This window comes from Burkholderia sp. AU45388 (assembly GCF_030481585.1).
Lineage (GTDB): Bacteria > Pseudomonadota > Gammaproteobacteria > Burkholderiales > Burkholderiaceae > Burkholderia > Burkholderia sola.
In genome coordinates, this window is the sequence record NZ_JAUJPV010000012.1 from 1 (window position 1) to 55,926 (window position 55,926).

The following is a 55,926-nucleotide window of genomic DNA, read 5'->3' on the forward strand; positions in this document are numbered from 1 at the left end:
GTCTCCTGTTCTTCAGCGAGAAAATTCAGGGTGTCATCAAGCATGGCGACGCAGGTTAACAGCCTCCATCACCGTTTACAACACCCAAAACAAAAATGCCGTTCAGTTCTTAACTGAACGGCATTAGCCGAAAGGCGGGTTTTTTATTGCTTCGGCGAAGCGCGCGGCCTGCTCGGCATGGCCGCCGCATGGGGGCGGCCCCACCGCGCCCGTCAGATCTCGATCTTGGTGCCGAGCTCGACGACGCGGTTCGCCGGAATCGAGAAGAAGTCGGTCGGTTTCGCCGCGTTCTGATGCATCCACGCGAACACGCGTTCGCGCCAGATCGACATGCCGGGCAGATGCGTCGGCACCACTGTTTCGCGCGCGAGGAAGAACGAGGTGTCCATCAGTTCGAACGTCATGTCGTGCGTGCGGCCGAATTCCTCGAGCACGGCCTTCACGTCCGGCGTCTCGTTGAAGCCGTACTCGGCCTTGACGATGTACAGGCCGCCACCCGCATCGCGCGAGCTCAGGCGCTTGTCGTCGCGCACGTACGGAATGTCGCGCGTGACGAACGTCAGGAAAATGGTCCGCTCGTGCAGCACCTTGTTGTGCTTCAGGTTGTGCAGCAGGCTGACGGGCACGAGCTTGTCGTTGCCGGTCAGGTAGATCGCGGTGCCCGACACGCGGTGCGGCGGATGCGCGAGCAGCCCCTGCAGGAACGGCTCGAGCGGGATACCGTCGGCCGCCGTGCGTTCCTTGACGATGTGACGCCCCTTGTACCAGGTCATCAGCAGGAAGAACAGCAGCGCGCCGATACCGAGCGGCAGCCAGCCGCCCTGCGCGACCTTCAGCAGGTTCGCGCCGAAAAAGCCGAGGTCGATCGCGAGGAACACCGCAATGATCGCGCCGACCAACAGCCGGTTCCAGTTCCATACCTTGACCATCACGACGCACGCGAGCACGGTCGTGATCACCATCGTCGCCGTCACCGCGATGCCGTACGCGGCCGCGAGGTTGTCCGAACTCTTGAAACCGACGACGATACAGAGGATCACGAACAGCAGCAGCCAGTTCACGACCGGCACGTAGATCTGGCCGATCGCGAGTTCGGACGTATGCAGCACCTTCATGCGCGGCACGTAGCCGAGCTGGATCGCCTGCGACGTCAGCGAATACGCGCCCGAGATCACGGCCTGCGACGCGATCACGGTCGCGACCGTCGACAGCACAACGAGCGGCAGCAGCCCCCATTCGGGCGCCAGCAGGAAGAACGGGTTTTCGATCGCTTTCGGATTCTGGATCAGCAGCGCGCCCTGGCCGAAGTAGTTCAGCACGAGCGACGGCATCACGAGCCCGTACGCGGCGTACCGGATCGGCTTTGCACCGAAGTGGCCCATGTCCGCGTAGAGCGCTTCCGCGCCGGTCAGCACCAGCACGACCGAGCCGAGTACGACGTAGGCCTGCAGCAGGTGGTCGGCCATGAACGACGCCGCGTAATACGGATTGATCGCCGCGATGATGCCCGGCACGCGCATGATGTGGTACACGCCGAGCGCCGCGATCACGACGAACCACAGCACCATGATCGGGCCGAACAGCTTGCCGACCAGTGCGGTACCGTGCCGCTGGATCCAGAACAGCGCGATCAGGATCACGATCGTGATCGGCAGCACGAGATGGGACAGGTGCGGCGTCGCGATCTCGAGACCTTCGACGGCCGACATCACGGAAATCGCCGGCGTGATCACCGCGTCCCCGTAGAACATGCACGCGCCGAATATCCCGAGCGCCATCAGCGCGCCCGCAACCCGGGTTTTGGAGTCCAGCGGCCGCAGCGACAGCGCCATCAGCGCGAGCACACCGCCTTCGCCGTTGTTGTCCGCCCGCATCACGAACAGCAGGTATTTGACGCCGACCACCAGCACGATGGCCCAGAACAGCAGCGAGATCACGCCGAGAATCGACGCTTCGGTCAGCGGAATGCCGTGCGCGGGGCTGAACGCCTCCTTCAGCGCATACAGCGGGCTGGTGCCGATGTCGCCAAACACGACGCCGATGGCTGCTATCGCTAGCGCCCGCATCGAGTGTTGTTGCGTCGAATGCGGCGAATGGGCGGCGTCGGTCGCGTGGGTCGTGTCGTTCATATGAAGCGTAATAATCGGGTCCGGGTCGGACAAAACGAGCGCTATTCTACTCGCGCCCCCGTGAAACGCCGCCCTGCCGTGTTGCCGTGGAACCACGTGATCCACGTGACGCATGCAATCCGACGCGACCTGTGGCAGGGCAGCCATCATAGCCGCGGCCGCGCCCCCTGCCTATCGGGTGCGCACCGCGCACCACGTGGCGCACCGCGCGCGCCAACGAAAAACGGCGCCGCAAGCGGCGCCGTACAAGGCTGTCCTTCGATCGGCCGGCGCTTACGCGTCCGAACCGTCGCGCTGCGCGCGACCGCGCTTGATCCACGCCTCGAGGTTGTGCGGACGAACCGTGTCCCACTCCTCGAACGGCTGATGGATCCACGGATTCGTCGGCAGGAACTGCGTGTGATAGTCGGGCTTGACCTTCGAGCACCCCTTGTACCAGAGCACGGCCGAACGCACGGCCGTGACCGCCGGATAGCGCTCCTTCAGGTGCTCCTGCACGCGCGCGAGCGTGACGCCCGAATCGACGAGATCGTCGACCAGCAGCACGTTGCCCGCGAGATGGCCGCGCGTCATCGTGATGTACTGCGCGATGTCGAGCTCGCCCTGCTCGGTGCCGGCCGCTTCCCGGTACGAACTCGTCGCGAGGATCGCCAGCGGCACGTCATAGATGCGCGACAACTGGTCGCCGACGCGCAGGCCGCCGCGCGCGAGGCACAGGATCTGGTCGAACTTCCAGCCCGAGGCGTGCACCTGAAGCGCGAGCAGTTCGATCAGACGGTGATACTCGTCCCAGCCTACCCACAGGTTCTTGTCGTCGTTGCGCGGATCGGTCATCAAGTCTGCCGCCGTCATCGTGATTTGCTGCGTCATCTGGGTCTTACACCTTGAACGGATGGCGGAGCAGGATCGTTTCGTCGCGGTCCGGGCCCGTCGACACCATGTCGACCGGCACGCCAGCCACTTCCTGGACGCGGGCGAGGTAAGCCTGCGCATTCGCCGGCAGCGCGTCCCACGTATTGATCCCGACGGTGCTTTCCTTCCAGCCCGGGAACGTCTCGTACACCGGCTCGCAACGCGCGACATCGACCGCGCCGCGCGGCAGGATGTCCACGTCCTTGCCGTCGACCTGGTAGCCGACGCACAGCTTGACTTCATCGAGGCCGTCGAGCACGTCGAGCTTGGTCATGCACAGACCCGACACGCCGTTGATCTGGATCGAGCGGCGCAGCGCAGCCGCATCGAGCCAGCCGGTGCGGCGCGGACGGCCGGTGACCGAACCGAATTCCTTGCCGACGTTCGCGAGCGTGACGCCGATCTGGTCCTGGCGCTGCGGGTTGTCCGCATCGTACAGCTCGCTCGGGAACGGGCCCGAGCCGACGCGCGTGCAATACGCCTTCGTGATGCCGAGGATGTAGTTGAGCTTCTGCGGACCGACGCCCGCGCCGGCCGACGCCGCCCCTGCGACGCAGTTGCTCGACGTGACGAACGGATAGGTGCCGTGATCGATGTCGAGCAGCGTGCCTTGCGCGCCTTCGAACAGCAGGTTCTGGCCCGCGTTGTTCGCATCGTACAGGCGGCGCGACACGTCGGCCACCATCGGTTTCAGGCGATCGGCATAGCCAAGCATCGTGTCGAGCGTGGCCTGGAAGTCGACGGCCGCGCCGCCCAGATACTGGGTCAGCACGAAATTGTGGAAATCGAGATTTTCGCGCAGGCGATCGGCGAAGGTCTTCGCGTCGAACAGGTCCTGCACGCGCAGCGCGCGGCGGCCGACCTTGTCTTCGTACGCGGGGCCGATGCCGCGGCCGGTCGTGCCGATCTTGCCGGCGCCCTTGCGCGCTTCGCGCGCCTGGTCGATCGCGATGTGGTACGGCAGGATCAGCGTCGTGGCTTCGGAGATGAACAGACGGTCGCGTACGTTCACGCCGGCTTCTTCGAGCTCGCCGATTTCCTTGAACAGTGCTTCGGGGGACAGGACGACGCCGTTGCCGATGTAGCAGGCGACGCCTTCACGCATGATGCCCGACGGAATGAGGCGCAAGATCGTTTTCTTGCCGCCGATGATGAGGGTGTGGCCGGCGTTGTGACCGCCCTGGAAACGCACGACGCCCTGAGCGTGGTCCGTCAGCCAGTCGACGATCTTGCCCTTGCCTTCATCACCCCATTGCGTTCCCACGACGACGACGTTGCGCCCGGGAGTCACGTTCACTGCGCTGGCAGACATGTTGATTCGTTAGCTGGTTAAAAACGTATTCTACCTATGTTCGCGGGCGTTTCCGAATTTTTCCGTTTCGCTTCAACGATATGCACGCCGAAGCACGGCCCGCGAACACCTCTTTATCGGGGTTCGACCATCCATGCGCCGTTACGCTCGACGAGCGAACGATCGCACGCGAACTCGTCGAGCACGTGGTCGTGGCCCGGCAGCGCCTGGATCACGACTTCGCCCGCATCACGCAGCGCCGCGACGGCCGCGCCCAGCGCGTCGTCCTGTGCCCACGGCGCGAGAATCGCGGTACCGCGCGCCTCGACCGGCGAAATCCGCGCGAGTTCGCGCAGGTCGAGCGAGAAGCCGGTTGCCGGACGGGCGCGGCCATAGGCCTGCCCCACGTGGTCGTAACGGCCGCCGCGCGCGATCGCGTTCGGCACGCCGTCGACGTATGCGGTGAACATCGCGCCGCTGTGGTACGCGTAGCCGCGCAGGTCGGCGAGATCGATCGCGACTTCGACGCCCTTCGCCTGCGACGCGAGCTGCGCCAGATCGTCGAGCGCTCGCGTGATTTCGGGCAGTACCGGCAGGCGCGTACGCGCCTCGGCCAGCACGCTCGCGTCGCCGTAGAGGTTCGGCAGCGCGCGCAGCGCGGCGCGCGTATCGGCGCCGAGATCGTCGGTGAGTTCGTTCAGCAGCGGCACGTCCTTGCCCGACAGCGCGTCGTACAGCGACTCGCCGCGTTCGGCGGCCTGCGCGTCGCGCGCCAGCAGCGCCGCAAGCACGCCCGCGTGACCGAGGTCGAGACGGATGCGCGACAGGCCTGCGAGATGCAGCGCGTCGAGCATCAGTTGCTGGATCTCGAGATCGGCTTCGAGCCCGGCGTGGCCGTAGATTTCGGCGCCGATCTGGATCTGCTCGCGCGTCGCGTGCAGGCCGCGCGGGCGCGTATGCATCACGTGGCCCGCGTAGCAGAGGCGCGTCACGCCCTGACGGTTCAACAGGTGAGCATCGATGCGCGCGACCTGCGGCGTGATGTCCGCGCGCAGGCCGAGCGTGCGGCCCGACAGTTGGTCGACCAGCTTGAAGGTGCGCAGGCGCAGATCGGCGCCGCCGCTCGTCAGCAGCGACTCGAGGTATTCGAGCAGCGGCGGCATCACCATTTCGTAGCCGTACGAGCGGAAGCGGTCGAGCAGCCTGCGGCGCAGCTCCTCGATCTTGCGCGCTTCCGACGGCAGCACGTCGGCGATATTCTCGGGAAGTAACCAGGTCGACATCGGTACGGTCCTACGACGGGAAACGGCGCGCGTCACGCGCGCCGCGAGTTGAATCGGAACTTCGAAATCAGGGCGGAACGAACGGCGGATGCGCCGTCCGGATCGCGGCGCCGGTCAGGTCGCGAGCAACAGCAGCACGAGCCCGAGCACCATCACGATCAGCCCGCCGATCCGGATATGATGCGGCGGCCGTTCCGCTATTCTACGAAACGTGTCACGCCATGCGGACGGAAACACGAAGGGGAATGCGCCCTCGATAATCAGCATCAGCGCTACTGCGAGCAACAACGAGCCAGCCAGGTCCATGCGAGCGACGGCGCCGCTCGACGCGGCGCCCCAAGGTCAATGTTTGCGGGGAGCAGGCGCCGCCGGTGCGGCACCGCCCGTCGGGCTGCGCATGAAGCGGAAGAACTCGCTGTCGGGATCGACGACGATGATGTCGTTGCGCTTGAACGTGTTCCGGTAGGCCTGCAGGCTCGCGTAGAACTGATAGAACTGCGGATCGCGGCCGAACGCGTCGGCGGCGATCGTGGCGGCCTTCGCGTCGCCCTCGCCCTTGATCGTCTGCGCGGACTTGTACGCGTTCGCGAGCACGGCCTGCTGCTCGCGTTCGGCGTCGGCCTTGATCTGCTCGACGTCGGCCGCGCCTTGCGCACGCACCTGGGCCGCCTGATCGCGCAACGCGGCGATCATCCGTTGATAGACGGCTTCCGTCTGCGCGGCAGGCAGGTCGACACGCGTCAGCTGGACGTCGACCACGTCGACGCCGAAAGCGGACGCTTGCGCCTTCGCCGCATCGCGCGCCGCATCGGCGATCGCGCGTTGACTGCCGAGGGCATCGTCGAGCGCGCGCTTGCCGAATGCGTCGCCGAGCGCGCCCTTCAACGCGCCGGACAGCCGTTCGGCCGCAGCCGCCGGGTCGCCGCCCGTCGCGGTGAAATATTTCATCGGATCGCTGATCCGGTACTTCACCGTGTACGCGACGAGCAGGTCGTGCTTGTCTTCGGTCGCCAGTTGCAGCGGATCGGACGATTCGAGCGATTGCAGGCGCGTGTCGATCAGCGTGGCCGTCTGCAGCGGCGGCGGCAGCTTGAAGTGGACGCCGGGCCCCGCGAGCTCCGGCTGCGTGCCGTCGCGACCCGACAGCACGGCTGCATGGCGCGGATCGACGGTGAGGACCGTCGACGAGGCCGCGAAGGCAACGATCACGATTGCGACGACGAGCGCAATGATTCGGTTCATGTTCTGCGTTCCCCGTTACTTCGTATCGTCTTCACGCGAGCGGCTGCGAAACGCTTCGCGCGATCGCAGCACGTCGACACCCGACGCGGTGACGGCCGGTGCGGCGCTCGCCGGTGCGGCTGCGGCCGCCGCCGGCGCCGTGGCCGCCGGTGCCGACGCCGCATCGGGCGCGGACGCGCCGGTCGACGCCGCGGCGTTTTGCCGCCCCTGCTCGACGAGCTTGTCGAGCGGCAGGTACACGACGCTGTTGCCGCCCTTGTTGCCGATGAACACTTTCGTCGCGTTCGAATAGATTTCCTGCATCGTCTCGAGGTACATCCGCTCGCGGATGACCGCGGGCGCCTTCGAGTACTGCGCATAGACCTGCTTGAAGCGGTCCGCGTCGCCCTCGGCTTCCGTGACCACGCGATCGGCATACGCCTTCGCTTCGTCGACGAGCTTCGCCGCATCGCCCTGCGCCTTCGGCAGCAGGTCGCTCGCATACGCCTGCGCGGCGCGCTTCGCGGCCTCGCGCTCGTCGCGCGCCTTCGCGACTTCGGCGTATGCGGCCTGGGTCTGCTCGGGCGCCGCGACGCTCTGCATCGTGACGGCCGTCACCTCGAGCCCCGACTGGTAGCGGTCGAGATCGCGCTGGATCACGGTGGAAAGCTGCTCGCGCAGCGCATCGCGATCCTGATTCAGCATGTCGGCCGCGCTGCGCGTGCCGACGATCGCGCGCACCGCGGCTTGCGCGGCCTGCGACACGCTGCGCTCGGGATCGACGCTGCGGAACAGGTAATCGGTGGCGGAACGAATCCGGTACTGGACGATGAAGCGCACGTCGACGATGTCGGCATCGCGCGTCAGCATCGCGGCTTCCTTCACGTTCGCGAGACGCACGACGTTGTTGCGGCCGATCTCGATCGAGCGGACCTGCGACGTGTCGACGATCTCGTGCGACGCGAACGGATACGGCGCGCGCCAGTGCACGCCCTGGCCGACCGTGCCCGACAGCTTGCCGAGCTGCAGCACGACGCCCGTCTGGCCTTCCTGCACGACGAACAGCCCGCTGCCCGCATACACCGCGACCAGCACGCCGATCACGATCCCGACGCCGACCCGTGCGGCCCGGCCGTTGTCAGGACGAAAGCCGTTGCCGCCCTTGCCGCCGAACAGGCCGCTCAAGCGCCGGTTGAAGTTGCGCCACATCTCGTCGAGATCGGGCGGACCATCGCCGTCGCCGCCTGGCGGGCGCTTCGATTCGTTCGCGCGCGGACGGGATCCGTCCTTGCCATTGCCTTCGCCGCGTCCCCAGCGGGGATCGTTGATCGACAGCAAGGCGCGCATCCGCCGCCAGGTACTCCGCTCGTTGTATTCGTTCACCAGAGTTTGTTCACCAGATTAGACGCCGACGAACCGGCCGGGACCGGTTAGCGCCCGTGTTCGGAAATCGTGTGGTCTTCGTGTGGTTCAGCGGACGTGCCATCGAGCGCGTCGGGTAACGTCGCGCTGGAAAGGTGTTCCGCGGAGGCAATTTCGGCGATGGCGGCACGCAACGTATCGAGACCCTGACCGGTGCGCGCGCTCAAAAAGACGCGCGAAATATTACCATACTCGTCACGCTCGACCGCGTCGCCGCGGGCCGCCAGCTCGGGTACGGCGTCGATCTTGTTGAATACCAGCACCTGGCGGATCGTGTCCGCGCCGATCTCGTGCAGCACGCCGTTGACCTGCTCGATCTGCTCGAGCCTGACCGTGCTCGACGCATCGACCACATGCAGCAGCAGATCCGCGTGGATCGTTTCCTCGAGGGTCGCGCGGAACGCCGCGACGAGCTGGTGAGGCAGTTCGCGAATGAACCCGACCGTATCGGACACGACGATCTGCCCGACTTCGTCGCCGAGGTACACGCGCCGCGACGTCGTATCGAGCGTCGCGAACAACTGGTCGGCCGCGTACGCCTGCGCTTTCGTCAGCGCATTGAACAGCGTCGACTTGCCCGCGTTCGTATAGCCGACGAGCGACACCGACATCGTGCCGCTGCGCGCGCGCTGCCGGCGCTGCGTGCTGTGCTGGCGGCGCAGCCGGTCGAGCCTCGACTTCAGCATCTTGATGCGTTCGCCGATCAGCCGGCGGTCGGTTTCGAGCTGGGTTTCGCCGGGGCCGCGCAGGCCGATACCGCCCTTTTGCCGTTCGAGGTGGGTCCACGCGCGAATGAGCCGGGTCGACAGGTATTGAAGCTGCGCGAGCTCGACCTGCAGCTTGCCTTCGTGGCTGCGGGCGCGCTGCGCGAAGATGTCGAGGATGAGGCTCGTGCGATCGACCACGCGCCTGTTAAGCGCTTGCTCCAGATTACGTTGCTGGGCGGGCGCCAACGCGTGGTTGAAGATGACGATTTCGACGTTGTGCGCGTCGCAGGCAAGCCGCAGTTCTTCGGCTTTGCCGCTGCCGATGAACATCTTGGCATCGGGACTGGCGCGACGACCCGTGAGGGTGACGGCGGGACAGGCCCCCGCACTGGAGGCGAGAAGACTGAGTTCTTCGAGACTGGCTTCGAAATCGGTCTTGCCGAAATCGATGCCGACGAGCGCTGCGTTGATCAAATTATCGGGTGTCAAGATAAGGCGGCTGGCATCGGTCGCTCGCGGCGACCGGATGCCGGCCGCTGCGATAGGTTAGGACGAGGCTTCCGCGTCCGGGTGGAAATTCACCGGGCGCGCCGGCACGACCGTCGAGATGGCGTGCTTGTAAACCATCTGGGTCACCGTATTACGGAGCAACACGACGTACTGGTCGAACGATTCAATGTTCCCTTGAAGCTTGATGCCGTTGACGAGGTAGATCGAAACGGGAACGTGCTCTTTGCGCAGTGCGTTCAAAAACGGGTCTTGTAACAATTGCCCTTTGTTGCTCATGGCGTACTCCATCTTTTTTTGCAGGTTGATCTGGATTGGCGGCGAAGAAAAAGAGATCCGGCGCCAATCGCTACACTATAGCTGATTTTGCCTGCCCCGCCCGGCCACTGGCCATGCGGCCGATGCCTTGCGGGGCGTGCTTCAGCCCTTGTCCGCGTACGGGTTGTTCGACGAACGGAACTCTATGCGCAATGGAGTCCCGGTCAGCGAGAAAGTTTCGCGGAACCGGTTTTCGAGGTAACGCTTGTAGGTCTCCGTCACCGCGTCGAGCGCATTGCCGTGGATCACGATGATCGGCGGATTCTGGCCGCCCTGGTGCGCATAGCGCAGCTTCGGGCGCACCGGGCCGCGACGGCGCGGCTGCTGGAATTCGACGGCCTCGATCAGCGCGCGCGTGAGCTTCGGCGTCGGCAGCTTCGCCATCGCCGCCGCGTACGCGTCATCGACCGAGCGCATCAGCGCGCCGATACCCGTCTTCTTCGCGGCCGAAATGAAGTGCGATTTCGCGAAGTCGAGGAATTTCAGCTTGCGGGTCAAATCCGCTTTCGCGCGGTCGCGCGCGTGATCGTCGAGGCCGTCCCACTTGTTGACGCCGATCACGAGCGCGCGGCCCTGCTCGACGACGAAGCCGGCGATGTGCGCGTCCTGGTCGGAAATGTCCTGCTGCGCATCCAGCAGAAGAATGACGACGTTCGCGTCGGAGATCGACTGCAGCGTCTTCACGACCGAGAACTTCTCGATCGCCTCGAACACCTTGCCGCGGCGTCGCAGGCCGGCCGTGTCGATCAGCGTGTATTTCTTGCCGTTACGCTCGAAGTCGACGTAGATCGAGTCGCGCGTCGTGCCCGGCATGTCGAACGCGATCACGCGGTCTTCGCCGATCAGCGCATTCACGAGCGTCGACTTGCCGACGTTCGGGCGGCCGACGATCGCGATCTTGACGCCGCGCGACGGATCGTCCTCGTCCGCTTCCTCGGGCTGGCCCGCATACGCGACTTCCAGCGCCTCGTTGATCATGTCGGTCACGCCATCGCCGTGCGCGGCCGAGATCGCGCGCGGATCGCCGAGCCCGAGCTCGTAGAAATCCGTCGCGACCGCCGTGTACTTCATCCCCTCGGCCTTGTTGACGACGAGGAAGATCGGCCGGCCGGTCTTGCGCAGGTAGTCGGCGATCGACTTGTCCTGCGGCGCGAGCCCATTGCGGCCGTCGACGATGAACACGACGACGTCGGCTTCCTCGACGGCCTGCCGCGTCTGGCGCGCCATTTCGTGCAGGATGCCGTCCTTCGCGACGGGCTCGAAGCCGCCGGTATCGACGACCAGGTACGGCCGCTCGCCGACGCGTCCTTCGCCGTAATGGCGATCGCGCGTGAGGCCCGGCAAGTCGGCGACCAGCGCATCGCGCGAGCGCGTGAGCCGGTTGAACAGCGTGGATTTCCCCACATTGGGGCGCCCAACGAGGGCAATGACCGGTTTCATCTGTGTTTTCTACGGTGAAGCGCAGCAGCGGGAGGCCCGCTGCTGCGGGCGGCTGCGCTGAATGAAAATATCACGAATTCGGGCCGCGCCGGATGCGTGCGCCCGGCGCGCGTTGCGCGCCGTCGTCTTTCGTCTCGAACTGCCTTTCAAATACCGAGCGGCCGGGAACGCCGGCCGCCTTCAAGTCGCGCGGCCGCGGCGCGCGGGATCTGCCCGCCGCGCCACGGCCGTGCCTGTTTCCTGCGCGTCAGCGCGGGCGGAACCCGTACAGGCCGCCGTCCTTCGTCTGCACGACGAGCGTATTGCCCGCGAGGACCGGCGCCGCCGTGATCGCGCTGCCGTCGGTCTTCATCCGCGCGATGAAGCTGCCGTCTTCGCGCGACAGGAAGTGCACGAAGCCCTTGTAATCGCCCATCACGACCGCGTGCCCGAGCAGGTACGGCACGCCGACGTCACGGCTCTTCAGCTTGTCGTTACGCCAGAGCTGGTTGCCCGTGGCCGCGTCGTACGCGGTGACGACCGACCAGTCGTCGCCGCCGGCAACCACCGAATCGTCCTGCGCGAGGCCGCTGCGGCTCGAGAACGGCTTTTCCCACAGCGGCCGACCCGAATTCGCATCGAAGCAGCCGAGCTGCCCCTGGAACGTCACCGCACAGGTTTCCGCGCCCACGAGCGTCGGCGGGCCGCTGACGTCGTTGATGCGCTCGACCTCGGTCACGCCCTTCGGGAACGACACCGGGGTCTGCCAGAATGGCTCGCCCGTCTGCAGGTTGATCGCGACCAGACCGCCGCCCGGGAAGCCCGCGAGCACGGCCGCGTCGCCGGCGAACGTCATGCCGGCCGACACGCGCAGGTTCAGCGGCACCGCACGGTTGCGGTAGTTCCACTTCTGCTCGCCCGTCTGCGCGTTGAACGCGATCACCTGGCCGTCGATCGTGCGGACGATCACGAGGCCGTTGCCGACGAGCGGCGGCGAGAAGATCTCGCCCTGCACGGTGGTCTTCCACAGCTGCTTGCCGTCCGGGCCCAGCACGAACACGCCGCCCTTCAGCGCACCGACCGCAGTCAGGTTGCCGTCGCTGCCGACGCCGGCCGACAGGTCCGAACCGACCTTCGAGCGCCACAGCGTCTGGCCCGTCTTCGCGTCGATCTTCTCGACCGACCCGTTTTCGCCCGCCGCGTAGACGGCGTCACCCACGGCCACCGGCGAGAACAGGTAGCGTCCGCCCTTGCCGACGCTCGCCTTCCAGACCTGTTGCACGTCCATGACGGGCTTGAACTCGGTGAGCGGCGTCGGCACGCGGCGCGCGTCCTTCGACGACGAGCAAGCCGCCAAAGCGAGGACAGCCGCCGCGCAGGCAACGGGCACAGCGTAACGTTTCAGCAAATTCATCGGATAGCGAAGCAGAGTTAAGAGGTTGAGGGGACCGGGATTCAGCCGCCGAGCGCGTCCAGCTTGAACTGCACGAGCTGGCGCGCGGACTGGTCGTCCTTCGACAGGCCGTCGAGCGCGAGCTTGTAAGCCGCGCGCGCATCGTCGGTCTTGCCTTGCGCGGCAAGCAGATCGCCGCGACGATCGGCCACGAGGCCCTTGAATGCATCGACCGGCGTACCCGAGAGCAGCGCGAGGCCCGCATCGTATGCCTTCTCGTCGAGCAGCAGCGACGCGAGACGCAGCTTCGCGATCTGCTTGTACTCGTCGTCCTTGGCGTGATCGACGGCCCATTGCAGCTGCGCCTTCGCGCCTGCCGCGTCGCCGGCCGCATACAGCGTCTTCGCGGCCGCGAGCGCCGTCATCTGCGCATACGGCGTGCTGCCGAACTTGTCTTCCATGTCCGCAGCCGCGCGGGCCATCGGCGCCTTGTCGTTCGCGGCGGCGGCCTTCTGGACCTGCTCGTACAGCCCGGACGCCTCGGCAGCCTGACGGCGCTGCCAGTAGTTCCAGCCGTTGAAACCGGCCGCGACGACGAGCGCCGCGAGCACGATCCACGTGGTGAGGTTGCCCCAGCGGGCCCACCACGCCTTGAGACTTTCAATCGATTCTTGTTCGTCGTGATAACTCATCGGCGAGCGATTCCTTCTTCCTGTTCAGGCTTTTCTTGTCGAGCGGATGCCAGCGCGATCAGTCGTCGCCGTCTTCGGCGGATGCAACCATCGCATTGATTAGGAATTCGGTCAAGCTTTCGACCGGTACGGTCTGCTGAACGTTCTTTTCCCCTTCCGCACCCGCGCCGCGCAACGCTTTCACGCCCACCGTGCCGTTCGCGACCTCTTCTTCGCCGAAGATCACCGCGAACGCGGCGCCGCTCGCATCGGCCCGCTTCATCTGCGACTTGAAGCTTGCCGGCGCGCCGTCGGCGCTGCAGTGGAAGATCACGTCGAGGCCCGTGTCGCGCAGGCGCTCGGCCGCGATGAACGCCTGTTCGCGCGCGGTCTCGCCCTGGTGCACGACGTACACGTCGACGCCTTCCTGCTCGGGCGCGAGATCCTCTTCCTTCAGCAGTTCGAGGATCCGCTCGATGCCCATCGCCCAGCCGCACGCGGCGGTCGGCTTGCCGCCGAGCTGCTCGATCAGCGGATCGTAGCGACCGCCGGCCGCAACCGTGCCCTGCGCGCCGAGCTTGTCGGTTACCCACTCGAACACGGTCAGGTTGTAATAATCGAGGCCGCGCACGAGACGCGGGTTGATCTTGAACGGAATGTTGTTCGCGAGCAGCAGGCGCTGCAGTCCTTCGAAGTGCGCGCGCGATTCGTCGCCGAGGAAGTCGATCAGCTTCGGCGCGTTCTGCGCGATCTCCTGCAACGCGGGATTCTTCGTGTCGAGCACGCGCAACGGGTTCGTATACAGGCGGCGCTTCGCGTCCTCGTCGAGCACGTCGGCGAACTGCTCGAGGTACTTGATCAGTTCGACGCGGTGCGCGGCGCGCTCCTCGGCGAGGCCGAGCGAATTGATCTCGAGCTTGATGCCGGTCAGGCCGAGGTCGTCCCACAGACGCTGGCACATCATGATGATCTCGGCATCCGCATCGGGACCCGCGAAGCCGAGCGCCTCGACGCCGACCTGGTGGAACTGGCGATAGCGGCCGCGCTGCGGACGCTCGTGACGGAACATCGGGCCGATGTACCACAGGCGTTTCGGGCCGTCGTACAGCATGTTGTGCTCGATCGACGCACGCACGACGGCCGCGGTGTTTTCCGGACGCATCGTCAGGTTCTCGCCGTTCAGCGCGTCGGTGAAGCTGTACATCTCCTTCTCGACGATGTCCGTGACCTCGCCGATGCCGCGCGTGAAGAGCTGCGTGTGTTCGACGATCGGCGTGCGGATGTTCTGGTAGCCGTACGCGCGCAGCAGCGATTTCACGGTAGCTTCGAAGAATTCCCACAGGCCGGCATCCTGCGGAAGGATGTCGTTCATGCCTTTGACGCCGGTGAGCTTCTCGATCTTGCGTTTCTGTTCAGTCATCGTTCGTGTGTGTGGACGAATTAGTTCAGGGCCTCGGTGCGGCCGTAATTGCGCGCGACGTAGTCGCTGACGATCTGCTGGAATTCCTCGGCGATCCGCTCGCCGCGCAGCGTCTTGACCTTCTCGCCGTCGATGAAGACGGGCGCGGCCGGGTTCTCGCCCGAACCCGGCAGGCTGATGCCGATGTTCGCGTGCTTCGATTCGCCCGGGCCGTTGACGATGCAGCCCATCACCGCGACGTTCATCTTTTCGACGCCCGGATATTCCTTGCGCCAGGCCGGCATCTGCTCGCGCAGATACGTCTGGATCTGCATCGCGAGTTCCTGGAACAGCGTGCTCGTCGTGCGGCCGCAGCCCGGGCACGCGATCACCATCGGCGCGAACGAGCGCAGGCCCATCGTCTGCAGGATTTCCTGGCCGACGATCACCTCGCCCGTGCGCGACGCGCCCGGTTCCGGCGTCAGCGAGATGCGGATCGTGTCGCCGATCCCTTCCTGCAGCAGCACACCGAGCGCTGCCGTCGACGCGACGATGCCCTTCGAGCCCATGCCGGCCTCGGTCAGCCCGAGGTGCAGCGCGAAGCCGCAGCGGCGGCCGAGTTCGCGGTACACGGCGATCAGGTCCTGCACGCCGCTGACCTTGCACGACAGCACGATGCGGTCGCGGCCCAGGCCGAGCTCGACCGCGCGTTCGGCCGAGCCGATCGCCGACTGGATCAGCGCCTCGTACATCACGCTCTGCGCGTCCCACGGCTGCGCCCGCGCGCCGTTCTCGTCCATCATGCGCGCAAGCAGGTCCTGGTCGAGACTGCCCCAGTTCACGCCGATCCGCACCGGCTTGTCGTACTTCGCCGCGGCCTCGATCATCTGCGCGAACTGCGTGTCGCGCTTCGCGCCCTGGCCAACGTTGCCGGGGTTGATCCGGTACTTCGACAGCGACTCCGCGCAGCCGGGGTAGTCGCGCAGCAGCAGGTGGCCGTTGTAGTGGAAATCGCCGACGAGCGGCACGGTCACGCCCATCCGGTCGAGCTGCTCGCGAATCGCCGGCACGGCGGCCGCGGCTTCGGGCGTGTTGACCGTGATGCGCACCAGTTCGGAGCCCGCATTCGCGAGTTCCTTGATCTGGATCGCCGTGCCGATCGCATCGGCCGTGTCGGTATTCGTCATCGACTGCACGCGCACCGGCGCGTCACCGCCGATCGTCACGAGTTGCCCGCCCCAGCGGACATCCACCGCATGCGATACGCGGCGCGGCTGATGCCCGCCGAACACCGGCTCGGTTGAACAAATCTGACTGCTGCGTGGGGATTGAGCTTCGGATTGCATCGATAGATCCATTTACGCGGAATGCGCCGCGACGCGGCGCATGAATTGAAAAAGCGCCGTGCCCTCACGGCCTGCCAGTATCGACGGCAAGCCTTCGCCACGGCGCTTGACGTCAGGGCAACGTGAACCGCGCCACGTTACCCCGCGCTGCCGAATATTTTGCCGGATCGACCGGTTTTCCGTCGAACGCAACCGCGTCGAGGCCGGCCTTGTTGCCGATCGTGACCTTGAACGGCCCGTCACCGGCAACCTGCTTCGTTTCGCCGGCGCGCACCAGCGCCGAGAACAGCTCCTTGCCGTTCCTGTCGCGCACGCTGAACCAGCAATCCTGCTTGACCTTCAGTTCGACCATCGACTGGCCTGCCGCCACCACGACGCTCGCGGGCTGGGCCGGCGCGGCCGTGCTCGCCGCTGCCGCTTCCGTCACGGGCTGCGACGCAGCCGCCGTCGCGACCGGAGCCGCCGGCGCCGGGGCAGCCGATGCGGCAGCCGGGGCCGGAACCTCATTCGCCACCGCCGCCGACGCGCCGTTCGTCGCCGCCTCTTCGGCAGACGACGATGCCGCCGACGCGCTCGCAGCGGACGCATGCTCGGCGTCGCCGCCCTTGAAGCGCGCGAGCAGGCTCGACGAATCGCCGCCAGTGTGCCACATCAGTACGGCGACCACCGCGACGACGACGATCCCCGTTCCCCACAGCCACGGATGGTTGCGCGACGAGCCGCCGAGCGGAATCGACACGCGGCCGCGCGGCAGATCCGTGCCCGACGACGCAGGCATCGACAGATCGACTTCCGGCACCCCGCGCTCGCGGCGCAGCGCCTGCGCGAACGGCTCCGGATCGACGCCGAGCATCTTCGCGTAGCTGCGCACGACACCGAGCGCGAACGTCACGCCGGGCAAATGGCTGATGTCGCCGGCCTCGAGCGCCCGGAGTTTTTGCGGTGCGACCTTGAGTCGCGCCGACACGTCGTCGACCGACCAGCCCTTCGTCTCCCGAAGCTGCGCCAGGCGGCTGCCGACCGCCGCCAGCGATTCCAGTCCCGCCGGTGCCGGCTTTGCGGCATTCGTCTCTGCGCCGTTAGACGGCTGCGGCTCACTCATCCTTGTCCTCGCGTCGATTCTTCTTCACTGGCGGCTGCCGCCGGCCCCTGCCGGCCGGCACCCGCAACGGTTCATACCATGCGCGGCGCCGAGGCGCCGCGACCGATCGCTATTCGCGTGTTGCACCGCCAAAGGGTTCGGGCACCCCGGCCAGGTGCCCCCGTCAAACTGCCCGAACTTCGATGATTTTTCCTGCCGCGCCCGTCCGCTCCGCGAGGCGCGTGCGATCCTTCACCGCGCCGGCCAGTTGCCCGCACGCGGCATCGATGTCGTCGCCGCGCGTCTTGCGCACGGTCGTGACGACACCCGCATCGATGAGGATCTGGGCGAAGCGCTTGATCTGCTCCGGCTTCGAGCGGATGAGGCCCGATTCCGGAAACGGATTGAACGGGATCAGGTTGAACTTGCACGGCACGTCACGCGTGACGGCCAGCAGTTCGCGCGCATGCGCTTCGGTATCGTTGACGCCGTCGAGCATGCAGTATTCGAATGTAATGAAGTCGCGCGGCGCGACTTTCAGATAACGCTGGCACGCGGCCATCAGCTCGCGCAGCGGATACTTCTTGTTGAGCGGCACCAGCTCGTCGCGCAGCGCATCGTTCGGCGCATGCAGCGAGACGGCCAGCGCGACCGGCAACTCGGCGCCGAGGCGGTCCATCATCGGCACCACGCCGGACGTCGACAGCGTGACGCGACGGCGCGACAGGCCGTACGCGTTGTCGTCGAGCATCAGCCGCATCGCGGGCACGACCGCGCTGTAATTCAGGAGCGGCTCGCCCATGCCCATCATCACCACGTTGGTGACGACCCGTTCGGCCTTGCCGTTCGGGCCGGGCGCGCGGCCCAGCGACGCTCGCAATGCAAATTCGGCCATCCGGAGCTGGCCGATGATTTCAGCTGTCGACAGGTTGCGGGAGAAGCCCTGCTTGCCCGTCGAACAGAAGCGGCAGTTCACCGCGCACCCGGCCTGCGACGACACGCACAGCGTGCCGCGCGTCTCTTCCGGGATGAACACGGTTTCGACCGCATTGCCGTTTCCGACGTCGATCAGCCACTTGCGCGTACCGTCGGCGGAAACGTGATCGCTGGCGATGTCCGGCATCACGATCGATGCGCGGCCCTTGAGTTTTTCCCTCAGGGACTTCGCGAGATCGGTCATGCCGTCGAAATCGCCGGCGTTGTATTGGTGGATCCAGCGCTGCAACTGCTTGGCGCGGAACGGCTTCTCGCCCAGGCTGCCGCAGTACGCGACAAGACCCTCGGCGTCGAAGTCGAGAAGATTGACGGAAGTTTCGCTCGTCATGATGTGCTGCCTTGCCGCGTGCGCTGAATCCTGCCTACTTGCTGTCAGCCAGGGCTTAACGCGAGTAAACGTTCATTTCCGGGAAGAAGAACGCGATTTCGACCGCTGCCGTTTCCGCAGCGTCCGAGCCGTGCACGGCGTTCGCGTCGATGCTGTCGGCGAAGTCGGCGCGGATCGTGCCCTTTTCCGCCTTCTTCGGATCCGTTGCGCCCATCAGGTCGCGGTTCTTCAGGATCGCGCCTTCGCCTTCCAGAACCTGGATCATCACCGGGCCCGAGATCATGAAATCGACGAGGTCCTTGAAGAACGGACGCGCTGCGTGAACTGCGTAGAACTTCTCTGCGTCGGCACGCGACAGGTGCGCCATGCGCGATGCGACGATCTTCAGGCCGGCGCCTTCGAAACGGCTGTAGATCTGGCCGATCACGTTCTTTGCCACCGCATCCGGCTTGATGATCGACAGGGTGCGCTCGATTGCCATAAAAACTCCAAAAAATTAAGAAGTTACAGGTTCAAATGAATCCGCTATTGTAGCACGATCCCGTGTATCATTGCGATTGAACCCTTACATACGTGAAAGGTTCGAAATCCCTGTGTTTTGTGCCGCCCGGCCATTGAAACCTCCGGGCACGGAACGTATCTTAGCCATAGCTGCTCCGGTTTGCTGCGCCGCACACCGCGTGCGCCGAACCGGCCCCGGACGCTCACGCGTTCAATGTTAGGAGAAACCATGAACGACTATCCGTACAATTTCGGCCGCGGCGGCTCCGTCAGCACCGCCGAGGTTCGCAACCGCGTGCTGCGGAACACGTACTGGCTGCTCGCGCTGTCGATGGTGCCGACCGTGCTGGGCGCCTGGGTCGGCGTCGCGACGGGCTTCTCGCTGTTCGCGGCCACGAGCCCGATGATGAGCCTGCTCGCGTTCTTCGCGATCGCGTTCGGCTTCATGTTCGCGATCGAGCGGACCAAAAACAGCGCGGCCGGCGTGTTCGTGCTGCTCGGCTTCACGTTCTTCATGGGCCTGATGCTGTCGCGGCTGCTGAGCTTCATCCTCGGCTTCTCGAACGGCCCGTCGCTGATCATGCTCGCGTTCGGCGGCACCGGCATCATCTTCGCCACGATGGCGACGATCGCCACCGTCAGCAAGCGCGACTTCTCGGGCCTCGGCAAGTGGCTGTTCATGGGCGTGATCGTGATCCTGCTCGCGTCGGTCGCGAACATCTTCCTGCAACTGCCGGCGCTGATGCTCACCGTGTCGGTGCTCGCGATCGCGATCTTCTCGGCCTACATGCTGTTCGACGTCCAGCGCGTCGTGAACGGCGGCGAGACGAACTACATCTCGGCCACGCTCGCGATCTACCTCGACCTGTACAACGTGTTCACGAACCTGCTCGCGCTGCTCGGCATTTTCGGCGGCAACCGCAACTGACGTTCGGCACGCACCATGAAAAACCGGCCCGCGGGCCGGTTTTTTACGTCCGCCGCCCGGCTCAGTCGCGCTCGAACAGCGCGATCGATTCGACGTGCGACGTATTCGGGAACATGTTCACGACCCCGGCGCCCTTCAGCCGGTAGCCGGCTTCGTGCACGAGCAGGCCCGCATCGCGCGCGAGCGTCGACGGGTTGCACGATACGTAGACGATGCGCTTCGGCAGCGGGCCTGCGCCGCTCTGCGCGATCTCGGCCAGCGCCTTCGACACCGCGAGCGCGCCTTCGCGCGGCGGGTCGATCAGGAACTTGTCGAATGCGCCGAGTGCGCGCAGGTCGTCGCCCGTGACTTCGAACAGGTTCCGGCACGCGAACGTCGTGTGGCCGTCGACACCGTTCTCACGAGCGTTCGCGAGCGCACGCGTGGTCAGCGTATCGCTGCCCTCGATGCCCATCACCTCGCGCGACAGCCGCGCGAGCGGCAGCGTGAAGTTGCCGATCCCGCAGAACAGGTCGAGCACGCGATCGTCGCGCGACGGCGCGAGCAGGCGCAGCGCACGCCCCACCAGCACGCGGTTGATCTGGTGATTGACCTGCGTGAAGTCGGTCGGCTTGAACGGCATGCGGATGCCGAATTCCGGCAGGGTGTAATCGAGCGATACGTCGAGCGGGTAGAACGGCGTCACCGTGTCCGGCCCCTTCGGCTGCAGCCAGAACTGCACGTTGTGCTCGTCAGCGAACGCGCGCAGCAGCGCTTCGTCGTCCGCGTTGATCGGCTCCAGCACGCGCAGCACGAGCGCGGTGACGGCCGAGCCGACCGCGAGTTCGATCTGCGGCATCCGGTCGCGAATCGACAGCCCCTCGACGAGCCGACGCAGCGGCACGAGCATCGCCGACACGTGCGGCGGCAGCACTTCGCAGCTCGTCATGTCGGCCACGTAGCTGCTCTTCTTCTCGTGGAACCCGACCAGCACGCCGCCCTTCTTCGCGACGTTGCGCACGGTCAGGCGCGCCCGGTAGCGATAGCCCCACGACGGTCCATGGATCGGCGCGAACATCGTTTCCGCGCGCAGCTTCGCCAGGTGCCACAGGTTGTCTTCCAGCACGCGCTGCTTGACCGCCACCTGCGCACGCATGTCGAGATGCTGCATCGAGCAACCGCCGCAGGTGCCGAAGAATGTGCACTTCGGCTGCGTGCGCATCACGCTCGGGCGCAGAATGTCGACAACCGTCGCCTGCTCGTAGCTCGGCTTGCGGCGATAGCTCGAATAGGTCACGCGCTCGCCCGGCAGCGCGCCTTCGACGAAGATCACCTTGCCCGGCTGACCGTCCTCGGTCATCGTGCGGCCGACACCGCGCGCTTCCATGTCGAGCGATTCGATCTCGAGAACCGGGGCGGGACCGGGCGCGACGGGCGCGTTTTTCGATTTGCGCGCAGAAGTGGGGACGGCTTCGGACACCAGCTTTTCCTGACAAACGTTGAAGAAGGCGAGATTGTAGACGACGACGGCCCCCGTCGCGCGCTTTCGTCGCGCAAGCGCCGATGCCGATGCGCATGCCGCGCTGCGTGGCGCCGGAGCGGCCGACGATCGCGCACCCCGTTGCACGCCGGCTGGCCGGTCGCGTGCGATTCGCGGCACGGCCCACCGGCGGCACGGGTTCTGCTCGCAGCAGCAGACCAAGGAGATTCGACCATGCGATTGATCGACTGGAACATCCAATGGGGTCGGGACGCCGACGGCGTGGTCGATCTGTCCGGCACCGTCGCGGCTATTCGCCGGCTCGGCGATTTCGACGTGCTGTGCCTGCAGGAGGTCACGCGCGGTTTCGACGCCCTGCCGGGCCGGCCAGGCCCGGACCAGTTCGCCGAACTCGCGGCGCTGCTGCCCGGCTATACGATCGTCGGCGTCATCGGCGCCGACCTGCCGGCCATCCGGCCACGCGCACCGCGCCGCCAGTTCGGCAACGCGATCGCGACGCGGCTGCCGATCGGGCGCGTGCTGCGTCACTCGCTGCCGTGGCCGGCCGACGCCGGTGCGCCGTCGATGCCGCGCGTCGCGCTCGATGTCGAGCTGCATACGCCGTTCGGGGCGTTGCGCGTGGTCACCACGCATCTGGAGTATTACTCGGCACGCCAGCGGCTGGCGCAGGTCGACGCGCTACGCGACCGGCATCGCGACGCCTGCGCGCATGCGACCCATCCCGCTCCCGCCGAAACCGCCGACGGGCCGTTCACCGCGACCGGACAACCGCGCGATGCGATCGTCTGCGGCGACTTCAACAGCGCGTTCGGCAACGATGCGTACCAGCGCTTTCTGGAGCCGATTGCCGACGCACCCGGTTTCGTCGACGCGTGGGTCGCACGGCATCCCGGTCGCACGCCGCCGCCGACGGCCGGCGTCTACGACACCGCACAATGGTCGGAAGGCCCGCTCGCGTGCGATTTCGTATTCGTGACCGACACGCTGTTGCCGCGCGTCGTCGGCTGCGAGATCAACGGCGACGTACGCGCGTCCGATCATCAGCCGGTGCTGCTCGAACTCGCCTGATCGCACCGGTTGCGGCGCGGCCTGCCCGCGCTACGCGTCGAAGCCCGCCAGATATTCGACCCAGTGCGGCGCCGGTTCCAGCGCGAGCGCGTTCTTCACGAGCAGGATCTCGTCCGCGTACTCGCTCGGCGTCAGGCCGCCGCGCATCAACTGGAACCGGCAATACAGCAGATACGTATTGACGACGTCGGTTTCGCAATAGTTGCGGATTTCGTCGATCCGGCCATCGCGGAACGCCGGCCACACCTGGCTGCCGTCCATCCCCAGCTTGCCCGGGAAACCGCACAGCTTCGCCAGCGCGTCGAGCGGGGCGTTCGCGCGCGCCTGATACATCGCGAGCACGTCCATCAGGTCGGTATGCCGCGAGTGATAGCGCGAGATGTAGTTGTTCCACTTGAACTCGCGGTCGTCCTCGCCGAGATCCCAGTAGCGGGTGGCGGGAATGCCGTGCACGAGCGCGCGGTAATGGAGGACCGGCAGATCGAAACCGCCGCCGTTCCACGACACGAGCTGCGGCGTGTACTTCTCGATCACGCGGTAGAACGACTGGATCAGCGTCGCTTCGTTGTCCTGCGGCGTCCCGAGCGAGCGCACGCGAAAACCGTTGTTGTCGCGGAACACGCACGAGATCGCCGCGATCCGCTGCAGATGATGCGGCAGGAAATCGCCGCCGGTCTTCTCGCGGCGTGCGGCAAACGCATGTTCGGCCACCGCGGCATCGTCGAGCGTCGCGGGCAGGTCTTCCAGACGGCGAATGCCGTCGACATCGGGAATCGTCTCGATGTCAAAAACAAGGATCGGGGTCATCAGTTACAGAACGGCGTCCTTGCGCACGCCGTTGGAGGCGAAGAACCGCTTGAGGCGCACCAGCGCTTCCTGCTGGATCTGCCGCACGCGCTCGCGCGTGAGCCCCATCTCGTCGGCGAGTTCCTCGAGCGTCGCCGGTTCGATGTGGTTCAGGCCGAAGCGGCGCTCGATCACGTGCCGGTGCTTGTCGGACAGCCGCGACAGCCACGCGCGCGTCAGCGTTTCGAGTTCGCGGTGCTGCACCTCGGCGTCGGGCGACTGGCTCTGGTCGTCGGGCAACAGGTCGAGCAGGCTGCTCGCGGGATCGAGATCGAGCGGCGCGTCGAGCGACGCGGTGTGTTCGTTGAGCGCGAGGATATCGGTGACTTCCTCGGCGGTCTTGCCGGTGAGATAGGCGATGTCGTCGATGCTGGCTTCGCGGCGTTCGGCCGCCTCGCCCGTCGACATCGAATTCTTTTCGAGATGGCGCTTCGCGCGCAGCACCTGGTTCAGTTCACGGATCACGTGCACGGGCAGGCGCACCGTGCGAGCCTGGTTCATGATCGCCCGCTCGATGCTCTGCCGGATCCACCACGTCGCGTAGGTCGAGAAACGGAAACCGCGCGTCGGGTCGAATTTCTCGATCGCGTGCATCAGGCCGAGGTTGCCTTCCTCGATCAGGTCGAGCAGCGGCACGCCGCGGTTCAGGTAGCCCTTCGCGATACTGACGACGAGACGCAGGTTGCGCTCGATCATCACCTGCCGCGCCTCGAATTCGCCGGCCTTCGCCAGGCGCGAATAGCGCTGCTCTTCCTCGACGGTCAGCAGCGGCTTCACGCTGATGCGGTTCAGGTAATGCTGGATCGTGTCGGCCGTGAGCTCGGCCTGCAGCAGCGTGCGGAAATCGTCGACGTCGGGCGCCGCTTCCTGGCGGCCTTCGCGCTCGTCGTCGCCACCGTCCGCTTCGGCGTCGCGGGCCTCGAGATCGCGTTCGTTTTCCGCGACGTCGTCCTCGTCGTCCGTCGAAGCACCTGCTCGCCCCACCGATGCTTGCGTGGCACGACTGATCTTCTCAGACTCGGCTTGCGGCTCGTGGCGCTTCGATTTCGGCATGGTCGTCTCGGTTATTGAGGCGGCAAATACTTCAGCGGATCGACAGGCTTACCCTGCCGGCGAACCTCGAAATGCAGCATCACGCGGTCGGCATCGCTGTTACCCATCTCGGCGATCTTCTGCCCCTTCGTTACCGCGTCCCCCTCTTTTACCATCAAAGCGCGATTGTGTGCATACGCCGTGAGGTAAGTTGCGTCGTGCTTGATGATAATGAGGTTGCCGTAACCACGCAGACCGTTGCCGGAGTAAACGACACGGCCGTCCGCCGCCGCCTTCACGGCCTCGCCGGCCGTCCCGCCGATATTGACACCCTTGTTCTTCGCATCGTCGAACCCGTTCAGCACGGGGCCGCGCGCGGGCCACGCGAACGTCACGGGACCGCTCGGCGCCGCCGCCGTATCGCTCGAGCCGGTTGCCGCGGCCGGCGGCGTGGCGGCGAGCGAGGACGACGTGCCGGCAGCCGGCGCGGCCGGACCGCTGCTCAGCGGTGCGGTCGCGACCGCACCGCCGACGATCGGCGCGGCGGCCGGCGTGCCCGCGACCGCGGCGCCGGCTTGCGGCGACACGCGCAGCAGCTGGTCGACTTCGATCTGATTCGGGTTCGCCAGATTGTTCCACGCGGCGATGTCGCGATAGTTCTGCCCGTTTTCAAGTGCGATCCGGTACAGCGTGTCGCCCGGCTTCACCCGGTAGTAACCCGGCGGCGCCGGCGGAAGCGGCGCCGCGGGCTGCGCGGCGGCGGTCGTGCCGAGCGACCCGGAGCGATCGACGACGGGCGCGTTGTCGAGCCGCGTCGCACAGGCGGCCAGCAGCGTGGAGAACGCAGCCACACAGATCGCGCGCTGGGCGAGCGTGAGCGGTTCCCTGGATCGGTTGTTTTGCATCGCGCGCAACATACTCATCGGTTTCAAATCACTCCGGATTTTAAAGGGACAAAGAAAACGCGATCAAGCCGGGACGCTCGCCATTGCGCGTGCGCGACGCGCTCGACGAGCGTGAGCACCTGGTGCTGCCCGCTCTGGCCGCCGACCGGCGCGACGAGCCGCCCGCCGATCGCGAGCTGCTCGAGCAGCGCCTGCGGCACGTCGAGCCCCGCCGCGGCGATCACGATCGCGTCGAACGGGGCCGCGGACGGCAGGCCGACACGCCCGTCGCCGTAATGCAGACGGATGTTCGGCACGCGCAGCGGCCGCAGGTTCAGCTTCGCGCGCTCGTAGAGCGGCTTGATGCGTTCAATCGAATACACGTCGCGTGCCACGTGGCTCAGCACGGCGGCCTGATAGCCGCAACCCGTGCCGATCTCGAGCACGCGCTCGAGCGTGCGGCCGGCCATCGCGAGCTCGATCATGCGCGCGACGACCGACGGCTTTGAAATGGTCTGCTGGTGGCCGATCGGCAACGCCGAATCCTCGTAGGCCTGCGTCGCGAGCCCGGGATCCACGAACAGGTGGCGCGGCACCGCGGCCATCGCGTCCAGCACGCGCGCATCGGTCACGCCGTTCGCGCGCAGCCGTTCGACCATCCGCTCGCGCACGCGTTCCGACGTGAGGGCGAACGCGCCGGCCGGCGCGATGCTCGGCGCAGCCGGCTTCGGCAGTGCGGGTTTCAGCGCGGTCGGCTTCGGTGCGGTCGCCGGCTTCGCGGCGGCGATGCCCGACAGCGGCACCCGCGCGGCGGCCGGCTTCACCGCAACCGGTTTCAGTACGGCTGCGGGTTTGTCGGCGGCCTTCGGCACCGCGCCCGCCGCTTGGCGTTCGCCGGCCCGACCTTCCGATTTGCGTGGCGCTCGTTTGAGATCTTCGAGCGCGAGCGGGAACCGCTTCGCGCGCTCGCCGCTCATGAAGCCCGCCCTCCGGCGCGCGCCCATTCGCGCGTCGCGGGCAGCATCTGCGTATGCGTGAGATCGAGCTGCAGCGGTGTGATCGATACGAAACCGTTTGCGACGGCGTGGAAATCGGTGCCGTCGCTGGCGTCCAGCGCGTCGCCCGCGGCGCCGATCCAGTAGATCGGCTCGCCGCGCGGGTTGGTCTGGCGAATCACCGGCTGCGACGGATGACGCTTGCCAAGACGCGTGACCTTCCAGCCCTTCAGGTGGTCGTACGGCAGGTTCGGAATATTGACGTTCAGCAGCGGGTTACCCGGCAGCGGATGCGCGAGATAGTGCGCGACGATTTCCGCGGCGACGCGCGCGGCGTCGGCCAGATGGGCCCAGCCCTTGTCGACCAGCGAGAACGCGACGGCCGGCACGCCGAACATGATGCCTTCGGTGGCGGCCGCAACTGTCCCCGAATAGAGCGTGTCTTCGCCCATGTTCTGGCCGTTGTTGATGCCGGATACGACGATGTCCGGCCTCGCGTCGGCCATCCCCGTCAGCGCGACGTGCACCGAATCGGTCGGCGTGCCGTTCACGTAGAAGAAACCCGTACCCGCTGCGCGCTGCACCGACAGCGGCCGCGACAACGTGAGGGAATTCGACGCGCCGCTGCAGTTCTGCTCGGGCGCGATCACCGTAAGCTCGGCCAGCGGCTGCAGCGCTTCGCTGAGCGCGGCGAGACCGGGGGCGAGATAGCCGTCGTCGTTGCTGAGTAGGATTCGCATCCGGCGATTGTAACCGAGGAAAGATGGCGCGAGAGCGACAGTCCGGCCGCCGCGGACGGCCGGGTATACGCATGGGCATGCGATGCGCCGCCGCACTGCGCGGCGGCATTCCGCGCGCTGGGGAAAACACCGGGCCGCCGGGTTTTCCGCCCGGACAAAATCGCCTCGGGGAACCCTTCGTCGAGCGGCCCGGCGCAAAGCGCCACGCCGGATGCGCTCAGATCGCGCCCGCCTCGCGCAGCGCGGCAATCGCGTGCGCGTCGTAGCCGAGGCCGCGCAGCACCTCGTCGGTATGCTCGCCGAGCTCGGGCCCGAGCCAGCGCGTTTCGCCCGGCGTGTCCGACAGCTTCGGCGTGATGTTCGGCAGCGGAATGTCGGTGCCGTCGGCCAGCTTGAAACGCTGGATCATCTGGCGCGCGACGAACTGCGGATCGGTGAACATGTCGGCCGCGCTGTAGATGCGCCCGGCCGGCACGTCGGCCGCATTGAGCACGACGAGCGCCTCGTCGATCGTGCGCGGCGCGAGCCACGCGGCGATCGCGTCGTCGATTTCCTGCGTGCGCGGCACCCGCCCGTCGTTTTGCGCGAGCGCGGGATCGTCGGCGAGGTCGTCGCGCTCGATCGCCTTCATCAGCCGCTTGAAGATCGGATCGCTGTTGCCGCCGATCACGATGCTGCCGTCGCGGCATGCATACGTATTCGACGGCACGATGCCCGGCAGCGACGCGCCGGTGCGCTCGCGCACCATCCCGTACACGCCGTATTCGGGCACCACGCTTTCCATCATGTTGAACACGGCTTCATACAGTGCAACGTCGACCACCTGCCCCGCGCCGCCGTTGACCTTGCGGTGATGGAGCGCCATCAGCGCGCCGATCACGCCGTGCAGCGCTGCGATCGAATCGCCGATCGAAATGCCGATGCGCGGCGGCGGCAGATCGGGATAGCCGGTGATGTGGCGCAGCCCGCCCATCGATTCGGCGATCGCGCCGAAGCCGGGCCGGTCGCGGTACGGGCCCGTCTGCCCGTAGCCGGACAGACGCACCATCACGAGGCCCGGATTGTCGGCCGACAGCACGTCGTAGCCGAGCCCGAGCTTTTCGAGCAGGCCCGGGCGGAAATTCTCGATCACGATGTCGGCCTCGCTCGCGAGCTGCCGCGCGATCGCCTTGCCGGCATCGGCTTTCAGATTGAGCGTGACCGATTTCTTGTTGCGCGCCTGCACCGACCACCACAGCGACGTACCGCCCTGCTCCGGATGGAGCTTGCGCCACTTGCGCAGCGGGTCGCCGCCGTTCGGATCCTCGATCTTGATCACTTCCGCGCCGAATTCGGCGAACAGCCGCGACGCGAACGGCCCCGCGATCAGCGTTCCGAATTCGAGCACTTTGACGCCCGCGAGCGGGCCCTGGCTGGTGCTCATGTGTCTCCCTGGCATGAGGAACGGCGCCGCCGGCAGGCGGCGCCCGGCTTACATCGTGCGGCGATCGAGCATCGCGCGGGCGATGGTGCCCGCGTCGACGTACTCGAGCTCGCCGCCCACCGGCACGCCGCGCGCGAGGCGCGTGACCGCCAGCCCGCGCGCCTTGAGCGTCTGGCCGAGGTAGTGGGCGGTGGCTTCGCCTTCGTTCGTGAAGTTGGTCGCGAGCACGACTTCCTTGACGACGCCGTCGGATGCGCGCCGCACGAGGCGGTCGAAATGGATTTCCTTCGGGCCGATTCCGTCGAGCGGGCTCAGTCGCCCCATCAGCACGAAATACAGCCCGCGGTAGGTCATCGTCTGCTCGAGCATGATCTGGTCGGCGGGCGTCTCGACGACGCACAGCAGCGTCGGATCACGCTCCTCGTCGCTGCAGACCTCGCAGATCTGCGCCTCGGTGAACGTGTTGCACTTCTCGCAGTGCTGCAGGTGCTCGGTCGCGAACAGCAGCGACCGGCCGAGCCGCTCCGCGCCCTCGCGGTCGTGCTGCATCAGGTGAACCGCCATGCGCTGCGCGGATTTCGGCCCGACGCCGGGCAGCACGCGCAACGCTTCGACGAGAGCGGACAAGGCGGACGGCTGTTTCATACGGCGGCAAACGGTGGCAAGGACGCGGCGCTCAGAACGGCAGCTTGAAGCCCGGGGGCAGCGGCAGGCCCGACGTCATGCCGCTCATCTTTTCCTGCGACGTGGCTTCGGCCTTGCGCACCGCGTCGTTGAACGCAGCGGCGACGAGATCCTCGAGCATGTCCTTGTCGTCCGCGAGCAGGCTCGGGTCGATCGACACGCGGCGCACTTCGTTGCGGCACGTCATCGTCACCTTGACGAGGCCGGCGCCCGACTGCCCTTCGACTTCGATCAGCGCAAGCTGCTCCTGCATCTTCTTCATGTTTTCCTGCATTTGCTGCGCTTGCTTCATCAGTCCGGCGAGGTTGCCTTTCAACATGGGAATACTCCTTCTTGATCGTGTGAAAACCGGCACGCGGCGCGTGCCGGCCAATGTGTGCGGGGCGTGATTGTGCCTGTCGCGGGGCGGTCAGTTCAATGCAGCGTGGGCGGCGCGCCGTCCGGCGTCGAATCGGCCAGCGGGCGCACCGAGCCCTCGACGATGCGCGCACCGAACTCGCGCACGAGCTGCTGGACGAACGGATCGCCGTGAATCTCCTGCTCGGCTTCGCGCTGGCGCGCCGCGCGTGCGGCCGCATCGAGCGCCGCCGCGGTGCGCCGTGCGGGCCCGACCTCGACGTTCACCTCGACCGGCTTGCCGAGCGCGTCGGCCAGTGCGGCCTTCAGCTTCGCCACCTGCGCGGCGTCCGCATACTGCGGCACCGGCACGGACAATTTCAATGCGCTCGCATCGACGGCCGTCAGCTCGCTGTTGAACGCGAGCTGGTACGCGACGCCCTTCAGCGGCAACTGCGCGGCCAGCGCCGGCCATTCGCCGTCGAAGCCGATCGGATCGAGCGCGATCGCGGGCGGCAACGGGCGCGTGTCGATCGGCGCGGCCGGGCGTGCCTCCGCCGGCTTCGGCGTCACGCGCACATCGTCGGGACCGCTGTCGAACGCCGGCACGAAACCGTCGTCGGAACCGCCGAACATCTCGTCGGCGCTGAGCGGCACGTAGTCGTCGGGCGGAATGTCTTCCCACGGCGGCGATGGCTGGCGCGAATCGGCTGCTTGCGGCGCACGCGCAGCGGCACGCGGCGTGGGCACCTGGACGGCCGGACGCGGCGCGGCCGGCTTTTCGGCGACCGGCTGGGACGCCGCCGGCTTGGCTGCTGCGCCCGCGCGCCCGCGGTCCGACGACACGCGCATCCCTGCATTGCGCAGCACGTCGAGCGCGGCGGCGGCACCGCCCGCGCGCGCCGCGGAGCGCGCGGCGGCCGGCTCGGGCGACACGGCGCGCGGTGCCGGTTCCGGCTGCGGCGCCGGTTCGTCGTTTCGCTGCACGGCGGCAACGGCCGTCGGCTCGGGTTCCTTGCGGGCGGGAGGCCGCATGTCGCCAGCGGGCGCAGCTTTCGCTTCCGGCTGCGGCGGCTCGATCGCTTGAGCGTCGGCCGCTACGGGTGCCGGCGCTGCTGCTTCTGCCGGTGCCGAAACGGCTGCGGGCTTGGCGGCCGGGCGGTCCGCGTCGTCACCGGACTGCGCCGGCGCCGGACGCGCGACCGGCGCAACAGGTGCAGCCGGCGCCGCGGCTTGCGGCCGCGCTGCGACAGGCGGCGCGGCCGCTACCGGCTTCGCCGCAGCGGCGGCCGGCGCCGCGGCAGCGCGCGGGGCCGGCACCGCACGCGGCGGCACGGACGGCTGACCGCCCGGCGCGCTGCCGGCGCCAGCGGACGGCTCGAACGCGAGCATCCGCAGCAGCGTCATCGTGAAACCGGCGTATTCGTCCGGCGCCAGGCCGAGTTCGGCGCGCCCCACCGTCGCGATCTGATAGAACAATTGCACCTGCTCGGGGCTCAGCATCTCCGCGAAACGGCGCAAGTCGGCCGCTTCCGGCCATTCGTCGAGCACCGAACCCGGCGCGAACTGCGCCCAGGCGATCCGGTGCAGCAGGCTCGCGAGATCCTGCAGCGCGGTCGAGAACGACAGGCTGCGCAGCGACATCTCGTCGGCAATCGCGAGGATTTCCGGGCCGTTGCCGGCCGCGAGCGCATCGAGCAGGCGCACCATGTAGGTCTGGTCCAGCGCGCCGAGCATGCCGGACACCGCCGATTCGGTCACTTCGTTCGCCGAATAGGCGATCGCCTGGTCGGTCAGCGACAGCGCGTCGCGCATGCTGCCCTGCGCGGCACGCGCCAGCAAACGCAGCGCCTGCGGCTCGAACGTGATCCGCTCTTCGCCGAGGATCCGCTCGAGATGCGACACGATGTGCCCGGCCGGCATCTGCTTCAGGTTGAACTGCAGGCAGCGCGACAGCACGGTGACGGGAATTTTCTGCGGATCGGTCGTCGCGAGGATGAACTTGACGTGCGGCGGCGGCTCTTCGAGCGTCTTCAGCATCGCATTGAACGCGTGGTTCGTCAGCATGTGCACTTCGTCGATCATGTAGACCTTGAAGCGCGCATCGACGGGCGCATACACCGCGCGCTCGAGCAGCGCGGCCATCTCGTCGACGCCGCGGTTGCTCGCCGCGTCCATCTCGACGTAATCGACGAAACGGCCCTCGTCGATCTCGCGACAGGCGCGACACACGCCGCACGGCTGCGACGTGACGCCGGTTTCACAGTTGAGCGCCTTCGCGAAGATCCGCGACAGCGTCGTCTTGCCGACACCGCGGGTTCCGGTAAACAGATAGGCGTGATGGAGACGCCCGCCGTCGAGCGCATGCGTGAGCGCCCTGACGACGTGCTCCTGGCCGACGAGCGAAGCGAAATCCTTCGGACGCCACTTGCGTGCGAGAACTTGATAGGTCATCGGGAAATTGTATCAGTAACGCTGCGTCGCGCCGACACGCGAAACGGGGCGGAACACGGGCAAGGCGCAGGTCGAACGGAATGTGACGCAGAAATAAAAAACGCCCTGCGAACGGGGCGAGAAGGAAGGTGACGAGCCCAACCCTCGGCACTGGCAGAAAACGATTGTGGCTGCTTCGTTCCCGACCTGACCAGGTTCACCGCCCCACCATGCGAGGAGGCCCGTCACGGCATATTCTATCACCGCTTCCGGACGAATGCGACCGTTTGTTCGCATCAATGCGAATCTCGCCGGGCAAACCGGCGCGTCGTCCATGCGCACGCACTGCATGCGGCCCGCCCCTTGTAATTGGCGGGCCGGCCTCCATCTGCGTCGCACAACGGTCGAACGTCGCGTCGTACCCCTACTCGCGTAGCGGCTACTATCGCCGCCCGCAGCAGATAGCAATTTAGGCTAATATGACGCCCGAACGACCCGCGAGCCGCGGCATGCAGCGCTTACGTCCCTCCTTCCCGGAAGGCGGAGTGCCCTGCCGCAGCGGCCGGCAGCCTTGCGCAGGCCGGTACGCTGCAACGCGCAAGCAGGCAGTCCCCGAACCGTAAGAGGTATTGACCCAATGAGCGAACAGATCAAACACATCAGCGACGCATCGTTCGAACAGGACGTCGTCAAGTCCGACAAGCCCGTGCTCGTCGATTTCTGGGCCGAATGGTGCGGCCCGTGCAAGATGATCGCCCCGATCCTCGACGAAGTCGCGAAGGACTACGGCGACAAGCTGCAGATCGCGAAGATCAACGTCGACGACAACCAGGCCACGCCCGCGAAATTCGGCGTGCGCGGCATCCCGACGCTGATCCTGTTCAAGAACGGCGCGGCCGCCGCGCAGAAGGTCGGCGCGCTGTCGAAGTCGCAACTCACCGCATTCCTGGACAGCCACCTGTAATATCGGCAGGTCCGCGGACGTGTTGTCAGTCGGCAACACGTCCGCCGTCAAGCCGCCGATCGCTCGCTCAAGCGCGAATCGGCCTATGCTAGAATTAAAAAACGTCGACAAGACGCATTTAAGTCTCTGAGCGCTTCCGCTCGCCCTCCTCCCTTATTTTCTTTCGTCGCATCTCCTCCCTGGCGGGTTCTCCGTATGCATTTATCCGAGCTCAAGTCTCTGCACGTCTCCGAACTGATCGAAATGGCCAACGGCCTGGAGATCGAAAACGCGAACCGCCTGCGCAAGCAGGAGCTGATGTTCGCCATTCTCAAAAAGCGCGCCAAGACGGGAGAGACGATCTTCGGCGACGGTACGCTCGAAGTGCTGCCGGACGGCTTCGGCTTCCTGCGCTCGCCGGAAATGTCGTACCTCGCGAGCACCGACGACATCTACATCAGCCCGTCGCAGATCCGCCGCTTCAACCTGCACACCGGCGACACCATCGAAGGTGAAGTCCGCACGCCGAAGGACGGCGAGCGCTACTTCGCGCTGGTGAAGGTCGACAAAGTCAACGGGCAGCCGCCCGAGGCCTCGAAACACAAGATCATGTTCGAGAACCTCACGCCGCTGCACCCGAACAAGCCGCTGTCGCTCGAACGCGAAATGCGCGGCGAGGAAAACGTCACGGGCCGCATCATCGACATGATCGCGCCGATCGGCAAGGGCCAGCGCGGCCTGCTCGTCGCGTCGCCGAAGTCGGGCAAGACCGTGATGCTCCAGCACATCGCGCACGCGATCAAGCAGAACCACCCGGACGTGATCCTGTTCGTGCTGCTGATCGACGAGCGTCCGGAAGAAGTGACCGAAATGCAACGCTCGGTCGCCGGCGAAGTGATCGCGTCGACGTTCGACGAACCGGCCACGCGCCACGTCCAGGTTGCCGAAATGGTGATCGAGAAGGCCAAGCGCCTCGTCGAAATGAAGCACGACGTCGTGATTCTGCTCGACTCGATCACGCGTCTCGCGCGTGCGTACAACACCGTGATCCCGGCGTCGGGCAAGGTGCTGACGGGCGGTGTCGACGCGAACGCGCTGCAGCGTCCGAAGCGCTTCTTCGGCGCGGCGCGCAACATCGAGGAAGGCGGCTCGCTGACGATCATCGGCACCGCGCTGATCGAAACCGGCAGCCGCATGGACGACGTGATCTACGAAGAGTTCAAGGGCACCGGCAACATGGAAGTGCACCTCGAGCGCCGTCTCGCGGAAAAGCGCGTGTACCCGTCGATCAACCTGAACAAGTCGGGCACGCGTCGCGAGGAAATGCTGATCAAGCCCGAGATCCTTCAGAAGATCTGGGTGCTGCGCAAGTTCATTCACGACATGGACGAAGTCGAGGCGATGGAATTCCTGCTCGACAAGATCCGCCAGACGAAGAGCAATTCCGAGTTCTTCGACCTGATGCGCCGCGGCGGCTGATCGCCCTCCCGCTCCGCAACACGGCCGCCCGCGCATCCTGCCCGGCGGCCGTTTTTCGATCCCAACCTGAACGTGAACGTACAGGTTGATCTATAATCGCATCATTGTCCCGCCCAATCCCTCCATCCGATGCCGAACGATGCCTCCGCCCCGCTATTGACCGTCAGCGACGCCGCGTCGCGGCTCGGCGTGACGCCGCGCACGCTGAAATACTACGAAGAGCGCGGGCTCGTCACGCCGTCGCGCAGCGAAGGCCGCTACCGCCTCTACGACGAAGCCGACCTCGAGCGCTTCGCGCGCATCCTGCGATTGCGCGCGCTCGGCTTCTCGCTGCACGGCATCACCGAAATGCTGAAGCGCCCGCTGGAAGAAACGGGCGACGGCCGGCGCCGCTATTCGGACGCATCGCTGCGCGACATCCGCGCCGGCCTCGCCGAACAGATCGACACGCTCGACCGGCGCATCGCGGCCGTCCAGCGCGAACTGAAGGAAGCCGTCACGCTGCGCAAGGAATTGCAGCACGACATCGATTACGTCGAGCGGCGTCTCGCCGGCGAGAACGCCGATGCGCTGATCGCGCAGCGGCGGGCCGAGGCCGGCACACGGCGCGCCCGCAAGGATCGCGAATGAACGCGGTGCCGGGCCGGGCGCCGTGGAGCCGCGCGAACCTGCGCGCGGACCTGTTTCCATGGGCGCTCGCGCTCGTCACCGGCATCGACTACTTCGACAACGCCGTCTTCTCGTTCTTCGCGAGCTACATCGCGGGCGGCATCAACGCATCGCCGGACGAACTCGTGTGGTCGTCGAGCGCGTACGCGGTCGCGGCCGTGCTCGGCATCCTGCAGCAGCAATGGTGGGTCGACCGGCTCGGCCATCGCCGCTACGTCGCGGGCTGCATGCTGATGTTCTCGTTCGGCGCGATCGCGGCGGCGCTCGCCGACACGTCGCTGGAGCTGGCGTTCGCGCGCGGCTTTCAGGGCTATTGCATCGGCCCGATGATGGGCGCGTGCCGGATCCTGATCCAGATCAGCTTCAAGCCGCAGGCACGGCCGCCCGCGACGCGCGCGTTCCTGATCATGATCCTGCTCGGCAGCGCGCTCGCGCCGATCGTCGGCGGGCTGCTGGTCGCGCATTCGACGTGGCGCGCACTGTTCGCGTGCACGGCGCCGGCCAGCATCGCGCTCGCGATCCTCGCGTTGCTCACGCTGCCCGATTCGGGCCGCACGCCGGACGACGAGCGCGGCTCCGGACATTTCTGGCCATACGTCGTGTTCGCGCTCGCGCAAGGCGCGCTGCAGATCGTGCTGCAGCAGGTGCATTACCAGCTCTACAGCGGCTCGCCGATGCTGATCCTGCTGACGTTTGCCGGGCTCGGCGCGCTCGCGTGGTTCGCGTATCACCAGTGGCATCACCCGACGCCGCTCGTGCGGCTGCATGCGTTTCGCGAGCGGACGTTCCAGGTCGGGCTGTTGCTCTACATGTTCTATTACTACGAGACGACGGGCTTCAGCTACCTGACGGCGCGGTTGCTTGAGAGCGGCCTCGGCTATCCGGTCGAGAATGCCGGGCGCCTGGTCGGCACGATGTCGCTGCTCTCGGCCATCGCGCTGTTCGCCTACCTGCGCTACGCGAAATTCGTCACGCACAAGAAGTGGTTCGTCGTGCCGGGATTCGCGATCGCCGTCACGGCCGCGCTGTGGATGACGCGGATGACGCCGCAGGTCGGCGAAGCGGCGCTGGTCGTCCCGCTGCTGCTGCGCGGGTTGCTGCTGCTGTTCATCGTGCTGCCGGTGGCCAACCTCACGTTCCGGATCTTCGCGATCGACGAATATACGCATGGCTACCGGGTGAAGAACATCGTGCGGCAACTGACGATCTCGTTCGCGACGTCGTCGGTGATCATCGTCGAGCAGCACCGGCTGGCCATGCATCGGACGCGGCTCGTCGAGCGCGCGAACGTGTTCGATCCGCTGTTCCAGCAAACCGCCGACGCGCTGACGCGCAGCTATGCGGCCGCCGGCCACGCGCTGAACGACGCGCACGGCCTCGCGATCGCGTCGATCGCGCGAATGGTCGCGCAACAGGCGTCGTTCCTCGCGTCGCTCGACGGCTTTTACTTCCTCGCGGGCGTCGCGCTCGTCGGCGGCCTCTTCGCGGCATGGCAAAAACAGATCGATTGAGTTAAAAGACAGGCTTTGGATTTTCGTCCGCCGCCTCCATGCTCTCGAAACTGACCCGCTGGTTCGACGACCGCCGCCGCGACCGCGCGCTGCGCAGCCATCCGATTCCCGACGCGCTGTGGCACGAAACCGTCGAGCGCCTGCCGTTCCTCGGCGCCCTGCCGCCCGACGCGCTCGGCCGGCTGCGCGAGCTGACGAGCCTGTTCGTCGCGAAAAAGTCGTTTTCGACCGCGCACGGGCTCGAGCTGACCGACGCGATGATCGTCGCGATCGCCGCGCAGGCCTGCCTGCCCGTGCTGAATCTCGACCTGTCGCTGTACGACGGCTGGGTCGGCGTCGTCGTGTATCCGGGCGAATTCGTGATCCGCAAGACCGTGCAGGACGAGGACGGCGTCGTCCACGAAGTCGAGCAGGACGCGAGCGGCGAAGCGTGGGAAGGCGGCCCCGTGATCCTGTCGTGGGAAGACGCGCAGATGACGGACGGCCGGGACGCGTACAACGTCGTGATCCATGAGTTCGCCCACAAGATCGACATGGTCAACGGCGCGGCCGACGGTTATCCGCCCCTTTTTCGCCGCTGGCATGCGCCGCACCTCGACGCGCAGACGTGGGCCGACGTGTTCGAACATGCGTACGACCAGTTCTGCGCGCGCGTCGACGCGGTGCCGGATCGCGCATGGGCGCGCTTCGAGCGGGATTCGCTGATCGATCCCTATGCGGCCGACCACCCGTCGGAATTCTTCGCGGTGTGCAGCGAGGCGCTGTTCGTTCGGCCGAAAGCGTTCGAGTCCGAATTTCCGGAGCTGTACCGGCTGCTCGCGCGCTACTACCGGCAGGATCCGGCCGGCACCGGCGCGCTCGACGCACCGTGAAAATTATTCGTCAACCGTCTGATTTTCTGGCATAATCGCCGTTTTTCGACCTTAGGCAAGTGGCTCGCGCCGGGCTTGGCGTCGTCTGGTGATACGCAAATTGGCGTACCCGGCACGGCAAGCGGCGGGTTGGCTACCGCTCTCACCAAGGAAAGACCATGAAAGAAGGCATCCACCCGAATTATCGCGAAGTCGTCTTCCAAGACATGTCGAACGGCTTCAAGTTCATCACGCGCTCGACGATCCAGACGCGTGAAAACATCGAACTCGACGGCAAGACCTACCCGCTCGCCAAGATCGAAGTGTCGTCGGAATCGCACTCGTTCTACACGGGTCAGCAAAAGATCATGGACACGGCAGGCCGTGTCGAGAAGTTCAAGAACAAGTTCGGCGCACGCGCCAACGGCAAGGCTGCTGCAAAGTAAGCTTTGCACCGATCCGGCGGCGGCAACGCACCCGGTACCGCACGAAAGGGCAGCCCAGGCTGCCCTTTTTTGTCTCTGCTCGCCTGGCACGCGCCGGCCGGCGCCCGGGAAACGACCTGACGCTCAACAGCGGGCGCGACTACAATGCCGGATGCTCGAAACCGGCTCGGCCGCGTGCGATCGCGCCGGCCGCCCGCCCATAACAAATCGCTCATCTGCATGAAGCCTGTCGTCCGTCTCACCGCCTCCGCCACGCGCGCGCTACCGCGCTGGCTGCTGCTCACGCTCTGCCTCGTCTACGCGGCGTTCGGCCTGTTCGGCCGCGACCCGTGGAAAAACGAGGACGCGGCGGGCTTCGGCGTGATGTGGACGATGGCCAAGGGCGGCTGGCACGACTGGCTGCTGCCGAACCTGGTCGGCAAGTTCATCACGACCGACGGGCCGCTCGGCTACTGGCTCGGCGCGCTGTCGATCCGCGGTCTCGATCCGTGGGTCGATGCGAGCAACGCGTCGCGCGTCGATACCGGCGTGCTGTTCTGCATCGCGTGCGCGTTCGTCTGGTACGCGGCCTACCTGCTCGGCCGGCGCGCCGAGGTTCAACCGTTCAAATACGCGTTCGGCGGCGAACCCGAGCCGCGCGACTACGGCCGCACGCTCGCGGATGGCGCGCTGCTGGTGCTCGTCGCCTGCTTCGGCCTCGCGGAACGCGGGCACGAAACGACGCCGCAGCTCGCACAGTTCGCGTGGATCGCGATGCTCGTGTACGGGATCGTGCGCGGCATCGACAAGCCGCTGCAGGGCGCACTGTGGTGGGGCCTCGCGATGGGGCTCGTCGCGCTGTCCGGCAACCCGGTGCTGGTCGTCGCGCTGCTCGCGGGCACGGCCGCGCTGTGGCTCGTCACACCCGAAATGCGCAACCTGCGCCTGCCGCTGGTCGGCCTGCCGCTCGCGGCCGTGATCTTCGCGCTGTGGCCGCTCGCCGCGTTCGTCGCGGCGCCCGACGACGCCGCATGGTTCTTCAACCAGTGGATCCACGGCAGCCTGATGCGCTTTTCGGGCCCGCCGACGGCCGTGCTCGGCTATGCGGCGAAGAACCTGCCGCTGTTCACGTGGCCCGCGTGGCCGCTCGCGATCTGGGCGTGGTGGAGCTGGGCCGGCATGCGTCGCCGTGCGCACATCGCGATTCCGCTGTCGGTCGCCGTGCCGCTCGTCGCGCTCGTGATCCTGCAAAGCCAGCAGTCGAACCGCATGTACATGCTGCTGCTGCCGCCGCTCGCGGTGCTCGCGACGTTCGCGCTGCCGACCCTCAAGCGCGGCGCGATCAACGCGATCGACTGGTTCGCGGTGCTGAGCTTCACGATCCTCGGCACCTTCGTGTGGCTCGTGTGGCTCGCGTCGCTCACCGGCTTCCCGCATCCGCTCGCGCGCAACCTCGCGCGCCTCGTGCCCGGCTACGAGCCGCATTTCAAGATCCTGTCGTTCATCTGCGCGGTGATCGTCACCGTGTGCTGGTGCTTCCTCGCGCGCTGGCGCGTGTCGCGACAGCCGAAGGTGCTGTGGCGCAGCGTCGTGCTGTCGAGCGCGGGCACCACGCTGATGTGGGTGCTGCTGATGACGCTGTGGCTGCCGATCGTCAACTACGGCCGGACCTATCGCGACGTCGCGCAACAGATCGCCGTGCACCTGCCGTCCGACTACGAGTGCATCTCGCCGGTGCGGCTCGGCGACGCGCAGATCGCGACCTTCGCCTACTTCGGCAACATGCACTTCGATTTCTCCGGCGACTGCGACGTGATCCTGCGTCAGGACCGCTCCGACTTCGGCGAGCCGAGCGCGATGTCGCAATACGTATGGCGTCTCGTCTGGGAAGGCCGCCGCGTCGCCGACCGCGACGAGCGCTTCCGCCTGTACGAGCGCATCGAACGGCCGAAGACCCCCGTCAAGCGGCGTCCGCCGCGCCGCCAGGCGGCCGATTGACGATGTTCGGCGACATCCGCCGGATCGTCGGTCTCGCGTGGCCGGTGCTGGTCGGCCAGCTCGCGATCATCGCGTTCGGCGTGATCGACACCGCGATGGTCGGCCGCTACTCGGCCGTCGATCTCGCCGCGCTCGGGCTCGGCTCGTCGATCTACGTATCGATCTATATCGGGCTGACGGGCATCCTGTCCGCGTTGCAGCCAATCACCGGGCAACTGTACGGCGCGCGCCGCTATGCCGAGATCGGCGAGGAAGTGCGCCAGGCGCTGTGGCTTGCGCTGCTGCTCGCGATTCCGGGCTTCCTGCTGCTGCATTTTCCCGAACCGCTGCTGCGTGTCGCGCACGCCCCCGCCGCGCTGCACGAGCGCACCGTCGACTACCTGCGCATCCTGTCGTACGGGCTGCCCGCCAGCCTCGTGTTCCGCATCTACAACGCGCTGACCAACGCGGCCGGCAAGCCGCGGCTCGCGATGATCCTGCAGATCGGCGCGCTGCTGCTCAAGTTTCCGCTGAACGTGTGGTTCATCTTCGGCGGCTTCGGCGTACCGGCGCTCGGCGGCCCCGGCTGCGGGCTCGCGAGCACGCTGATCAACTGGGCGCTCGCGCTGATCGGCTACACGCTGCTCGCGAAGCTCGACGTGTTCGCGCCGCTCGCGATCTTCTCGCGCTTCTGCTGGCCCGTGTGGGAACGGCAGAAGGCCATCCTGAAGCTCGGCGTGCCGATGGGCCTGTCGTACCTGATCGAGGTCACGTCGTACACGTGCATGGCGCTGTTCATCGCGCAGTTCGGCACGACGACGCTCGCCGGCCATCAGATCGCCGGCAACATCGGCGCGGTGCTGTACATGACGCCGCTGTCGATCGGCGTGGCTTCGTCGACGCTGGTCGCGCGCGCGCTCGGCGCCGGACGTCCGGAAGAAGCCCGGCTGCTCGGCCGGCACAGCGTGATGTTCGCGTGCGCGATCGCGGCCGCCTACGGCGTGCTCGTGTTCGCGCTGCGCCCGCTGATCATCGGCGGGTATACGCCGAACCCGGCCGTCGCCGCGGCCGCGATGCCGCTCGTCGCGATCGTCGCGTGCTACCACGTGTTCGATGCGCTGCAGGTCACGTCGGCGTTCGTGCTGCGCGCGTACAAGGTGGCGGTCGTGCCGACCGTAATCTATGCGGTCGCGCTGTGGGGCGTCGGACTCAGCGGCGGCTACGTGCTCGGCTTCGACGTCGGCGGCATCGCGCCCGCGTGGCTGACCGGCGCGCGCGGCTTCTGGTTCGCGAACACGGTCAGCCTGATGCTGGCGGGCGCGGGGCTCGTGCTGTACCTGCGCCGCATCAGTCGCGCGCACGCCGCCGCGGCCTGACGCGCGGCGCGCTACGCATCCTCCAGCACGTCGGCTGCGTGATATGACGACCGCACGAGCGGGCCGGCGACGACTTCCCTGAAACCGAGCGCGAGCGCCTCGTCGCGCCACGCGGCGAACGCGTCCGGGCTCACGTAGCGCCGCACCGGCAAATGGTGCGCCGACGGCGCGAGATACTGGCCGAGCGTCAGCACGTCCACCTCGTGCGCACGCAGGTCGCGCAACGTGTCGCGCACCTCGTCGTCGCGTTCGCCGAGCCCGAGCATCAATCCCGATTTCGTCACGAGCGTCGGCCGCGCGGCCTTCGCCTGCGCGAGCAGCTCCAGCGAGCCGCGATAGTCGGCGCCCGGCCGCGCCGCCCGGTACAGCGACGGCACCGTCTCGATGTTGTGATTGAACACGTCGGGCCACGCCGACGACAGCGCGTCGAGCGCACGGGCCGCGCGGCCGCGGAAGTCGGGCGTCAGCACCTCGACGCCGATGCCCGGCACGCTCGCGCGCACCGCCGCGATGCATGCGGCGAAATGCGCGGCGCCGCCGTCGCGCAGATCGTCGCGGTCGACCGACGTGATCACGACGTAGCGCAACCCGAGCGCCGCCGCCGCGTCGGCCAGCCGTGTGGGCTCGGCGGGATCGAGCGGCTCGGGACGGCCGTGCGCGACATCGCAGAACGCGCAACGCCGCGTACACAGCCCACCCATGATCATGAAAGTCGCGGTGCGCTGCGCGAAGCATTCGCCGATGTTCGGACACATCGCCTCCTCGCAGACGGAATGCAGCCGATGCTCGCGCAGCACGGCGGCCATGTCGGCCACCGCCGCGCTCATCATCGGCCGCGCGCGCAGCCACGGCGGCTTCGGCAGCGCCGCGCCGGCCGCGGGCTCGACGCGCACCGGAATGCGCGCGAGCTTGTCGCGGCTTCTCGCGCCGGGCTGGCCGAGCGCCGTGAGGCTGGGTCGTTCGAGCGCGGCGGCCATCGTCAGTCTCCGAGGAACGCGACGATCAGACGGTTCACGTCGGCGGCCGCCTCCATCTGCACCATGTGGCCGCCGGCGGCGATCACCTCGGCGCGCACGCCATCCGGCAAGCCCTGCGCGTGCTGCACGGGAATCACCTGGTCGCGCTCGCCCCAGATCACGAGCGTGCGCGGCGCCAGCAACGCGAGCCGGTCGCGGAACACACGCCGTTGCGCGGCGCCGTCGAACGCGGCGTTCGCGATCTTCTCGAGCGCGCCCTGCACGCCTTCGAGCCGCTTGTACTTGACGAGATCCTCGACCAGTTGCCGCGTGACCAGCGCGTTGTCCGCGAACAGCGCGCCGAGGTGCGGCTTCAACGTGTTGCGGCTGTTGCCGGCGACGAAGCCGTCGATGTACGCGCGATTGATGTCGGTACCGAGCCCGGCGCTCGCGATCAGCGTCAGCGACGCCACGCGCTCCGGCGCGCTGTCGGCCAACGTCATCGCCACCGCGCCGCCCATCGAATGGCCGATCAGGTGCGCGCGCTCGATATGCTGTGCATCGAGCAGCGCGAGCACCGCGTCGGCCAGCTCGTCGAGGCTGCCGGTTTCGACCGCCTTGCCCGATTCGCCGTGGCCGGGCAGATCGAGTGCCCACACCGGCCGGTGCGCGGCGAGCTCCGCATGATTGAACAGCCAGTTGTTCAGGTCGCCGCCGAAGCCATGGATCAGCACGGCCGGCGTGCCCGAACCGTCGCCGAGCTTCAGGAAGCGGACCGTGCGGCCGCCGATCTGCGCCTTCTCCGGCTGCGGGCCGGCCGCCTCGTCCGACGCCGCGCTCGGCACGAAATCGCGCTGGAAGTCGGCGATCGCCGCATCGATGTCGGCGTCGCTCGCATCGGCGGCCGCGACGACGCCCAGCAGCGCGCCGACGGGCAGCGTCTCGCCTTCCTGCGCGACCTGCCGGCGCAGCGTGCCGTCGAACGCGCATTCGACGCCCGACGAGATCTTGTCGGTCTCGACGTCGAGCACCTCGTCGCCCTTCGCCACGCGTTCGCCGATCGCCTTCAGCCAGCCGTTGACCTGCCCCTGCTCCATCGACAGCCCCCACTTGGGCATCGTGATCATGTGAATCGACATCGTGTCAGCTCCTCGTCTTGAGTACCGCCTGCGCGATCGCATCGGCGGACGGGATATACAGGTCTTCCAGCACGCCGGCGAACGGCGCGGGCGTATGCGGCGCGGTGACGAGCTCGATCGGCGCCTTCAGCGAACGGAACGCACGCTGCGCGACGAGCGCGGCGATGTCGGTCGCGATCGAGCAGCGCGGGTTCGCTTCGTCGACGACGACCACGCGCCCCGTGCGTTCCGCGCTTTCGAGAATCGTTTCCTCGTCGAGCGGCGACGTCGTGCGCAGGTCGATCACGTCGCACTGAACGCCGTCCTTCGCGAGCGTCGCGGCCGCGTCCATCGCGAGATGCACCATGCGGCCGTACGTGACGATCGTCGCGTCGTCGCCGTCGCTCAGCACGTTCGCCTCGCCGAACGGAATCGCATAGGATTCCTCCGGTACGTCGCCCTCGCGCGTATAGAGCAGCTTGTGTTCGAGGAAGATCACGGGATCGTTGTCGCGGATCGCCTGGATCAGGAGCCCCTTCGCGTCGTACGGCGTCGCGGGGCACACGACCTTCAGCCCGGGAATGTGCGTGAACAGCGACGTGAGCATCTGCGAGTGCTGCGCGGCCGCGCGCAGGCCCGCGCCGTACATCGCGCGGATCACGACCGGCGTCACGGCCTTGCCGCCGAACATGTAGCGGAATTTCGCGGCCTGGTTGAAGATCTGGTCGAAGCACACGCCCATGAAATCGATGAACATCAGTTCCGCGACGGGCCGCATCCCGCACGCGGCCGCGCCGACCGCCGCGCCGATGTAGCCGCCCTCCGACAGCGGCGTATCGAGCACGCGGCCCGGAAACTTGTGGAACAGCCCCTTCGTCACGCCGAGCACGCCGCCCCACGCGTCGTCCTCGCCCGGCGCGCCCGCGCCGCCCGCGTTGTCCTCGCCCATCACGATCACGCTGTCGTCGCGCGCCATTTCCTGCGCGAGCGCCTCGTTGATCGCCTGCGAATAAGTGATCTTCCTTGCCATGTCTGTCTCCTGGAATGTTCGGTTCGCCGTGCCGGCTGCTGGATCAGGCCGCGCTCACGGATACGACACGTAGACGTCGGCCAGCAGGTCGGCGGCATCCGGCAGCGGCGCCGCCTTCGCCTGCGCGACCGCGTCGTCGATCAGCGCTTTCACCTGTGCGTCCACCGCGCGCAGGTCGGCGATCGTCAGCGCTTCGGCGCGCACGACGCGCGTTTCGAAATGCTTCAGGCAGTCCTTCTCGTCGCGCAGCTTCTGCACTTCGCCCGGCGCGCGGTAGGTTTGCGCGTCGCCCTCGAAGTGGCCGAAATAACGCGTGAACTTCACCTCGACGAGCGTCGGGCCGCCGCCGTTGCGCGCGCGCTCGACGGCCTCGCCGAGCGCCTCGTGCACCGCGAAGAAGTCGAAGCCGTCGACGATCACGCCCGGCATCCCGAAGCCGTTCGCACGATCGGCGATGTTGTCGGTCGCGACCGACCAGCTCGACGACGTCGCTTCCGCGTAGCCGTTGTTTTCGGCGACGAAGATCGCGGGCAGCCGCCACACCGACGCGAGGTTCATCGATTCGAAGATCACGCCCTGGTTCGACGCGCCGTCGCCGAAGAAGCACACGCCGACGCCGCCCGTCTTCTTGTGCTTGGCCGCGAGCGCCGCGCCGCACACGAGCGGGCCGCCCGCGCCGACGATCCCGTTCGCGCCGAGCATCCCCATCGACAGGTCGGCGATGTGCATCGAGCCGCCCTTGCCGCGGCAGACGCCCGTCTTCTTGCCGTAGATCTCGGCCATCATCCCGTGCACGTCGACGCCCTTCGCGATGCAATGGCCGTGGCCGCGGTGCGTGGTGGCCACGTAGTCGTCGAGGCCGAGGTGCAGGATCGTGCCGACGGCGGACGCCTCCTCGCCCGCGTACAGGTGAACGAAGCCGGGAATCTCGCCGGTCGCGAATTCGACGTGCAGGCGTTCCTCGAATTCGCGGATCGTACGCATCAGCCGATAGGCGTCCAGCAGCGTGTCCCTGCCGAGCTGTGTCGAAGCGGTCATGTGTGTCTCCTGGTTAGGTCTGACTGCGAATGCCGCCCCGGCCGTGCCGTGGCGGCGGATTGCACGGCCTTGCGGCCGTCAGTGGAACGTGAAGCCGCCGGCCCGCGTCAGCGCGATGCCGCGGCCGATGCCGCGCGCGCCGCCCGTGGCGACGGCGACCTGTCCTACGAGCGGGGCTGTCATGCGATGTCTCCTGGATGATCGTTACGGATGGCGAAGAATTTTCGTAAAACCGGTGTATCAGTCGTGCCACGCACCGGCGTCGCGCAGCAGTTGCCGAGACGACGCGTAGCGCAGCGTGCGGCCGACGTCGACCGTCAACGGCCCGTGCCAGTCGAGCGCAATCTCGTAGCGATCGCCGCGCGCGACCTCGATCTCGCGCTCGCCGTCGAACGCGAGCGTGCCGTGCTCGAACGGAATCGCGTGCCACGTGCCCGGTTCCAGCCGCTCGCAGCTGCGCATCACGACACGGTCGACGCGCCCCGGCGCGATCGGCGCGACGAGCGGCGTGCCGGCCGCGTTGCCGCCTTGCGCGAAGCGCATCGCGAGCCCGTGCGGCGCGCTGCGTTCGAGCGGCGCCCACGCGCCGCCGAGCGCGGACAGCCCGATGCCGTCCGGTTCCGCGAACGTCAGGTAGAGCGAGTCGATGTCGTCGGAGCCGGAAATCGCGCGCGCGCCGATGAAGCGCTGCCGCGCGGCGCACACGTCGACGAGCGCGATCTCCTCGCGCCCCGGCTGCGCGCCCGCGACGCAGCGCACGACGAGCCGCTTGTTGCGCACGAACGCGACCTCGGCCGGCACGGCGCCGGTTGCGGCGAGCCCCGCGGCGACGCCCGCGACGGTCGCCTCGCGATGTTCGGGAAACGCGTTGTTGGTGCCGGTGGACAGCGCGACGAGCGGCGTCGCGCCGCAATGCGCGGCCACCGCGCGATGGGTGCCGTCGCCGCCGAGCACGACGATCAGCGACACTTCCATCCGGTGCAGATAGGCCGCGCCCGCCTGCGTATCGGCGACGCTATCGGTGATCGGCAAGTCGACGAATTCGACCTGCGGCCAGCGCTCGTGCGGCGCGACCGCGCGATGCGTGTCGATCGCGCGCAGCAGCAGCGTCGCGATGCCCGTGCGGTCGCGCAGCGTCAGCACGCGCTCGACGCCCATCGCGCCGAGGCCGGCCAGCAGGCGCACGATCATGTTCGCCTTCTCCGCCGTCGGAAACACGGAGGCATGCGTCGTGAGGCGGCGGATGTCGCGCCCCGATGCGGGGTTCGCGATCACGCCGACGGTAACGGGCGTCGTCACGGGTTCGTCTCCATCCAGTCGACGGAACCGGCGCATCGATACGCGCGCCGGCTCCGCCTGTTTCGTCCGCTGCCATCGACGGGCGGCGGATCGTCGTCGCCGACGCGATCGCGGCGGCTTGCCCGTCATCTCTGCAAGCGGCGTGCCATCGTGCGCGCGATCGCCGCGAAACCCGCGCCCGCACTGGTTCGGCGGGCTTGCACGTGTTCGGGATGCGCGACCGCGACGACACAGCGCGCGGCGAATTCGCTGGGACGTCTCACGTCGTCGATACGGCGACGCGATCGCCGCGACGCCCGCGCATGCGCGCCGTTCTGCCCGCAAACCCTGCGTTCGCGCGGCGCCGCGCGTGCGACGCGCGGCCGGACGACCGTCACGCCGCGCGCATGCGGCCGTCTCAACTGCGCGAGACACGGCGCGATACCGGTGAGACGACCGTCTCATGCGCGCCGCGTGCTGCGATGCAATGTGATTCGCCGAACCGGATGTGCTACAAGAACAGCGACATCCCCGCCGTACGGAACCGGAGCCAACCATGCCCTACGCCGTCCCCCAGGCCCAGCACGCCGACCGTGTACTCGGCGCGCTCGCCGGACGCCTGCCCGCGCCGGCGGATTCCGCGCGCCTCGTGTCGTCGTGGCAACGGTCGCTGGAGCGCTACCGTCTCGACCCCGCGTCGTCGATCGGCCCGCGCGTGCTGACCGCGGCGGAGCTGCGCGAAGTGCGCGACAAGGAGGAGGCCTTCCTGCGCGCGTCGGGCCAGTGCCTGACGCGGCTGCACGACATGATCCGCGTCGCCGACTACTGCGTGATGCTGACCGACGCGCACGGCGTGACCATCGACTACCGGATCGACCGCGAACGCCGCAACGACTTCCGCCATGCAGGGCTGCACATCGGCTCGTGCTGGTCCGAAAGCGAGGAAGGCACGTGCGGCGTCGCGAGCGTGCTGACCGATCTCGCGCCGATCACCGTGCACAAGACCGATCACTTTCGCGCGGCGTTCACGACGCTCACGTGCAGCGCGGCGCCGATCTTCTCGCCGGGCGGCGAACTGATCGGCGTGCTCGACGCGTCGGCCGTGCATTCGCCCGACGGCCGCGACAGTCAGCGCCTCGTCTATCAGCTCGTGCGGCAGAGCGCGGCGCTGATCGAGGACGGCTACTTCGTGCACAGCACCGCGCAGCACTGGATATTGTTCGGGCATCCGAACCGTCACTACGTCGAGGCGCAGCCCGAGTGGCTGATCGCATTCGACGAATGCGGCAACATCGTCGCCGCGAACCGGCAGGCGCGCGATGCGCTGCCGGCGCTGCGCGAGCCGCGCCATATCGACGAGATCTTCGATGCGACCGAGATGCCGCTGCGCGACGCCGCGCGGCTCGATACGATCGTCGCGCTGCGCGTGCGCGCGACCGGCGCCCCGCTCTACGCGCGGCTGCGTGCGCCGCTGCGGCGCGCCGGCCGCGAACCCGGCGCGGCCTCGCGGCGCCCGGGCACCGCGCCGCGTCACGTCGGCGCGCTGACGCCGTTCCTGCACAGCAGCGATGCACGCATCGCGCAACAGGCCGAACTCGCGCTGCGCGTCGCGAGCAAACGGCTGCCGATCCTCGTGCTCGGCGAAACGGGCGCGGGCAAGGAAGTGTTCGCCCGCGCGATCCACGACGCCGGCGCGCGGCGCGCGCGGCCATTCGTCGCCGTGAACTGCGGCGCGCTGCCGGAAGCGCTGATCGAGAGCGAACTGTTCGGCTATGCGGCCGGCGCGTTCACCGGCGCACGCAAGCACGGCGCGCGCGGCAAGATCGCACTCGCCGACGGCGGCACGCTGTTTCTCGATGAAATCGGCGACATGCCGCTCGCGCTGCAGACGCGCCTGTTGCGCGTGCTGGCCGACGGCGAGGTCGTGCCGCTCGGCAGCGATACGCCGGTGCGCGTCGATCTCGACGTGATCTGCGCGACGCACCGCGATCTCGCGCGAATGGTCGCGGACGGCACGTTCCGCGAAGATCTGTACTACCGGTTGAGCGGCGCGACATTCGACCTGCCGCCGCTGCGCGAACGCGCGGACGTGCGTGACGTGATCGCCGCCGTGTTCGCCGAGGAAGCGCAGGCGACCGGCCACGTGCTCACGCTCGACGCGACGCTCGCCGAACAGCTCGCCGCGTATGCATGGCCGGGCAACGTGCGGCAACTGCGCAACGTGCTGCGCTATGCGTGCGCGGTGTGCGACGCCGCGCGCGTGACGCGGCGCGACCTGCCGGCCGACCTCGCCGCGCAACTCGGCGGCGCGCCGCCCGGCGCGCTGCCCGACGACGAACGCGGCCGCATCGTCGCCGCGCTCACCGCGCATCGCTGGCGGCCCGACGCGGCCGCCCGGGCGCTCGGCATGTCGCGCGCGACGCTGTACCGGCGCATCGCGAAGTACCGGATCGTCGCGCCGCACCGCGCGTGACGCACCGGCGCACGCCGCGTCATGCGGGCTGCCCGGCCGCTTCGTTCGCGTCGGCCGTCACGCCGGCCGCTTCGTCGCGCCGCGTGAACACCTCGTGCGCGGCGAACAGCGCGTTCAGCGCGGCCGGCATCCCCGCATACACGGCCATCTGCATGAACACCTCGACGATCTCGTCGCGCGTGCAGCCGACGTTCAGCGCGGCCTCGATATGCACCTTCAGTTGCGGCTGTGCGTTGCCGAGCGCGGCCAGCGCCGCGATCGTCGCGATTTCGCGCGCCTTCAGGTCGAGCTGCGGCCGGCTGTAGATATCGCCGAAGCTGAATTCGACCAGCAGCCGCCCGAAATCCGGCGCGATCGGCGCCAGCGCCGCGATCACGCGTTCGCCCGCTTCGCCGTCGATTTCCTTCAGTTTGTTCCAGCCGCGCGTGTAGCGATCCTCAACGAGTCGTTCCATCGTGTCCGTCCTGTTCCGATAAAGAGTGAGAAGGTTTCGCCCGTCGTGCCGTTTCCCGTTCCTGCGCCTCGTAGTACGCGATCTTGTCGCCGATCGCATCGAGGCTCGCCTGCAGCTCCGCGATATGCGCGCGCACCGCGTCGCGATGCGCGACCAGCAAGTCGCGCCGCGCGCCGAACGTCGACGCGCCCTGCTCGCGCAGCACCGCGAACGCCTGCATCTGCGCGATCGGCATGCCGGTCGCCTTCAGGCGCATCACGAAGGCCAGCCAGTCGAGGTCGGCCGGCGCATAGAGCCGGTGCCCGGCCGCCGTGCGCGAAATCGCGCGCAGCAGCCCGGCCTGCTCGTAGTACCGCAACGTGTGCGTCGACACGCCGGTCAGTTCGGCGACTTGCCCGATCGTCAGCGGACCGGCAGCGGAGAGTTGGGATATGGCTTTCGACATGGCAGGAACAAGGTTAGGAGTTAGAGTTCACTCTAAGTCAAGCATTGTCTGTCGGCCAGCGCGACATTCACGCTCGATACGCCCGCGATACCGCGGCGACACCGTAAAGAATGGTCAAAATCGGCGCCCGGCACCGGTTTCGGCCTTTACAGCACCGCAAGCCTTCAGCAAGATTCGGTCAGCCTGTCTCAAAAAGGGCACGCATTTGTCCTATGCTTAACGGCGACGCTCGGCCGGCTCGCGCGCCGCCGTCCGTTGCAACAACCATTCATCCGTCAGAACCAGGGAGCCCTCGCCATGCTGAAAAAGCTGCTGATGCTGTTCGTCGCGCTATCGCTGTCGCTCGCCGCCGGCCTTGCCGCCGCCGTCGAAGTCAACACGGCCGACCAGGCCGCGCTCGAATCCGTGAAGGGGCTCGGGCCCGTGAAGTCGAAGGCGATCATCGACGAACGCACCAAGAACGGCCCGTTCAAGGACGCCGACGATCTCGCGAACCGCGTGAAGGGCCTCGGCACGAAGTCGGTCGGGCATCTCGAGGAAAACGGCCTGACGATCGGCGGCGCGTCCACGCCGCCGAAGGGCGTGAAGCTGTCGAAGCCGGCCGCGACGACGTCGGCGACCCCGTCGACCACGACGTCGGCGGGCACCGCATCGACGTCCACGACCGCGACGGCCGGCACGACGACCGCGGCGCCCGCGCCGACGGCGAGCGCACCGGAAGCGGCGAGCAAGCCCGTCAAAACCAAGCGCGCCTCGAAGAAGGAAAAGGCCGCAGCGGCTGCCGCGGCATCCGCCGACGCCGGCGCGAGCGCACCGGCCGCCGCATCGTCCGCGAAGGCGACGAAGGGTTCGAAGAAGAAGAGCAAGAAGGACAAGGCCGCCTCCGCCGCCGCGGCGTCGGGCGCCTGATGTACGCCGCGCGCGCGACGGCGTGCGCGCGGCATTCGTTCAACGGGCGCCGTCGTCACGGCGCCCTTTTCAGTGAAGGTGAAGAACCATGGGTCTCCTCGACATCGTTGGCGGTCTGATCGGCGGCCAGGCCGGCGGCAACTCGCAAAGCGCGCTCATCGCGACCGCGCTCGAATTCATCAACAACCAGCCGGGCGGCCTGAACGGGCTGATCGAGAAGTTCAAGGCCGGCGGCGCCGGCGAGATCATCGGTTCGTGGGTCGGCACCGGCGAAAACCAGCCGATCTCGCCGGATACGCTGCAAAACGTGCTCGGCTCGGACGTCGTCGGCGCGCTCGCGAGCAAGGTCGGCATCGATCCGTCGCAGGCCTCGTCGATCCTCGCACAGGTACTGCCGCACGTCGTCAACGGCGCGACGCCGAACGGCGAAGTGCCGGCCAGCGGCCAGGTCGACACGTCGAACGTACTCGGCACGCTCACGCAGCTCGCCGGCATGTTCGGCGGCAACAAGCAGGGCTGACCACCGCCATCGGGCGGCCCGTTCGGCCGCTCCATAAGCAAACACCCCGCCGAGGCGGGGTGTTCGTTTTTGCGCCCGGTGCGAACCGGGCACGCTGCCGACGGCAGGCGATCAGTGCACGACGCGGTCGAACACGAACTGGCCGTCGTTGACGTCGACCGGGATCACGTCCTTCGGACCGAAGCGGCCGGCGAGGATCAGCTTCGCGACCGGGTTCTCGATCTCCTGCTGGATCGCGCGCTTCAGCGGCCGCGCGCCGAACACCGGATCGTAGCCGACCTTCGCGATCTGCTCGAGCGCCGACGGCGACACGTCGAGCGCCATGTCGAGCTTCGCGAGCCGGTCGTGCAGGCGGGCGAGCTGGATCTTCGCGATCGACTCGATGTTGCTGCGGTCGAGCGCATGGAACACGACGACGTCGTCGATCCGGTTCAGGAACTCGGGGCGGAAATGCTGCTTCACCTCGAGCCACACCGCGTCCTTGATCTCGTCCTGCGGCGCGCCCGTCATCGCCTGGATGACCTGCGAGCCGAGGTTCGACGTCATCACGATCACCGTGTTCTTGAAGTCGACCGTGCGCCCCTGCCCGTCGGTCATGCGGCCGTCGTCGAGCACCTGCAGCAGCACGTTGAACACGTCCGGATGCGCCTTCTCGATCTCGTCGAGCAGGATCACGCTGTACGGCTTGCGGCGCACGGCTTCCGTCAGGTAGCCGCCTTCCTCGTAGCCGACATAGCCCGGCGGCGCGCCGATCAGCCGCGCGACGCTGTGCTTCTCCATGAACTCGCTCATGTCGATGCGGATCAGATGCTCTTCCGAATCGAACAGGAACGACGCCAGCGCCTTGCACAGCTCGGTCTTGCCGACACCCGTCGGCCCGAGGAACAGGAACGAGCCGTACGGACGGTTCGGATCGGCGAGACCCGCGCGCGAACGACGGATCGCATCGGCCACGGCGCTGATCGCCTCATCCTGGCCGACCACGCGCTCGTGCAGCTTTTCCTCGATGTGCAGCAGCTTCTCGCGTTCGCCCTGCATCATCCGCGACACGGGAATGCCCGTCGAACGCGACACGACTTCCGCGATTTCCTCGGCGCCGACCTGCGTGCGCAGCAGGCGCGGACGCGTCGGGTTGTGCTGCTCCTGCTCTTCGGCCTGCGTGACCTGCTTGAGCTGCGACTCGAGTTGCGGCAGCTTGCCGTACTGCAGTTCGGCGACCTTCTCGAGCTTGCCTTCACGCTGCAGGCGCGCGATGTCCGCCCGCACCTTCTCGATCTCTTCCTTGAGCTGCGCGCTGCCCTGCACCGCGGCCTTCTCGGCGGTCCAGATCTCTTCCAGGTCCGCATATTCGCGGCCAAGGCGGTCGATCTCTTCCTCGATCAGTTGCAGGCGCTTCTGCGACGCTTCGTCCTGCTCCTTCTTCACGGCTTCGCGCTCGATCTTCAACTGGATCAGACGACGGTCGAGCTTGTCCATCTCTTCGGGCTTCGAATCGATTTCCATCTTGATCTTCGAAGCGGCTTCGTCGATCAGGTCAATGGCCTTGTCGGGCAGGAAGCGGTCGGTGATGTAGCGATGCGACAGCTCGGCCGCGGCGACGATCGCCGGGTCGGTGATGTCGACACCGTGGTGCAGTTCGTACTTCTCCTGCAGCCCGCGCAGGATCGCGATCGTCGCCTCGACGCTCGGCTCGTCGACGAGCACCTTCTGGAAGCGGCGTTCGAGCGCGGCATCCTTCTCGATGTACTTGCGGTATTCGTCGAGCGTGGTCGCGCCGATGCAGTGCAACTCGCCGCGCGACAGCGCCGGCTTCAGCATGTTGCCCGCATCCATCGCGCCTTCGGCCTTGCCAGCGCCGACCATCGTGTGGATCTCGTCGATGAAGACGATCGTCCGGCCTTCGTCCTTCGCGATGTCGTTGAGCACCGCCTTCAGGCGCTCCTCGAACTCGCCGCGATACTTCGCGCCGGCGAGCAGCGCGGCCATGTCGAGCGACAGCACGCGCTTGCCCTTCAGCGTCTCGGGCACCTCGCCGTTGACGATCCGCTGCGCGAGCCCTTCGACGATCGCGGTCTTGCCCACGCCCGGCTCGCCGATCAGCACCGGGTTGTTCTTCGTGCGGCGCTGCAGGATCTGGATCGAGCGGCGGATTTCGTCGTCGCGGCCGATCACCGGGTCGAGCTTGCCCGCGCGGGCGCGCTCGGTCAGGTCGACCGTGTATTTCTTCAGCGCCTCGCGCTGGCTTTCGGCGTCCTGGCTGTGCACCTGCGAGCCGCCGCGCACCGCGGCGATCGCGGCTTCGAGCGCCTTGCGCGTGAGGCCGTGCTGACGCGCGAGCTTGCCCGCGTCGCCCCTGTCGTCGGACACGGCGAGCAGAAACATCTCGCTCGCGATGAACGTGTCGTTGAGCTTCTGCGCTTCCTTGTCGGCCTGGTTCAGCAGCCCGGCCAACTCACGGCCGATCTGGATGTCGCCGCCCGTGCCCGTTACTTGCGGCAGGCGCGAGATGGCTTCGTTCAGCGCGCTTTGCAGGGCCTGCACGTGAACGCCCGCGCGCGACATCAGCGAGCGGGCCGACCCGTCTTGCTGCGCGACCAGCGCCGCGAGCACGTGAACGGGTTCGATGTATTGATTGTCGCGGCCTGCCGCGAGGCTTTGCGCGTCCGCGAGTGCTTCCTGGAACTTGGTGGTGAGCTTGTCGATTCTCATTTGGTTGAGACCTCCAATTTTCGATTAACACCAAGATGAGGATGGTTATGCGGCTTTCAAGCGAAATTCGGGTTGATTCAGCGCAAAAATTGCCGGATCTCCGGCAAGCGGCCCGGCGACGCAAAGGGGTGGGCATGCGGCCCCGCGTGTCAGCGGGCGTCGGACGACGGCTCGGCGGCCGCCGGCGCTTCGTCCGGTGCCGGCGCGGCGCGCACGAGCGCGACCGGGCGAATGCCGAGCAGCGCCGCGAGCGGCGACGCGGGCTGGGCCAGTTCGCCGAGCGTGTGACGATCGAGTTCCGCGAAGAACGCCTCGAGCGCGGCCGCCAGTACGCCCTTCAGCCGGCACTGCGGCTCGATCACGCAGCCGCGCGCGTCGCTGCCGTCGGACGAAAAGCAACCGACCAGCGCGAAGTCGTTCTCGGTCGCCCGCACGACCTGGCCGACCGTCAATCGCAGCGAATCGGCGAATAGCCGCAGCCCGCCGTTGCGGCCGCGAACGGTGTCGACCCAGCCGAGCTCGCCGAGCTGCTGGACGACTTTCATCAGATGGTTCTTCGAGATGCCGTAGGCGTCCGAGATCTCCTGGATCGTCGCCAGCCCCTCGCCGCGCACGGCCAGGTACAGCATCACGCGCAGCGAATAGTCGGTGTAGTCGGTGAGTCTCATGAGCGAATACGGAAAAGATCGATCGTGCCCCGATGACGTGAGGCGGGCCGATCGCGATGCGTGCAGGGCCGATCGAAGGTCCCGCGGCGCGGCCCCGGGTTGCCGGGATCGCGGGCGCGCAATAACATGCGTGATATCCGCACGTTTTCCAGGGGTGACAGCACGCTATTTTGCGTCAAAATCCGGCCGGCGTCCTGCTCGTTGCCCACGCCGGTGCCCCGTCGCCGCCCTGCTCCACCAGCCCTTTTTGTCATGACCGCCCTGCCCGCCTCGCCCGAACCCGTACCGGCCCGCCCCCGCAACGCCGAGCCGACCGAAGACAACATCCGCGATCTCGTCTACGCGTTCTACGACCGCGTGCGCGCCGATCCGCTGCTCGGGCCCGTGTTCGCCGCGAAGCTCGCCGGCCGCTGGGACGATCATCTGCCGAAGATGGTGACGTTCTGGTCGAGCCTCGTGCTCGGTACCAAGGGCTATCGCGGCAACGTGCAGCAGGCGCACCAGCCGCTCGACGGCATCGAGCCGGCCCATTTCAGCCGCTGGCTGTCGCTGTTTCTGAACACCGTCGAAGCGCGTTACGCGCCGGCCGCGGCGATCCGTTTCATGGAGCCCGCGCTGCGGATCGCACAGAGCCTGCAATTGAGCCGCTTCGGTTGGGACTACCGGATTCCGGCCGAACAGCAGGCGCTGCTCGACGCGATCGCGCCGCGCCGCCGCGACGCGGGCGACGATCCGCACGCGTTGCCGTCGCGCGAGCGGGGCGAGCCGTTTCCGACGAAGATCATCGGGCGCGGCGCCGACCCGGACGCGTAACGCCCGTCACGCGCGACGATGCGGCATCTGCGGCACATCGCCGCATCGCCCGCGCGCCGCACTCAGCGCCGCGTGTTGCCCGACTCGACGCCCCAGCGCGCGAGCGCGGCGTCGTCGGTACTGCGCGCATCGACCCAGCGCTCGCCATCCGGCGTCGTTTCCTTCTTCCAGAACGGCGCTTCGGTCTTCAGATAGTCCATCACGAACTCGCACGACGCGAACGCATCGCCGCGGTGCGACGCGACCGTCGCGACCATCACGATCTGGTCGAGCGGCAGCAGCCTGCCGACGCGATGCACGATCGCAACGTCGATGCCCGGCCAGCGCCGGCCGGCCTCGGCCGCGATCTTCTCGAGCGCCTTCTCGGTCATGCCCGGATAGTGTTCGAGCTCCATCGCGGCAACCGCATCGCCTTCGTTCAGGTCGCGCACCGTGCCGACGAAGCACGCGACCGCGCCGATCCTCGGGTTGCGCGCCCGCAATGCCGCCACTTCGGCGTTCAGGTCGAAAT

51 protein-coding genes, 1 other RNA gene and 1 pseudogene (1 of these 53 only partly in view) are annotated in these 55,926 nt (G+C 67.3%); 14 read left to right on the top strand and 39 right to left on the bottom strand.

Going from position 1 to position 55,926, the window contains the following annotated elements:
• Window positions 1–212: 212 nt before the first annotated feature.
• The 17 genes from QZM72_RS19535 to ndk all read right to left on the bottom strand — a co-directional run bounded on the left by QZM72_RS19535 (window position 213) and on the right by ndk (window position 18,904).
• On the bottom strand, window positions 213–2,129 hold the full coding sequence (locus QZM72_RS19535; protein WP_089467566.1) for a potassium transporter Kup: 1,917 nt from the start codon (window positions 2,127–2,129) through the stop codon (window positions 213–215).
• Window positions 2,130–2,402: 273 nt separating this feature from the next.
• On the bottom strand, window positions 2,403–2,999 hold the full coding sequence (locus QZM72_RS19540; protein ID WP_179233391.1) for a phosphoribosyltransferase: 597 nt from the start codon (window positions 2,997–2,999) through the stop codon (window positions 2,403–2,405).
• Window positions 3,000–3,006: 7 nt separating this feature from the next.
• Window positions 3,007–4,353 (bottom strand): adenylosuccinate synthase, encoded by a 1,347-nt coding sequence (locus tag QZM72_RS19545; RefSeq protein ID WP_089467567.1) that lies wholly within the window; start codon window positions 4,351–4,353, stop codon window positions 3,007–3,009.
• A 113-nt stretch (window positions 4,354–4,466) separates the two neighbouring features.
• On the bottom strand, window positions 4,467–5,615 hold the full coding sequence (locus QZM72_RS19550; protein ID WP_089467568.1) for an ATP phosphoribosyltransferase regulatory subunit: 1,149 nt from the start codon (window positions 5,613–5,615) through the stop codon (window positions 4,467–4,469).
• 114 nt (window positions 5,616–5,729) lie between these two features.
• A complete protein-coding gene (locus QZM72_RS19555) occupies window positions 5,730–5,921 on the bottom strand; it encodes a DUF2065 domain-containing protein (RefSeq protein WP_012328623.1) in 192 nt (63 codons plus the stop codon).
• A gap of 36 nt (window positions 5,922–5,957) precedes the next feature.
• On the bottom strand, window positions 5,958–6,857 hold the full coding sequence (hflC, locus tag QZM72_RS19560; protein ID WP_089467569.1) for a protease modulator HflC: 900 nt from the start codon (window positions 6,855–6,857) through the stop codon (window positions 5,958–5,960).
• 15 nt (window positions 6,858–6,872) lie between these two features.
• Window positions 6,873–8,219, bottom strand: coding sequence for an FtsH protease activity modulator HflK (gene hflK, locus QZM72_RS19565; protein ID WP_089467570.1), 1,347 nt, complete (start codon window positions 8,217–8,219; stop codon window positions 6,873–6,875).
• Window positions 8,220–8,266: 47 nt separating this feature from the next.
• Window positions 8,267–9,439 (bottom strand): GTPase HflX, encoded by a 1,173-nt coding sequence (gene hflX / locus QZM72_RS19570; protein ID WP_256979660.1) that lies wholly within the window; start codon window positions 9,437–9,439, stop codon window positions 8,267–8,269.
• Between the two features lie 72 nt (window positions 9,440–9,511).
• A complete protein-coding gene (gene hfq, locus QZM72_RS19575) occupies window positions 9,512–9,751 on the bottom strand; it encodes an RNA chaperone Hfq (protein WP_006399927.1) in 240 nt (79 codons plus the stop codon).
• Between the two features lie 141 nt (window positions 9,752–9,892).
• On the bottom strand, window positions 9,893–11,230 hold the full coding sequence (gene der, locus QZM72_RS19580; RefSeq protein WP_089467572.1) for a ribosome biogenesis GTPase Der: 1,338 nt from the start codon (window positions 11,228–11,230) through the stop codon (window positions 9,893–9,895).
• Between the two features lie 247 nt (window positions 11,231–11,477).
• A complete protein-coding gene (bamB, locus tag QZM72_RS19585) occupies window positions 11,478–12,623 on the bottom strand; it encodes an outer membrane protein assembly factor BamB (protein WP_059645732.1) in 1,146 nt (381 codons plus the stop codon).
• A 41-nt stretch (window positions 12,624–12,664) separates the two neighbouring features.
• Window positions 12,665–13,294 (bottom strand): tetratricopeptide repeat protein, encoded by a 630-nt coding sequence (locus tag QZM72_RS19590; RefSeq protein WP_089467573.1) that lies wholly within the window; start codon window positions 13,292–13,294, stop codon window positions 12,665–12,667.
• A 58-nt stretch (window positions 13,295–13,352) separates the two neighbouring features.
• Complete coding sequence (gene hisS, locus QZM72_RS19595) at window positions 13,353–14,693, bottom strand: histidine--tRNA ligase (protein ID WP_034207440.1); 1,341 nt, start codon at window positions 14,691–14,693, stop codon at window positions 13,353–13,355.
• A gap of 20 nt (window positions 14,694–14,713) precedes the next feature.
• Window positions 14,714–16,018 (bottom strand): flavodoxin-dependent (E)-4-hydroxy-3-methylbut-2-enyl-diphosphate synthase, encoded by a 1,305-nt coding sequence (gene ispG / locus QZM72_RS19600; RefSeq protein ID WP_027806072.1) that lies wholly within the window; start codon window positions 16,016–16,018, stop codon window positions 14,714–14,716.
• Between the two features lie 112 nt (window positions 16,019–16,130).
• Window positions 16,131–17,120, bottom strand: coding sequence for a helix-turn-helix domain-containing protein (locus QZM72_RS19605; RefSeq protein WP_089467574.1), 990 nt, complete (start codon window positions 17,118–17,120; stop codon window positions 16,131–16,133).
• A 163-nt stretch (window positions 17,121–17,283) separates the two neighbouring features.
• On the bottom strand, window positions 17,284–18,423 hold the full coding sequence (gene rlmN / locus QZM72_RS19610) for a 23S rRNA (adenine(2503)-C(2))-methyltransferase RlmN (RefSeq protein ID WP_050013195.1): 1,140 nt from the start codon (window positions 18,421–18,423) through the stop codon (window positions 17,284–17,286).
• 55 nt (window positions 18,424–18,478) lie between these two features.
• Window positions 18,479–18,904 (bottom strand): nucleoside-diphosphate kinase, encoded by a 426-nt coding sequence (gene ndk, locus QZM72_RS19615; RefSeq protein ID WP_006478674.1) that lies wholly within the window; start codon window positions 18,902–18,904, stop codon window positions 18,479–18,481.
• A gap of 249 nt (window positions 18,905–19,153) precedes the next feature.
• Here ndk and QZM72_RS19620 point away from each other — a divergent pair, with 249 nt between their 5' ends.
• On the top strand, window positions 19,154–19,852 hold the full coding sequence (locus QZM72_RS19620) for a Bax inhibitor-1/YccA family protein (protein WP_006484459.1): 699 nt from the start codon (window positions 19,154–19,156) through the stop codon (window positions 19,850–19,852).
• 61 nt (window positions 19,853–19,913) lie between these two features.
• Here QZM72_RS19620 and rlmD read toward each other — a convergent pair whose 3' ends face one another.
• Complete coding sequence (gene rlmD, locus QZM72_RS19625) at window positions 19,914–21,218, bottom strand: 23S rRNA (uracil(1939)-C(5))-methyltransferase RlmD (RefSeq protein WP_306427122.1); 1,305 nt, start codon at window positions 21,216–21,218, stop codon at window positions 19,914–19,916.
• Window positions 21,219–21,545: 327 nt separating this feature from the next.
• Here rlmD and QZM72_RS19630 point away from each other — a divergent pair, with 327 nt between their 5' ends.
• Window positions 21,546–22,400 carry an endonuclease/exonuclease/phosphatase family protein gene (locus tag QZM72_RS19630; protein ID WP_089467578.1) on the top strand — a complete coding sequence of 285 codons (855 nt, stop codon included), beginning with the start codon at window positions 21,546–21,548 and terminating at the stop codon, window positions 22,398–22,400.
• Window positions 22,401–22,430: 30 nt separating this feature from the next.
• On the opposite strand, the gene QZM72_RS19635 is transcribed toward QZM72_RS19630, so the two are convergent.
• From QZM72_RS19635 to ffs, 10 genes are all read right to left on the bottom strand, one after another.
• Entirely contained in the window at window positions 22,431–23,207 is a 777-nt protein-coding gene (locus tag QZM72_RS19635; RefSeq protein WP_074802594.1) for a 3'-5' exonuclease, read from the bottom strand.
• Between the two features lie 3 nt (window positions 23,208–23,210).
• Window positions 23,211–24,299, bottom strand: coding sequence for an RNA polymerase sigma factor RpoS (gene rpoS, locus QZM72_RS19640; protein ID WP_089467579.1), 1,089 nt, complete (start codon window positions 24,297–24,299; stop codon window positions 23,211–23,213).
• Window positions 24,300–24,310: 11 nt separating this feature from the next.
• Window positions 24,311–25,201: a peptidoglycan DD-metalloendopeptidase family protein gene (locus QZM72_RS19645; protein ID WP_089467580.1), complete on the bottom strand. Its 891-nt coding sequence runs from the start codon at window positions 25,199–25,201 to the stop codon at window positions 24,311–24,313.
• A 5-nt stretch (window positions 25,202–25,206) separates the two neighbouring features.
• Complete coding sequence (locus QZM72_RS19650) at window positions 25,207–26,139, bottom strand: protein-L-isoaspartate(D-aspartate) O-methyltransferase (protein ID WP_089467970.1); 933 nt, start codon at window positions 26,137–26,139, stop codon at window positions 25,207–25,209.
• Window positions 26,136–26,897 carry a 5'/3'-nucleotidase SurE gene (surE, locus tag QZM72_RS19655; RefSeq protein ID WP_089467581.1) on the bottom strand — a complete coding sequence of 254 codons (762 nt, stop codon included), beginning with the start codon at window positions 26,895–26,897 and terminating at the stop codon, window positions 26,136–26,138. The genes QZM72_RS19650 and surE overlap by 4 nt, the downstream gene beginning before the upstream one ends.
• A gap of 217 nt (window positions 26,898–27,114) precedes the next feature.
• The gene (locus QZM72_RS19660) at window positions 27,115–28,320 is read right to left on the bottom strand and encodes a CaiB/BaiF CoA-transferase family protein (RefSeq protein ID WP_050013203.1); all 1,206 of its coding nucleotides are present in this window, start codon (window positions 28,318–28,320) and stop codon (window positions 27,115–27,117) included.
• Between the two features lie 48 nt (window positions 28,321–28,368).
• Window positions 28,369–28,965, bottom strand: a complete 597-nt coding sequence (gene recR, locus QZM72_RS19665) for a recombination mediator RecR (RefSeq protein ID WP_006478665.1) — start codon at window positions 28,963–28,965, stop codon at window positions 28,369–28,371.
• 31 nt (window positions 28,966–28,996) lie between these two features.
• Entirely contained in the window at window positions 28,997–29,323 is a 327-nt protein-coding gene (locus tag QZM72_RS19670; protein WP_006482124.1) for a YbaB/EbfC family nucleoid-associated protein, read from the bottom strand.
• Window positions 29,324–29,418: 95 nt separating this feature from the next.
• Window positions 29,419–31,794: a DNA polymerase III subunit gamma/tau gene (locus QZM72_RS19675; RefSeq protein ID WP_301738982.1), complete on the bottom strand. Its 2,376-nt coding sequence runs from the start codon at window positions 31,792–31,794 to the stop codon at window positions 29,419–29,421.
• A 127-nt stretch (window positions 31,795–31,921) separates the two neighbouring features.
• Window positions 31,922–32,020, bottom strand: an RNA gene (gene ffs / locus QZM72_RS19680) — signal recognition particle sRNA small type.
• Window positions 32,021–32,410: 390 nt separating this feature from the next.
• On the opposite strand from ffs, the gene trxA reads away from it, so the two are divergent.
• The 8 genes from trxA to QZM72_RS19720 all read left to right on the top strand — a co-directional run bounded on the left by trxA (window position 32,411) and on the right by QZM72_RS19720 (window position 41,004).
• Window positions 32,411–32,737: a thioredoxin TrxA gene (gene trxA / locus QZM72_RS19685; RefSeq protein WP_006402348.1), complete on the top strand. Its 327-nt coding sequence runs from the start codon at window positions 32,411–32,413 to the stop codon at window positions 32,735–32,737.
• A 195-nt stretch (window positions 32,738–32,932) separates the two neighbouring features.
• The gene (gene rho, locus QZM72_RS19690) at window positions 32,933–34,195 is read left to right on the top strand and encodes a transcription termination factor Rho (RefSeq protein ID WP_006478662.1); all 1,263 of its coding nucleotides are present in this window, start codon (window positions 32,933–32,935) and stop codon (window positions 34,193–34,195) included.
• Window positions 34,196–34,324: 129 nt separating this feature from the next.
• On the top strand, window positions 34,325–34,825 hold the full coding sequence (locus QZM72_RS19695; protein ID WP_089467583.1) for a MerR family transcriptional regulator: 501 nt from the start codon (window positions 34,325–34,327) through the stop codon (window positions 34,823–34,825).
• Window positions 34,822–36,375, top strand: a complete 1,554-nt coding sequence (locus tag QZM72_RS19700) for an MFS transporter (RefSeq protein ID WP_301738983.1) — start codon at window positions 34,822–34,824, stop codon at window positions 36,373–36,375. The genes QZM72_RS19695 and QZM72_RS19700 overlap by 4 nt, the downstream gene beginning before the upstream one ends.
• A 38-nt stretch (window positions 36,376–36,413) precedes the next feature.
• Window positions 36,414–37,247 carry a zinc-dependent peptidase gene (locus QZM72_RS19705; RefSeq protein ID WP_301738984.1) on the top strand — a complete coding sequence of 278 codons (834 nt, stop codon included), beginning with the start codon at window positions 36,414–36,416 and terminating at the stop codon, window positions 37,245–37,247.
• Between the two features lie 158 nt (window positions 37,248–37,405).
• Window positions 37,406–37,672 carry a type B 50S ribosomal protein L31 gene (locus tag QZM72_RS19710; protein ID WP_050013208.1) on the top strand — a complete coding sequence of 89 codons (267 nt, stop codon included), beginning with the start codon at window positions 37,406–37,408 and terminating at the stop codon, window positions 37,670–37,672.
• A 144-nt stretch (window positions 37,673–37,816) separates the two neighbouring features.
• The gene (locus QZM72_RS19715) at window positions 37,817–39,649 is read left to right on the top strand and encodes a glycosyltransferase family 39 protein (protein WP_301738985.1); all 1,833 of its coding nucleotides are present in this window, start codon (window positions 37,817–37,819) and stop codon (window positions 39,647–39,649) included.
• Between the two features lie 2 nt (window positions 39,650–39,651).
• Window positions 39,652–41,004 (top strand): MATE family efflux transporter, encoded by a 1,353-nt coding sequence (locus QZM72_RS19720; RefSeq protein WP_301738986.1) that lies wholly within the window; start codon window positions 39,652–39,654, stop codon window positions 41,002–41,004.
• An 11-nt stretch (window positions 41,005–41,015) separates the two neighbouring features.
• On the opposite strand, the gene lipA is transcribed toward QZM72_RS19720, so the two are convergent.
• The 6 genes and pseudogenes from lipA to QZM72_RS19750 form a co-directional block, all read right to left on the bottom strand.
• Complete coding sequence (lipA, locus tag QZM72_RS19725; protein ID WP_301738987.1) at window positions 41,016–41,981, bottom strand: lipoyl synthase; 966 nt, start codon at window positions 41,979–41,981, stop codon at window positions 41,016–41,018.
• A gap of 2 nt (window positions 41,982–41,983) precedes the next feature.
• Window positions 41,984–43,099: an acetoin dehydrogenase dihydrolipoyllysine-residue acetyltransferase subunit gene (locus QZM72_RS19730; RefSeq protein WP_301738988.1), complete on the bottom strand. Its 1,116-nt coding sequence runs from the start codon at window positions 43,097–43,099 to the stop codon at window positions 41,984–41,986.
• A gap of 4 nt (window positions 43,100–43,103) precedes the next feature.
• On the bottom strand, window positions 43,104–44,108 hold the full coding sequence (locus tag QZM72_RS19735) for an alpha-ketoacid dehydrogenase subunit beta (protein WP_301738989.1): 1,005 nt from the start codon (window positions 44,106–44,108) through the stop codon (window positions 43,104–43,106).
• 54 nt (window positions 44,109–44,162) lie between these two features.
• Window positions 44,163–45,146 (bottom strand): thiamine pyrophosphate-dependent dehydrogenase E1 component subunit alpha, encoded by a 984-nt coding sequence (locus QZM72_RS19740; protein ID WP_301738990.1) that lies wholly within the window; start codon window positions 45,144–45,146, stop codon window positions 44,163–44,165.
• A 96-nt stretch (window positions 45,147–45,242) separates the two neighbouring features.
• Window positions 45,243–45,329 (bottom strand): annotated as a pseudogene (locus QZM72_RS19745) (SDR family NAD(P)-dependent oxidoreductase); the annotation flags it as partial.
• Between the two features lie 57 nt (window positions 45,330–45,386).
• Entirely contained in the window at window positions 45,387–46,445 is a 1,059-nt protein-coding gene (locus QZM72_RS19750) for an ATP-NAD kinase family protein (RefSeq protein ID WP_301738991.1), read from the bottom strand.
• A 535-nt stretch (window positions 46,446–46,980) separates the two neighbouring features.
• Here QZM72_RS19750 and QZM72_RS19755 point away from each other — a divergent pair.
• Window positions 46,981–48,897, top strand: coding sequence for a sigma-54-dependent Fis family transcriptional regulator (locus tag QZM72_RS19755; protein ID WP_301738992.1), 1,917 nt, complete (start codon window positions 46,981–46,983; stop codon window positions 48,895–48,897).
• A gap of 19 nt (window positions 48,898–48,916) precedes the next feature.
• On the opposite strand, the gene QZM72_RS19760 is transcribed toward QZM72_RS19755, so the two are convergent.
• Complete coding sequence (locus QZM72_RS19760; RefSeq protein ID WP_089467595.1) at window positions 48,917–49,351, bottom strand: carboxymuconolactone decarboxylase family protein; 435 nt, start codon at window positions 49,349–49,351, stop codon at window positions 48,917–48,919.
• Window positions 49,335–49,796, bottom strand: coding sequence for a MerR family transcriptional regulator (locus QZM72_RS19765; RefSeq protein WP_089467596.1), 462 nt, complete (start codon window positions 49,794–49,796; stop codon window positions 49,335–49,337). The genes QZM72_RS19760 and QZM72_RS19765 overlap by 17 nt, the downstream gene beginning before the upstream one ends.
• Before the next feature lie 297 nt (window positions 49,797–50,093).
• On the opposite strand from QZM72_RS19765, the gene QZM72_RS19770 reads away from it, so the two are divergent.
• On the top strand, window positions 50,094–50,705 hold the full coding sequence (locus QZM72_RS19770) for a helix-hairpin-helix domain-containing protein (protein WP_089467597.1): 612 nt from the start codon (window positions 50,094–50,096) through the stop codon (window positions 50,703–50,705).
• An 88-nt stretch (window positions 50,706–50,793) separates the two neighbouring features.
• Window positions 50,794–51,225, top strand: coding sequence for a YidB family protein (locus QZM72_RS19775; RefSeq protein ID WP_301738993.1), 432 nt, complete (start codon window positions 50,794–50,796; stop codon window positions 51,223–51,225).
• 111 nt (window positions 51,226–51,336) lie between these two features.
• Here the strand turns inward: QZM72_RS19775 and clpB are convergent, their stop codons facing one another.
• The gene (gene clpB, locus QZM72_RS19780) at window positions 51,337–53,934 is read right to left on the bottom strand and encodes an ATP-dependent chaperone ClpB (RefSeq protein WP_301738994.1); all 2,598 of its coding nucleotides are present in this window, start codon (window positions 53,932–53,934) and stop codon (window positions 51,337–51,339) included.
• A 149-nt stretch (window positions 53,935–54,083) separates the two neighbouring features.
• On the bottom strand, window positions 54,084–54,602 hold the full coding sequence (locus tag QZM72_RS19785) for an Rrf2 family transcriptional regulator (RefSeq protein WP_301738995.1): 519 nt from the start codon (window positions 54,600–54,602) through the stop codon (window positions 54,084–54,086).
• 252 nt (window positions 54,603–54,854) lie between these two features.
• On the opposite strand from QZM72_RS19785, the gene QZM72_RS19790 reads away from it, so the two are divergent.
• Complete coding sequence (locus tag QZM72_RS19790) at window positions 54,855–55,415, top strand: group III truncated hemoglobin (RefSeq protein WP_301738996.1); 561 nt, start codon at window positions 54,855–54,857, stop codon at window positions 55,413–55,415.
• Window positions 55,416–55,477: 62 nt separating this feature from the next.
• Here QZM72_RS19790 and QZM72_RS19795 read toward each other — a convergent pair whose 3' ends face one another.
• Window positions 55,478–55,926 carry the 3' portion of a molybdenum cofactor biosynthesis protein MoaE gene (locus tag QZM72_RS19795; protein WP_089467602.1) on the bottom strand. 28 nt of this gene lie beyond the right edge of the window, so 449 of the gene's 477 nt are visible here — the last part of the coding sequence; the start codon falls outside the window, past its right edge; it ends in the stop codon at window positions 55,478–55,480.

What these genes read in the sequence shown, in the direction of transcription:
- der (WP_089467572.1), bottom strand. Translation starts at nt 11,230, where the DNA reads ATGAAACCGGTCATTGCCCTCGTTGGGCGCCCCAATGTGGGGAAATCC.
- bamB (WP_059645732.1), bottom strand. Translation starts at nt 12,623, where the DNA reads ATGAATTTGCTGAAACGTTACGCTGTGCCCGTTGCCTGCGCGGCGGCT.
- trxA (WP_006402348.1), top strand. Translation starts at nt 32,411, where the DNA reads ATGAGCGAACAGATCAAACACATCAGCGACGCATCGTTCGAACAGGAC.
- QZM72_RS19645 (WP_089467580.1), bottom strand. Translation starts at nt 25,201, where the DNA reads ATGAGTATGTTGCGCGCGATGCAAAACAACCGATCCAGGGAACCGCTC.
- QZM72_RS19675 (WP_301738982.1), bottom strand. Translation starts at nt 31,794, where the DNA reads ATGACCTATCAAGTTCTCGCACGCAAGTGGCGTCCGAAGGATTTCGCT.
- QZM72_RS19650 (WP_089467970.1), bottom strand. Translation starts at nt 26,139, where the DNA reads ATGAGCGGCGAGCGCGCGAAGCGGTTCCCGCTCGCGCTCGAAGATCTC.
- hfq (WP_006399927.1), bottom strand. Translation starts at nt 9,751, where the DNA reads ATGAGCAACAAAGGGCAATTGTTACAAGACCCGTTTTTGAACGCACTG.
- QZM72_RS19705 (WP_301738984.1), top strand. Translation starts at nt 36,414, where the DNA reads ATGCTCTCGAAACTGACCCGCTGGTTCGACGACCGCCGCCGCGACCGC.
- rlmN (WP_050013195.1), bottom strand. Translation starts at nt 18,423, where the DNA reads ATGACGAGCGAAACTTCCGTCAATCTTCTCGACTTCGACGCCGAGGGT.
- QZM72_RS19550 (WP_089467568.1), bottom strand. Translation starts at nt 5,615, where the DNA reads ATGTCGACCTGGTTACTTCCCGAGAATATCGCCGACGTGCTGCCGTCG.
- QZM72_RS19555 (WP_012328623.1), bottom strand. Translation starts at nt 5,921, where the DNA reads ATGGACCTGGCTGGCTCGTTGTTGCTCGCAGTAGCGCTGATGCTGATT.
- QZM72_RS19635 (WP_074802594.1), bottom strand. Translation starts at nt 23,207, where the DNA reads ATGACCCCGATCCTTGTTTTTGACATCGAGACGATTCCCGATGTCGAC.
- surE (WP_089467581.1), bottom strand. Translation starts at nt 26,897, where the DNA reads ATGCGAATCCTACTCAGCAACGACGACGGCTATCTCGCCCCCGGTCTC.
- clpB (WP_301738994.1), bottom strand. Translation starts at nt 53,934, where the DNA reads ATGAGAATCGACAAGCTCACCACCAAGTTCCAGGAAGCACTCGCGGAC.
- QZM72_RS19605 (WP_089467574.1), bottom strand. Translation starts at nt 17,120, where the DNA reads ATGAGTGAGCCGCAGCCGTCTAACGGCGCAGAGACGAATGCCGCAAAG.
- rpoS (WP_089467579.1), bottom strand. Translation starts at nt 24,299, where the DNA reads ATGCCGAAATCGAAGCGCCACGAGCCGCAAGCCGAGTCTGAGAAGATC.
- hisS (WP_034207440.1), bottom strand. Translation starts at nt 14,693, where the DNA reads ATGACTGAACAGAAACGCAAGATCGAGAAGCTCACCGGCGTCAAAGGC.
- QZM72_RS19540 (WP_179233391.1), bottom strand. Translation starts at nt 2,999, where the DNA reads ATGACGCAGCAAATCACGATGACGGCGGCAGACTTGATGACCGATCCG.
- QZM72_RS19710 (WP_050013208.1), top strand. Translation starts at nt 37,406, where the DNA reads ATGAAAGAAGGCATCCACCCGAATTATCGCGAAGTCGTCTTCCAAGAC.
- QZM72_RS19740 (WP_301738990.1), bottom strand. Translation starts at nt 45,146, where the DNA reads ATGACCGCTTCGACACAGCTCGGCAGGGACACGCTGCTGGACGCCTAT.
- QZM72_RS19720 (WP_301738986.1), top strand. Translation starts at nt 39,652, where the DNA reads ATGTTCGGCGACATCCGCCGGATCGTCGGTCTCGCGTGGCCGGTGCTG.
- QZM72_RS19715 (WP_301738985.1), top strand. Translation starts at nt 37,817, where the DNA reads ATGCCGGATGCTCGAAACCGGCTCGGCCGCGTGCGATCGCGCCGGCCG.
- QZM72_RS19630 (WP_089467578.1), top strand. Translation starts at nt 21,546, where the DNA reads ATGCGATTGATCGACTGGAACATCCAATGGGGTCGGGACGCCGACGGC.
- QZM72_RS19775 (WP_301738993.1), top strand. Translation starts at nt 50,794, where the DNA reads ATGGGTCTCCTCGACATCGTTGGCGGTCTGATCGGCGGCCAGGCCGGC.
- QZM72_RS19700 (WP_301738983.1), top strand. Translation starts at nt 34,822, where the DNA reads ATGAACGCGGTGCCGGGCCGGGCGCCGTGGAGCCGCGCGAACCTGCGC.
- QZM72_RS19790 (WP_301738996.1), top strand. Translation starts at nt 54,855, where the DNA reads ATGACCGCCCTGCCCGCCTCGCCCGAACCCGTACCGGCCCGCCCCCGC.
- QZM72_RS19755 (WP_301738992.1), top strand. Translation starts at nt 46,981, where the DNA reads ATGCCCTACGCCGTCCCCCAGGCCCAGCACGCCGACCGTGTACTCGGC.
- lipA (WP_301738987.1), bottom strand. Translation starts at nt 41,981, where the DNA reads ATGGCCGCCGCGCTCGAACGACCCAGCCTCACGGCGCTCGGCCAGCCC.
- QZM72_RS19695 (WP_089467583.1), top strand. Translation starts at nt 34,325, where the DNA reads ATGCCGAACGATGCCTCCGCCCCGCTATTGACCGTCAGCGACGCCGCG.
- QZM72_RS19590 (WP_089467573.1), bottom strand. Translation starts at nt 13,294, where the DNA reads ATGAGTTATCACGACGAACAAGAATCGATTGAAAGTCTCAAGGCGTGG.
- ispG (WP_027806072.1), bottom strand. Translation starts at nt 16,018, where the DNA reads ATGCAATCCGAAGCTCAATCCCCACGCAGCAGTCAGATTTGTTCAACC.
- QZM72_RS19545 (WP_089467567.1), bottom strand. Translation starts at nt 4,353, where the DNA reads ATGTCTGCCAGCGCAGTGAACGTGACTCCCGGGCGCAACGTCGTCGTC.
- QZM72_RS19620 (WP_006484459.1), top strand. Translation starts at nt 19,154, where the DNA reads ATGAACGACTATCCGTACAATTTCGGCCGCGGCGGCTCCGTCAGCACC.
- QZM72_RS19535 (WP_089467566.1), bottom strand. Translation starts at nt 2,129, where the DNA reads ATGAACGACACGACCCACGCGACCGACGCCGCCCATTCGCCGCATTCG.
- QZM72_RS19670 (WP_006482124.1), bottom strand. Translation starts at nt 29,323, where the DNA reads ATGTTGAAAGGCAACCTCGCCGGACTGATGAAGCAAGCGCAGCAAATG.
- QZM72_RS19735 (WP_301738989.1), bottom strand. Translation starts at nt 44,108, where the DNA reads ATGGCAAGGAAGATCACTTATTCGCAGGCGATCAACGAGGCGCTCGCG.
- QZM72_RS19765 (WP_089467596.1), bottom strand. Translation starts at nt 49,796, where the DNA reads ATGTCGAAAGCCATATCCCAACTCTCCGCTGCCGGTCCGCTGACGATC.
- QZM72_RS19730 (WP_301738988.1), bottom strand. Translation starts at nt 43,099, where the DNA reads ATGTCGATTCACATGATCACGATGCCCAAGTGGGGGCTGTCGATGGAG.
- QZM72_RS19770 (WP_089467597.1), top strand. Translation starts at nt 50,094, where the DNA reads ATGCTGAAAAAGCTGCTGATGCTGTTCGTCGCGCTATCGCTGTCGCTC.
- ndk (WP_006478674.1), bottom strand. Translation starts at nt 18,904, where the DNA reads ATGGCAATCGAGCGCACCCTGTCGATCATCAAGCCGGATGCGGTGGCA.
- rlmD (WP_306427122.1), bottom strand. Translation starts at nt 21,218, where the DNA reads ATGGAAGCGCGCGGTGTCGGCCGCACGATGACCGAGGACGGTCAGCCG.
- hflC (WP_089467569.1), bottom strand. Translation starts at nt 6,857, where the DNA reads ATGAACCGAATCATTGCGCTCGTCGTCGCAATCGTGATCGTTGCCTTC.
- QZM72_RS19785 (WP_301738995.1), bottom strand. Translation starts at nt 54,602, where the DNA reads ATGAGACTCACCGACTACACCGACTATTCGCTGCGCGTGATGCTGTAC.
- recR (WP_006478665.1), bottom strand. Translation starts at nt 28,965, where the DNA reads ATGAAACAGCCGTCCGCCTTGTCCGCTCTCGTCGAAGCGTTGCGCGTG.
- rho (WP_006478662.1), top strand. Translation starts at nt 32,933, where the DNA reads ATGCATTTATCCGAGCTCAAGTCTCTGCACGTCTCCGAACTGATCGAA.
- QZM72_RS19760 (WP_089467595.1), bottom strand. Translation starts at nt 49,351, where the DNA reads ATGGAACGACTCGTTGAGGATCGCTACACGCGCGGCTGGAACAAACTG.
- QZM72_RS19660 (WP_050013203.1), bottom strand. Translation starts at nt 28,320, where the DNA reads ATGAGCACCAGCCAGGGCCCGCTCGCGGGCGTCAAAGTGCTCGAATTC.